Source organism: Chitinophaga sp. 01L420, assembly GCF_056399985.1.
The window spans coordinates 1-56,713 of record NZ_JBFTSK010000038.1 but is presented as its reverse complement, the minus strand read 5'-3'; the positions used below and the strand labels follow the sequence as shown (position 1 = coordinate 56,713).

56 protein-coding genes (1 of these 56 cut by a window edge) are annotated in these 56,713 nt (G+C 45.2%); 29 read left to right on the top strand and 27 right to left on the bottom strand.

Translation table 11 applies throughout. The features are described 5' to 3' along the window. Both AC1DP6_RS27265 and AC1DP6_RS27260 read left to right on the top strand, forming a co-directional pair. A protein-coding gene (locus AC1DP6_RS27265) for a LytR/AlgR family response regulator transcription factor (protein WP_477057689.1) crosses the window boundary here: on the top strand, window positions 1-33 show its final stretch. Its footprint begins 660 nt before the window's first position; 33 of the gene's 693 nt are visible here — the last part of the coding sequence; the start codon falls outside the window, past its left edge; it ends in the stop codon at window positions 31-33. Between the two features lie 261 nt (window positions 34-294). Next, window positions 295-786, top strand: coding sequence for a low affinity iron permease family protein (locus AC1DP6_RS27260; RefSeq protein WP_477057688.1), 492 nt, complete (start codon window positions 295-297; stop codon window positions 784-786). A 64-nt stretch (window positions 787-850) separates the two neighbouring features. Here the strand turns inward: AC1DP6_RS27260 and ligD are convergent, their stop codons facing one another. Beyond that, complete coding sequence (gene ligD / locus AC1DP6_RS27255; protein ID WP_477057687.1) at window positions 851-3,463, bottom strand: DNA ligase D; 2,613 nt, start codon at window positions 3,461-3,463, stop codon at window positions 851-853. 395 nt (window positions 3,464-3,858) lie between these two features. Between ligD and AC1DP6_RS27250 the strand changes: the two genes are divergently transcribed. The 3 genes from AC1DP6_RS27250 to AC1DP6_RS27240 all read left to right on the top strand — a co-directional run bounded on the left by AC1DP6_RS27250 (window position 3,859) and on the right by AC1DP6_RS27240 (window position 5,787). Next, entirely contained in the window at window positions 3,859-4,446 is a 588-nt protein-coding gene (locus AC1DP6_RS27250) for a hypothetical protein (RefSeq protein WP_477057686.1), read from the top strand. Between the two features lie 124 nt (window positions 4,447-4,570). Then, window positions 4,571-4,906, top strand: a complete 336-nt coding sequence (locus tag AC1DP6_RS27245) for a hypothetical protein (protein ID WP_477057685.1) — start codon at window positions 4,571-4,573, stop codon at window positions 4,904-4,906. A 44-nt stretch (window positions 4,907-4,950) separates the two neighbouring features. After that, window positions 4,951-5,787: an SH3 domain-containing protein gene (locus AC1DP6_RS27240; RefSeq protein WP_477057684.1), complete on the top strand. Its 837-nt coding sequence runs from the start codon at window positions 4,951-4,953 to the stop codon at window positions 5,785-5,787. 50 nt (window positions 5,788-5,837) lie between these two features. Here AC1DP6_RS27240 and AC1DP6_RS27235 read toward each other — a convergent pair whose 3' ends face one another. The 4 genes from AC1DP6_RS27235 to AC1DP6_RS27220 all read right to left on the bottom strand — a co-directional run bounded on the left by AC1DP6_RS27235 (window position 5,838) and on the right by AC1DP6_RS27220 (window position 12,461). Further along, a complete protein-coding gene (locus AC1DP6_RS27235; RefSeq protein ID WP_477057683.1) occupies window positions 5,838-7,277 on the bottom strand; it encodes a RagB/SusD family nutrient uptake outer membrane protein in 1,440 nt (479 codons plus the stop codon). A 38-nt stretch (window positions 7,278-7,315) separates the two neighbouring features. Then, entirely contained in the window at window positions 7,316-10,771 is a 3,456-nt protein-coding gene (locus AC1DP6_RS27230) for a SusC/RagA family TonB-linked outer membrane protein (RefSeq protein ID WP_477057682.1), read from the bottom strand. A gap of 91 nt (window positions 10,772-10,862) precedes the next feature. Then, window positions 10,863-11,834, bottom strand: a complete 972-nt coding sequence (locus AC1DP6_RS27225; protein ID WP_477057681.1) for a FecR family protein — start codon at window positions 11,832-11,834, stop codon at window positions 10,863-10,865. 69 nt (window positions 11,835-11,903) lie between these two features. After that, window positions 11,904-12,461 carry an RNA polymerase sigma factor gene (locus AC1DP6_RS27220; protein WP_477057680.1) on the bottom strand — a complete coding sequence of 186 codons (558 nt, stop codon included), beginning with the start codon at window positions 12,459-12,461 and terminating at the stop codon, window positions 11,904-11,906. A 408-nt stretch (window positions 12,462-12,869) separates the two neighbouring features. On the opposite strand from AC1DP6_RS27220, the gene AC1DP6_RS27215 reads away from it, so the two are divergent. After that, on the top strand, window positions 12,870-15,650 hold the full coding sequence (locus tag AC1DP6_RS27215) for a T9SS type A sorting domain-containing protein (RefSeq protein WP_477057679.1): 2,781 nt from the start codon (window positions 12,870-12,872) through the stop codon (window positions 15,648-15,650). Window positions 15,651-15,688: 38 nt separating this feature from the next. Here AC1DP6_RS27215 and AC1DP6_RS27210 read toward each other — a convergent pair whose 3' ends face one another. The 8 genes from AC1DP6_RS27210 to AC1DP6_RS27175 form a co-directional block, all read right to left on the bottom strand. Continuing rightward, window positions 15,689-16,171: an RDD family protein gene (locus AC1DP6_RS27210; RefSeq protein WP_477057678.1), complete on the bottom strand. Its 483-nt coding sequence runs from the start codon at window positions 16,169-16,171 to the stop codon at window positions 15,689-15,691. A gap of 493 nt (window positions 16,172-16,664) precedes the next feature. After that, window positions 16,665-17,246, bottom strand: a complete 582-nt coding sequence (locus AC1DP6_RS27205) for a YdeI/OmpD-associated family protein (protein ID WP_477057677.1) — start codon at window positions 17,244-17,246, stop codon at window positions 16,665-16,667. Window positions 17,247-17,251: 5 nt separating this feature from the next. Then, complete coding sequence (locus tag AC1DP6_RS27200) at window positions 17,252-17,638, bottom strand: DoxX family protein (protein WP_477057676.1); 387 nt, start codon at window positions 17,636-17,638, stop codon at window positions 17,252-17,254. Window positions 17,639-17,644: 6 nt separating this feature from the next. After that, complete coding sequence (locus AC1DP6_RS27195) at window positions 17,645-18,109, bottom strand: SRPBCC domain-containing protein (RefSeq protein WP_477057675.1); 465 nt, start codon at window positions 18,107-18,109, stop codon at window positions 17,645-17,647. Window positions 18,110-18,111: 2 nt separating this feature from the next. After that, the gene (locus AC1DP6_RS27190) at window positions 18,112-18,441 is read right to left on the bottom strand and encodes an ArsR/SmtB family transcription factor (protein ID WP_441575625.1); all 330 of its coding nucleotides are present in this window, start codon (window positions 18,439-18,441) and stop codon (window positions 18,112-18,114) included. 101 nt (window positions 18,442-18,542) lie between these two features. Continuing rightward, a complete protein-coding gene (locus AC1DP6_RS27185) occupies window positions 18,543-19,733 on the bottom strand; it encodes an alpha/beta hydrolase family protein (protein ID WP_477057674.1) in 1,191 nt (396 codons plus the stop codon). Window positions 19,734-19,821: 88 nt separating this feature from the next. After that, window positions 19,822-20,355, bottom strand: a complete 534-nt coding sequence (locus tag AC1DP6_RS27180; protein WP_477057673.1) for a GNAT family N-acetyltransferase — start codon at window positions 20,353-20,355, stop codon at window positions 19,822-19,824. A 90-nt stretch (window positions 20,356-20,445) separates the two neighbouring features. Then, complete coding sequence (locus tag AC1DP6_RS27175) at window positions 20,446-21,423, bottom strand: helix-turn-helix domain-containing protein (RefSeq protein ID WP_477057672.1); 978 nt, start codon at window positions 21,421-21,423, stop codon at window positions 20,446-20,448. A 94-nt stretch (window positions 21,424-21,517) separates the two neighbouring features. Between AC1DP6_RS27175 and AC1DP6_RS27170 the strand changes: the two genes are divergently transcribed. Continuing rightward, entirely contained in the window at window positions 21,518-22,153 is a 636-nt protein-coding gene (locus tag AC1DP6_RS27170) for a hypothetical protein (RefSeq protein ID WP_477057671.1), read from the top strand. Here the strand turns inward: AC1DP6_RS27170 and AC1DP6_RS27165 are convergent. Both AC1DP6_RS27165 and AC1DP6_RS27160 read right to left on the bottom strand, forming a co-directional pair. After that, window positions 22,121-22,390: a hypothetical protein gene (locus AC1DP6_RS27165; protein WP_477057670.1), complete on the bottom strand. Its 270-nt coding sequence runs from the start codon at window positions 22,388-22,390 to the stop codon at window positions 22,121-22,123. The two genes, AC1DP6_RS27170 and AC1DP6_RS27165, sit on opposite strands and share 33 nt — an antisense overlap. After that, window positions 22,387-22,920, bottom strand: a complete 534-nt coding sequence (locus AC1DP6_RS27160; RefSeq protein WP_477057669.1) for a hypothetical protein — start codon at window positions 22,918-22,920, stop codon at window positions 22,387-22,389. The genes AC1DP6_RS27165 and AC1DP6_RS27160 overlap by 4 nt, the downstream gene beginning before the upstream one ends. Window positions 22,921-23,023: 103 nt before the next feature. Between AC1DP6_RS27160 and AC1DP6_RS27155 the strand changes: the two genes are divergently transcribed. The 3 genes from AC1DP6_RS27155 (at window position 23,024) to AC1DP6_RS27145 (ending at window position 26,166) form a co-directional block, all read left to right on the top strand. After that, the gene (locus AC1DP6_RS27155) at window positions 23,024-23,566 is read left to right on the top strand and encodes a hypothetical protein (RefSeq protein ID WP_477057668.1); all 543 of its coding nucleotides are present in this window, start codon (window positions 23,024-23,026) and stop codon (window positions 23,564-23,566) included. Between the two features lie 166 nt (window positions 23,567-23,732). Further along, window positions 23,733-24,038, top strand: coding sequence for a DUF6660 family protein (locus AC1DP6_RS27150; protein WP_477057667.1), 306 nt, complete (start codon window positions 23,733-23,735; stop codon window positions 24,036-24,038). Window positions 24,039-24,123: 85 nt separating this feature from the next. Next, the gene (locus AC1DP6_RS27145) at window positions 24,124-26,166 is read left to right on the top strand and encodes a heavy metal translocating P-type ATPase (RefSeq protein WP_477057666.1); all 2,043 of its coding nucleotides are present in this window, start codon (window positions 24,124-24,126) and stop codon (window positions 26,164-26,166) included. A gap of 54 nt (window positions 26,167-26,220) precedes the next feature. On the opposite strand, the gene AC1DP6_RS27140 is transcribed toward AC1DP6_RS27145, so the two are convergent. The 3 genes from AC1DP6_RS27140 to AC1DP6_RS27130 all read right to left on the bottom strand — a co-directional run bounded on the left by AC1DP6_RS27140 (window position 26,221) and on the right by AC1DP6_RS27130 (window position 28,691). Next, a complete protein-coding gene (locus AC1DP6_RS27140; protein ID WP_477057665.1) occupies window positions 26,221-27,033 on the bottom strand; it encodes an SDR family NAD(P)-dependent oxidoreductase in 813 nt (270 codons plus the stop codon). A 110-nt stretch (window positions 27,034-27,143) separates the two neighbouring features. Then, complete coding sequence (locus AC1DP6_RS27135; protein ID WP_477057664.1) at window positions 27,144-27,731, bottom strand: TMEM175 family protein; 588 nt, start codon at window positions 27,729-27,731, stop codon at window positions 27,144-27,146. A 72-nt stretch (window positions 27,732-27,803) separates the two neighbouring features. After that, the gene (locus AC1DP6_RS27130; protein WP_477057663.1) at window positions 27,804-28,691 is read right to left on the bottom strand and encodes an alpha/beta fold hydrolase; all 888 of its coding nucleotides are present in this window, start codon (window positions 28,689-28,691) and stop codon (window positions 27,804-27,806) included. 95 nt (window positions 28,692-28,786) lie between these two features. On the opposite strand from AC1DP6_RS27130, the gene AC1DP6_RS27125 reads away from it, so the two are divergent. The 6 genes from AC1DP6_RS27125 to AC1DP6_RS27100 all read left to right on the top strand — a co-directional run bounded on the left by AC1DP6_RS27125 (window position 28,787) and on the right by AC1DP6_RS27100 (window position 33,223). Next, complete coding sequence (locus AC1DP6_RS27125) at window positions 28,787-29,764, top strand: helix-turn-helix domain-containing protein (protein WP_477057662.1); 978 nt, start codon at window positions 28,787-28,789, stop codon at window positions 29,762-29,764. Between the two features lie 193 nt (window positions 29,765-29,957). Continuing rightward, on the top strand, window positions 29,958-30,374 hold the full coding sequence (locus tag AC1DP6_RS27120) for an NUDIX hydrolase (RefSeq protein WP_477057661.1): 417 nt from the start codon (window positions 29,958-29,960) through the stop codon (window positions 30,372-30,374). After that, complete coding sequence (locus tag AC1DP6_RS27115) at window positions 30,346-31,275, top strand: DUF1963 domain-containing protein (protein WP_477057660.1); 930 nt, start codon at window positions 30,346-30,348, stop codon at window positions 31,273-31,275. Before AC1DP6_RS27120 ends, AC1DP6_RS27115 begins: the two co-directional genes overlap by 29 nt. An 80-nt stretch (window positions 31,276-31,355) precedes the next feature. Continuing rightward, window positions 31,356-32,288, top strand: coding sequence for a glycoside hydrolase family 43 protein (locus tag AC1DP6_RS27110; RefSeq protein ID WP_477057659.1), 933 nt, complete (start codon window positions 31,356-31,358; stop codon window positions 32,286-32,288). 90 nt (window positions 32,289-32,378) lie between these two features. Further along, entirely contained in the window at window positions 32,379-32,882 is a 504-nt protein-coding gene (locus AC1DP6_RS27105) for an anthrone oxygenase family protein (RefSeq protein WP_441575641.1), read from the top strand. Continuing rightward, window positions 32,879-33,223, top strand: a complete 345-nt coding sequence (locus AC1DP6_RS27100) for a hypothetical protein (protein WP_477057658.1) — start codon at window positions 32,879-32,881, stop codon at window positions 33,221-33,223. Before AC1DP6_RS27105 ends, AC1DP6_RS27100 begins: the two co-directional genes overlap by 4 nt. A gap of 84 nt (window positions 33,224-33,307) precedes the next feature. Here the strand turns inward: AC1DP6_RS27100 and AC1DP6_RS27095 are convergent, their stop codons facing one another. From AC1DP6_RS27095 to AC1DP6_RS27085, 3 genes are all read right to left on the bottom strand, one after another. Further along, the gene (locus tag AC1DP6_RS27095) at window positions 33,308-34,483 is read right to left on the bottom strand and encodes an FAD-dependent monooxygenase (protein WP_477057657.1); all 1,176 of its coding nucleotides are present in this window, start codon (window positions 34,481-34,483) and stop codon (window positions 33,308-33,310) included. Window positions 34,484-34,673: 190 nt separating this feature from the next. Then, window positions 34,674-36,257 (bottom strand): flavin monoamine oxidase family protein, encoded by a 1,584-nt coding sequence (locus AC1DP6_RS27090; RefSeq protein ID WP_477057656.1) that lies wholly within the window; start codon window positions 36,255-36,257, stop codon window positions 34,674-34,676. Between the two features lie 36 nt (window positions 36,258-36,293). Continuing rightward, complete coding sequence (locus tag AC1DP6_RS27085) at window positions 36,294-38,234, bottom strand: thiamine pyrophosphate-binding protein (protein WP_477057655.1); 1,941 nt, start codon at window positions 38,232-38,234, stop codon at window positions 36,294-36,296. Window positions 38,235-38,492: 258 nt separating this feature from the next. Between AC1DP6_RS27085 and AC1DP6_RS27080 the strand changes: the two genes are divergently transcribed. Continuing rightward, a complete protein-coding gene (locus AC1DP6_RS27080; RefSeq protein WP_477057654.1) occupies window positions 38,493-38,849 on the top strand; it encodes a hypothetical protein in 357 nt (118 codons plus the stop codon). 26 nt (window positions 38,850-38,875) lie between these two features. On the opposite strand, the gene AC1DP6_RS27075 is transcribed toward AC1DP6_RS27080, so the two are convergent. Further along, complete coding sequence (locus tag AC1DP6_RS27075; protein ID WP_477057653.1) at window positions 38,876-39,409, bottom strand: methylated-DNA--[protein]-cysteine S-methyltransferase; 534 nt, start codon at window positions 39,407-39,409, stop codon at window positions 38,876-38,878. Between the two features lie 147 nt (window positions 39,410-39,556). Next, a complete protein-coding gene (locus tag AC1DP6_RS27070; RefSeq protein ID WP_441575655.1) occupies window positions 39,557-39,916 on the bottom strand; it encodes a hypothetical protein in 360 nt (119 codons plus the stop codon). Between the two features lie 175 nt (window positions 39,917-40,091). Here AC1DP6_RS27070 and AC1DP6_RS27065 point away from each other — a divergent pair, with 175 nt between their 5' ends. From AC1DP6_RS27065 to AC1DP6_RS27050, 4 genes are all read left to right on the top strand, one after another. After that, window positions 40,092-40,667 carry a hypothetical protein gene (locus AC1DP6_RS27065; RefSeq protein ID WP_477057652.1) on the top strand — a complete coding sequence of 192 codons (576 nt, stop codon included), beginning with the start codon at window positions 40,092-40,094 and terminating at the stop codon, window positions 40,665-40,667. Between the two features lie 82 nt (window positions 40,668-40,749). Next, window positions 40,750-41,301 carry a hypothetical protein gene (locus AC1DP6_RS27060; protein ID WP_477057651.1) on the top strand — a complete coding sequence of 184 codons (552 nt, stop codon included), beginning with the start codon at window positions 40,750-40,752 and terminating at the stop codon, window positions 41,299-41,301. Window positions 41,302-41,396: 95 nt separating this feature from the next. Next, window positions 41,397-42,296, top strand: a complete 900-nt coding sequence (locus AC1DP6_RS27055) for an SMEK domain-containing protein (RefSeq protein WP_477057650.1) — start codon at window positions 41,397-41,399, stop codon at window positions 42,294-42,296. A 308-nt stretch (window positions 42,297-42,604) separates the two neighbouring features. Continuing rightward, window positions 42,605-42,988 (top strand): hypothetical protein, encoded by a 384-nt coding sequence (locus AC1DP6_RS27050; protein ID WP_477057649.1) that lies wholly within the window; start codon window positions 42,605-42,607, stop codon window positions 42,986-42,988. A gap of 55 nt (window positions 42,989-43,043) precedes the next feature. Here the strand turns inward: AC1DP6_RS27050 and AC1DP6_RS27045 are convergent, their stop codons facing one another. Continuing rightward, window positions 43,044-44,141: a reverse transcriptase family protein gene (locus AC1DP6_RS27045; RefSeq protein ID WP_477057648.1), complete on the bottom strand. Its 1,098-nt coding sequence runs from the start codon at window positions 44,139-44,141 to the stop codon at window positions 43,044-43,046. A gap of 841 nt (window positions 44,142-44,982) precedes the next feature. After that, window positions 44,983-45,531, bottom strand: a complete 549-nt coding sequence (locus tag AC1DP6_RS27040) for an RNA polymerase sigma factor (protein ID WP_477057647.1) — start codon at window positions 45,529-45,531, stop codon at window positions 44,983-44,985. 164 nt (window positions 45,532-45,695) lie between these two features. On the opposite strand from AC1DP6_RS27040, the gene AC1DP6_RS27035 reads away from it, so the two are divergent. From AC1DP6_RS27035 to AC1DP6_RS27020, 4 genes are read left to right on the top strand one after another with little or no spacing between them, the layout of a single operon-like run. Then, the gene (locus AC1DP6_RS27035) at window positions 45,696-46,709 is read left to right on the top strand and encodes a FecR family protein (RefSeq protein ID WP_477057646.1); all 1,014 of its coding nucleotides are present in this window, start codon (window positions 45,696-45,698) and stop codon (window positions 46,707-46,709) included. Between the two features lie 44 nt (window positions 46,710-46,753). Further along, window positions 46,754-50,176 carry a TonB-dependent receptor gene (locus AC1DP6_RS27030; RefSeq protein ID WP_477057645.1) on the top strand — a complete coding sequence of 1,141 codons (3,423 nt, stop codon included), beginning with the start codon at window positions 46,754-46,756 and terminating at the stop codon, window positions 50,174-50,176. A gap of 23 nt (window positions 50,177-50,199) precedes the next feature. Continuing rightward, window positions 50,200-51,015, top strand: a complete 816-nt coding sequence (locus AC1DP6_RS27025) for a hypothetical protein (RefSeq protein ID WP_477057644.1) — start codon at window positions 50,200-50,202, stop codon at window positions 51,013-51,015. A 34-nt stretch (window positions 51,016-51,049) separates the two neighbouring features. After that, window positions 51,050-52,759 (top strand): hypothetical protein, encoded by a 1,710-nt coding sequence (locus tag AC1DP6_RS27020; protein WP_477057643.1) that lies wholly within the window; start codon window positions 51,050-51,052, stop codon window positions 52,757-52,759. Between the two features lie 89 nt (window positions 52,760-52,848). Here the strand turns inward: AC1DP6_RS27020 and AC1DP6_RS27015 are convergent, their stop codons facing one another. Continuing rightward, complete coding sequence (locus tag AC1DP6_RS27015; RefSeq protein ID WP_477057642.1) at window positions 52,849-53,733, bottom strand: PhzF family phenazine biosynthesis protein; 885 nt, start codon at window positions 53,731-53,733, stop codon at window positions 52,849-52,851. Window positions 53,734-53,846: 113 nt separating this feature from the next. Here AC1DP6_RS27015 and AC1DP6_RS27010 point away from each other — a divergent pair, with 113 nt between their 5' ends. The 4 genes from AC1DP6_RS27010 (at window position 53,847) to AC1DP6_RS26995 (ending at window position 55,883) form a co-directional block, all read left to right on the top strand. Then, window positions 53,847-54,209: a winged helix-turn-helix transcriptional regulator gene (locus AC1DP6_RS27010; protein WP_477057641.1), complete on the top strand. Its 363-nt coding sequence runs from the start codon at window positions 53,847-53,849 to the stop codon at window positions 54,207-54,209. A gap of 84 nt (window positions 54,210-54,293) precedes the next feature. Further along, the gene (locus tag AC1DP6_RS27005; RefSeq protein WP_477057640.1) at window positions 54,294-54,749 is read left to right on the top strand and encodes a YqgE/AlgH family protein; all 456 of its coding nucleotides are present in this window, start codon (window positions 54,294-54,296) and stop codon (window positions 54,747-54,749) included. Between the two features lie 24 nt (window positions 54,750-54,773). Then, a complete protein-coding gene (locus AC1DP6_RS27000; RefSeq protein WP_477057639.1) occupies window positions 54,774-55,079 on the top strand; it encodes a DUF493 family protein in 306 nt (101 codons plus the stop codon). A gap of 132 nt (window positions 55,080-55,211) precedes the next feature. After that, on the top strand, window positions 55,212-55,883 hold the full coding sequence (locus tag AC1DP6_RS26995) for a YceI family protein (protein ID WP_477057638.1): 672 nt from the start codon (window positions 55,212-55,214) through the stop codon (window positions 55,881-55,883). Window positions 55,884-55,988: 105 nt separating this feature from the next. Here AC1DP6_RS26995 and AC1DP6_RS26990 read toward each other — a convergent pair whose 3' ends face one another. After that, on the bottom strand, window positions 55,989-56,507 hold the full coding sequence (locus AC1DP6_RS26990) for a hypothetical protein (protein ID WP_477057637.1): 519 nt from the start codon (window positions 56,505-56,507) through the stop codon (window positions 55,989-55,991). Between the last annotated feature and the right edge of the window lie 206 nt (window positions 56,508-56,713).

Here is a 56,713-nt window from a genome sequence, read left to right as displayed (position 1 = left end):
CGCTTTTACCAGTTAATTACATCAGCCATCTAAAGAATTCGGCGCGAGCGTCACTACATTAGTCCACAATGGCGTTTGAGGAGTTTTCTGATGGGTTTTGATAAATTAATGCTTCAACCTAAAAATGACCGGTGCTCTAATAATTCCTTTTATATGGTATATGTGGCAGCCACTGCCCACCCTTCCCTAACCGTTTTGTGGAAAGCAAGAGCCAAATCGTAGCTTCCATAGCCCTTTGACCCCCTGTTTTACACTGGTGCAAAACTTGTACTGCTACATAAAAACTAAGTAGCTATGAAAGAGCTGACCAACAACCCCTCAAAAAAGCATTTCTTCGAAAAAATGTCTACTAAGGTAATTGCTGCTACTGGGAGTCCCTGGGCCTTTTTTGTGGCCCTCACCGTGATTGTGGTTTGGGCAGTCAGTGGTCCGCTGTTTCACTACTCAGATACCTGGCAGCTGGTCATTAATACAAGTACTACTATCATTACTTTCCTGATGGTATTTATTATCCAGAAATCACAGAACAAAGATTCCAAATCGGTGCAATTGAAACTGAATGAACTGATTGCCGCCAATAAATCGGCCAGCAACCGGTTGATTGACGTAGAGAATTTGTCGGAAGAAGAACTGGACATCTTACATAAATACTATTGCGTGATGGTAGAAGAAACAAGGAAGAGAGTGAGTATGACGGAGTCGCATTCGGTGGAAGAAGCGATTGGTGATGCGCGAAGCAAACATGAGGAAGACCTGCTGACCCGGAAAAAAGCAAAGAAAGCGTAATTAAGACCTTCCCCGGATACGGATTATATATCCGCGATGGTCCTGCTCAGTCTCAACGCTTGTTTTACAGCAGATTTTTCAGTTTGCTGAGCACCGTCTTCATATTAATTCCTTTACCCAGCAATCCTTTCAGGAGATCACCTTCCCGGGCAAGCCGCTGCGGCAGGTTGTAAATATTGAAATCAGTTACTTTCAATCCTTTTTTTACTTCTTCCCAGCGTAATGGAGCTGAGGCGGTGGCGCCGGGTCTGGGCCGCAGGGAATAAGCGGATGCCATCGTTTGTATCTGCCTGTTTTGCAAGAAGTCCAGGTAAATTTTTCCTTTTCTTTTTGCGGGTGTTCTCAGTATACTGGTGGTGGTGGGCAAACGCCGGTTGGCAATTCCCACAATTAATTCCGCCAGCATACGGGATTGTTCGAAGGTATATTTTGCACCTAACGGAATAAGTATATGCATGCCCGTAGCTCCGGATGTTTTTACGTAAGCGTTGGCGCCGATATCGTCCAGGATACTTTTTATTTCCAGGGCCGTTTCAATCACCTGGTCAAAGGTGTTGGTATCCGGGTCCAGGTCTATGAGACAGTAGTCCGGGTAATCGGGTTTACTGATCCTGCTGTGCCAGGGATTCAGTTCTATGCAGCCTAAGTTGGCCATGTACAGCAGACTGGCTTTATCCGTGCAAACCATGAATTCTTTCGTCTCCCCATCTGAGTCGCTGGTATACGGGAATCGTTTTATCCAGCTGGCTACTTTGTCCTCTACATTTTTCTGGTAGAAGCTAAATCCTGTGATTCCTTCGGGGAAGCGGTTCAGTGACTGAGGTCTGTCTCTCAGATAGGGGAGTATATAATCGGCGATGTCCGCGTAATAGTTAATCATATCCCGTTTGGTGATCCCTTCTTTTGGCCAGTACAGTTTATCGAGGTTCGTAAATTTCAATAGTTTCCCATCTGATTTTATCTCGGCCTGGTTTTCATTTTCCGGTAAAAAAGTAGTTCGCTTGGCTACTTTTTTGGAGGGCGGTGGCGTTATCTTTACCTGTTTTTCATCTGCAGCCTTTTTATCTTCCCGCAGCCCGATAAATATGGGTTGCCGCAAAATGCCATCCTGGGTGCTTTCTGTGAACTTTACTTCACATACCAGCTCCGGTTTCAGCCAGGTAGCGGGCATATTGGTGGCCGGCTTGGGTTTAAACGGACAAACGCTTGTAATCAGTGGTTGAAATTTTATAAAGAGTGATTTGAGTTGTTGCTCACTGAATCCGCCGCCGGTATGGCCAATGTATTTCAGTACACCATTTTCATATTTTCCCAGGATGACGGCGCCAAAATGTTTACGGTTGTTTCTGCCGGCGGTATAGCCACAAATAATGGCTTCCATGTGTTGATTGTTTTTGATTTTCAACCAGCTTTCCGACCGGCGGCTCATTACATAACTGCTTTCGGCGGCTTTGGCCATAATGCCCTCCAGCCCTTTGTTAACGGCGGCCTGGTAGAAGCGGATACCGTCTCCGGTAATATGCCGGCTATAGCGTAGCAGGTCATTATCCTGCGGAATCAGCTGTTGCAATAGTTGTTTGCGTTCCAGCAATGGCAGGTGTCTGTAGTCTTTGCCATTATACCAGAGCAGATCAAACATATAATAAACGAGGTGGGCACTTTTGCCATGTTTGAAATAATTCTGCAGGGCCTGGAAGTCGGGATTGCCTTTCCCGTCTATCGCTACAATTTCGCCATCTGTTACTGCTTTAATGTTCCAGTCTTTCAGTGCGTTCGTGATAACGGCAAACTTTTCATTGAACGAGAGCTGGTTCCTGGAATGCAGCTCTACTTTCCCATTCCGGAGGTAGGCAATAGCGCGGTAGCCGTCCCATTTTATTTCGTAAAGCCAGTCCTCTTTGTCGAAGGGGGCGGCAGTAACTGCGGCCAGCATGGGTTTAACGCCTGCCGGCATAGGTGCTTTTTTTCCTTTTTTTATGATCAGGGAGATGTCATCCGCTACGGGGCTGGCTTTTTCCGGAGTCGTTTTAGCGGTCGTTCTTTTTTTAATGCTGGCTTTTGTAATGGGTTGTTCCTTATTGCTTTTCCATTCTTTGTGTGGATTTTTTGCTACCTGTTCCAGCGTTTTGCCGGAGAGCACCGATTTGTTTTTAAGCGTGATATCGTTTGTAGTGGCGTAGCAGTCTTTCAGTTTCATGAGCAGCCAGGCATTGTCGCCTCTGCCGGGGGCTTTAACGAGGGCGAAGTTGCCCTTCAGTTTTTTGCCCTGTAGGGTGAACTTCAGTTTGCCGCTGTGCAGTTGATGAAGGAGGTCATTGGTTTGTTGCTGCTTACTTCCTTTGGCTGCCTCTTCCGGGGTATAGAGCCCCGCATCCCATACAATGACGGTTCCGGCGCCGTAGTTGCCTGCGGGAATGCTGCCTTCAAAATCTTTGTAGTCGTAGGGATGATCCTCTACCATCATGGCCAGGCGTTTGATTTCCGGATCCATGGAGGGGCCTTTAGGTACTGCCCAGCTTTTCAGTACGCCTTTCATTTCAAGGCGGAAATCATAGTGAAGGTGGGAAGCATGGTGCTGCTGCACAACAAAATGTAGCACCTTGTCCGCAGCTTTGCCGCCGGCAGGTTCCGGTGTTTGGGTAAAGGTTCTTTTCTGTTTATACTTTTCTAAACTCATGACTGGGTTAGTTTAGCCGTCCGTTTACATATAACCTTCAGGGGCATGAATGGTTCAGGCATTATGGCCATTTCTGGTAGTAACGTCTCTTCCGGGCCAACGAGTACTACTATCCTGAAAAAGAAGACAACATCCGCACCAAAAAATGCAGGCCGCAGGAAATCTGTTGATGTTGGACGGTAGTTGTCAAAGTTCGTCTGCAAATAAGAGATGTTTAAATTATCATGACGGTAATGAATATACGTTTGGAAGCATCACATATTCATGCCATTTTAAAGTAAATGTTTTTCTGAATTATAAAACGGCTTTAAATTTGCCCACTGTTTTGTTTTACACCCAATGCCGACTTATATTTTGTACATGTCATGTTTTTTAAATATTCCTAAATATATCAAATGAAAAAAGTAATGTTGCTGGCTATCGCATGTATAGCGGGTTTCAGTTGTTATGCCCAAAGTTTTATGCACGGAGCAGGTGTTGTTGTATTTGTTGACAAAGCAGAAGGTTCGGATGCCGGCGTGATTGGCGGTCTGACTTATTCTCCCCGTTTTAATTTTGTAGAGAGAGATGAAATGTCGGTGTCTGTAGGTATTCCCCTGAGTGTAGGTCTTTCCGGCAGCTACTCAACTCACTATGGTGACTACGAAAGAGAATCCAATACCCTGAACTTTATGTTTAATGCACCATTGATCGTGAATCTGAACCTGGGTTGCGGAGCTACCAAACACTCACACCGCAGATTCGGATTTTTTGCAGGTGGAGGTTTTGCTTATCATTATGGTTCCAGAAGCGAAGGAATCGTTTTTTATGATGATTATAAGTCAAAGAAACAATCCAGCACCACCGGACCTACGGGTAATGCGGGTGTTCGTTTTGGTGTAGGTCGTGGTCATCACAATATTGAAGTGAAACTGGCTTACATGAAAGGTTTGAATGATGATAAGCCAAATATATTCAGCGCCGGTACGTTGTTTAACTTCTAGGAGTTGACGAATTAATATCACTGAGTGGAGGTACGGAATGGTATTTTTGCTCAGTGATTTTTTTTGTAGTAAGTTGTTTTCTGGTTGAGGTAATTTCAAATGACCAAACTGAATAATCAATCATATGGGTGCCTTTAATACACTGGATGTAAAAGCGCTTTCCTGCCCGAATTGCCATCATGTGCAGGATTGGAAGCTGCAATTTAAGTATGGCGATTGCTGGCAGCTTTCTTACAAGATGTACGATACATTAGGTTGGGGCGGAAATGATGTTGGCGATAAGAATGCATCAATTGTATTGGTGGAAGGTGTTCCCGAAAATCAATGTAGTCAGTGCTTGGAGTATGATTTTTATGCAAGGATATTTGTAGACGATAATAAGTTGGTAGCTGCCAGTCTCGTATTGAAACCACTTTTGTTCTTTGATAATCACGATGGTGATTATTTGATTATAAAGTAGTTACCCATCATTACTCATTCTATTCATTTTTATCACTTTGACCTATGTTTATCAAAAAAAGCCTTCCTTACATAGCAACTATCTGCCTGCTGCAGACTGCCTGCAATAGCAACAAAGCACCCAACAGCGGTGATTCAGCTGTGATAATAGCGAAAGCAGCGGAAGTTGCTCCCACGCCCGCAACAGACAATATCACCCAACTCATTCACAGGGCAGATAGTGTGGTTAACAGTATTAAAATGAAACAGCTTGAACAGCAGGCCGCTTATTTGGTGCGGGTTCAACCCAATGATACCCTGTTCACCCATCTCTATTTTAAAGACAAAGTGCCTGTTAAATTAAGCTATACGACCTTCGATGAGGCTGGTAAAGCTTCCGGCATCGCTTATTTTTATTTTAATGATTTCTTTTCGTTTATCCATGAACGTAGATTCCGTGATGAGGTAGTATATGCTGTGGTAACCCGCAACGGTTATTACTTTAGCTTTAGTAAAGCTGATAAAGATAATAGCCTGAAACTGGATGAGACTCCGGAAGCAGCGATTGACTACAACCTGGGTGGATTCTTAAAATACATCAATGACTTAATACAGTTATACCCCGGTTTTAAGTTTGATATTCCTGTAGTAAAGCTGAAAGGGGATTTTGCTTTAAGGGCGTTGGCACCTGTTGCCTTATATGAAAAAGCAGATACCAATTCAAGGATCGTGGGCACACTGAAGCTCGGTACAAGGATAGGATATTTAGCATCCTCCAGGGATCGGATTAGTTTCAGAGGAAAGAGGTGGATATGGTACCAGGTGAAAAGCGAAGATAAAATTGGTTGGGTAGTGGGGCATCCGGATTGGATGGAGGAGATTAGCGGAGAGGATTTTGATTGAGTGTTCCATAAAAGCTACCCTTCCACAAGGGAAGGGTAGCTGTAGATAATTTAATACCCTGTATTCTGTCCCAGTGCCGGATTCTTCGCCACTTCCGTAGCCGGAATTGGCAGCAGCACATAATAAGGCTTGTAAGAAGCTGATAGCTCCGGTTCTTCCGTAGCAGATGCTGTTACTGCCGCCTGCGGATATTTACCCCATCTGATCAGGTCTAAGCGGCGGTGTCCTTCTCCCACTAATTCCCAGGCGCGTTCCTGGTAAATTTCATTCCTGAACTGTTCCTGCGAAAGACCGGTGGCATCGTCTAAACCGGCACGTTTTCTTACTTCATTCAGGGCTGCTTCTGCCACCGCTGTATGCCCGTTTTCATTGGCAGCTTCTGCGAGCATGAGTAAAACATCGGCATATCTCAGTAAGTAGATATCCAGACCGCTGTTACGCTCTCCGGCATCCAAACGCCACCACTTTGGCCCAAACCATACATCTACTTTGTTGGTATTATCCGGGCGGAAGGCGGTACCATTATAGCCAGTGGCGATGAGAGATGCCTTCCTTTTGTCTTTTGTATTAAAGCTGTTGGCAAAGGAATGGTATGGCACATAGGAGCGATACCACGGCTTGCTGACAAAAGGTGCTGCGGCCACGGTGTTGTTGGGGGAGTAGAAGGCATGCTGGTAGCTGTTGAGCAGGTCTGTCTGGAAATCTATTTCAAAGATCGACTCCCTGTTGAATTCATTGTCGGCGCTGAATACGGCCGCATAGTCAGGGAGTAGTATATAGGTGCCGGAAGTTTTTATCTTCATGGCAGTTTCTTCCGCTTTTGCATAATCTTTGGTCCATAAATACACTTTGGTGAGCAGGGCAAGCGCTGCGCCGCTGCTGGCCCGACCGTTGTCGGAAGACGAGTAGGTGGCCGGTAGACCTGCTGCCGCTTCTGTCAGGTCGGCGATCATCTGTTTGCGGATGTCTGCCACAGGTGATCTGGGAAAGGTTTTAGACTGATCTATGCTGGCGTAGTTGCTTTCGGTATAAAGTACCGCATCTCCGAATAAACCGGTGAGGTAATAGTAGAAGAGTGACCGCAGAAATTTCGCTTCACCCAACACCCTGGTTTTGGTGGCAGCGGAAATGGCGGGCGATTTCGATACCTTATCAATGACCAGGTTAGCGGCATAGATGCCTTTATAGAAAGCACTGTACATCACCGGTGCATTGCCCGGAGATCCGGCGGTAATATTTAAGGGGCCGGGATGCGGTACCCTGATCACATCACAATTCTCATCCAGGGTTTGCCATAGCTCCTGTTGAAACAGGCGGTTAGGGTAGCTGCCCACCAGCCAGAAATAGACGCCGTTTACGCCTTGTATGGCGTCGGGATCAGATTTAAAGAACTGGTCTGGAGACAGGAAACTTTTAGGCTCTTCCGTCAACGATTTTTTGCAGGAAGTGAAAGTGGCAAATGCTATCGCTATTAAAAATATTTTCTTCATTGGTTGTTATTTTAAATATCATCAATCAATACCCGCTGTTACAGGGTCAGGTTCACACCAATGGCATACGTTCTGTTTTGCGGATAGTTGGTATTATCAAATCCACGTAAGGTAGAACTGGTGCCATAAGAATTGGTTTCCGGATCGTAGTAAGGATAGTTGGTGATATTGAATAAGTTGGTAGCGGTAATATATATGTTCAGGTTATTGATCCACTGACTGTGCATGGCTTTACCAGATAAGTTATAACCCAGGTTCACTGATTTCAACCGCAGGAAGGAACCTTTGTATACCCACATAGTAGAGGGAATATAGTTCCGCGAGTTCACACGGGGAATATTGGAGTTAGGGTTGGAAGGCGACCAGCGGTCTTTGATCATCGCATACTGATTGGTCAGTGGCTCACCTGTTTTGTAAAAATCATCTGCCAGGTTCATCACGTCATTGCCGAAAGAACCCTGGAAATAAATATTCAGTGATAAGTTTTTGTATCGGAAAGTATTACCGATGCCACCAAAAAATTTCGGGTTGCCATTGCCTATTTCACTAAAATCTTCCTGACCAAATTTGCCGTCACCGTTCCGGTCTACATATAATGGATCTCCTAATTTCGGATTGGCACTTGGATCTACTGCACCTTTGGGTACTGCATCTGATTTGCGTACACCGTAATAAGTAGCGCCCCAGAATGTACCCACCGGGTGACCTACCTGTAATTTGCTCACGGTGCTGTAGCCGCCAAAGTCAATGCCGGCAAGGTCAAAGCTTTCTACGCCACCCAGGTCTACCACCTTGCTACGGTTACCGGAAATATTGAGGGAGGATTCCCAGCTGAAATTTTTATGCGCGATATTTTGTGTGTTGATGAGTAATTCAAGGCCTTTATTTTCCACTACACCGATGTTGGTAGTTTTGCTGGTGAAGCCTGTTTGCGTGGGTAGCTGTTGACTTAACAAAAGGTCTTTAGTGCGTTTATTATAGTAATCCAGTTCCACGTTGATGCGGCCTTTAAGAAATCCTGCTTCCAGGCCCAGATCAAACTGGCGGGTGGTTTCCCATTTCAGATCCGGATTAGGCAGTTGGGATTGCACATAGCCGAGGATCTGTTTTTTACCGATAATATATCCGCTGACAGAGCTGAGTGCCGGCAGGGAAGAATAGGTTGGAATGGCCTGGTTGCCGTTATAGCCGTAGCTGGCCCGCAGTTTCAGGTTATCAAATACATTCAGGTGTTTGATAAAAGGTTCTTCTTCCAGGCGCCAGGCGATGGCTGCTGCCGGGAAAAAAGCATATTTGTGATTTGCCGCAAAGCGGGAAGCACCATCGGAACGACCGGTCAGGGTAAGGAGGTATTTTTCTTTATAACTATAATTAATTCTGCCCAGGAAAGAAACAATCGTAAACTGATCATACTGTGAGCCTATGCGAAATGTAGTCTGGTCGGTGGCGCCCAGGTTATTATATTGAAAGATGTCGCTGGCATATTTATCACCGGTGGCACTCAATGTATCCGTGTTGGACCTTTGATACGTGGTGCCGGCAAGGATATTGATATGGTGATCTTTTCCCAGTTGCTTATCATAGGTGAGTGTATTTTCACTCAGCCACATCAGTGTATTGCGGGAAGCGCCACTGGCAAAACCGCCTTTGCCRTCAATTGCCCGTGTAGGTAAACTACCTGGTGTATAGGCGTTTTTTTTCACAAAGTTCATTTCAGATCCGAATACAGATTTGAAAGAAAGACCTGGAAGGAGGTCCCATTGTACAAATACATTACCGATGATGTTATTGCTGATACTGTTGTCTATCGGTAAAGTGCCCTGTGCTACCGGGTTATCATATGTTTGCGGATCATTTGGTTTTTTGCTGGCAAAGGAGCCATCGGCATTGTACACCAAAGAAGCGGGGTTGTAGGAGAGGGCCGACTGACCATAGTTTTGTCCGCCGAGTTGTACGGTGTTGTTCTTGATTTCTGAGCGGCCAATATTAAGAATGGTTCCTACTTTCACATTCTTTTTTACGTATTTGTCCAGGTTCACCCTTAACTGGTAACGTTTAAAACCGGAGTTGATGATGATACCATCCTGGTTGAGGTAGTTGGCCGATAAAAAGTAGTGATAATTGTCTTTACCTCCGCTGGCACTCATGGTGATATTCTGCATAGGGGCTACGCGGGATACTTCCCGCTGCCAGTCGGTGCCACGACCCAGGGAATCCGGATTGCTGTATAATACCGGACCACCATAGTCGAGCGAACTTTCATTGGCCAGCTTAGCATAATCAGCGGCGCCCATCATATCAATATATTTAGGTACCTGCTGCCAGCCATTATATACATTCACATTGATTTTATCTTCTCCTGTCTTGCCGGTTTGGGTGGTAATGATGATCACACCATTAGCGCCCCTGGCGCCATAGATGGCGGTAGCAGAAGCATCTTTCAGTATCTGAATAGATTCAATATCCTCCGGATTAATCAGGTTCAGATCTCCTGCGCCAATCAATCCATCTATTACATATAGCGGTTCATTGTCTGCATTCACAGAGTTACCTCCGCGAATACGTATAGACGTGCCCGTACCTGGCGCACCACTGATGGACGTAATCTGTACACCGGCGGCTTTACCTTGCAACATCTGGTCTACACGTGTCACCGGCACATTTTTAAATACATCACTTTTAACGGTAGTTACCGCGCCGGTGAGATCTTTTTTGCGGGTGGTACCATAGCCTACTATCACCACATCTTCGAGGTTGGACACGGCTGCTTCCAGTGTTATCTTCAGGGGGCTGCCGGGCGTGGGCTGTATACTGTAGGACTGGTAGCCAATCATACTGCAATCCAGTGTTTCGCCTTCATTTACCCGTAACGAAAAGTGGCCCTGTGCATCGGTGGTAGTACCGCGACTGGTTTTCTTAACCCCTACAGTAGCTCCCGGCATCGGATGCCCGTCTTTATCCACTACCGTACCTTTTACAATGAAAGTATCTGTTACAGCGGCATTTACGGTGGGCGCAGGCGCGATATCGGCGTTGTTAAGCGTCGCTTTTGGGAGCGACTTTACTTTGAGGATAATAAATTTATCATCTACCAGTTCAAAACTAATCTGATCTGCCGGTAGCAGGCTGCTGAGTACCTGTTTCAGGGTAGACTCCCGGAAGGTGGCCGTTACGGGTTTACTTTTTCCCAGTACCTGGTCATTGTACACGAAACGTACACCGGCTTTTTTACCCAGTTGTTGCAGCACGGCCGACAAAGGTTGTTCCTTAAAGGTGGCGCTGACTTTTTTCTCCAATGCACTCTGGGCAGCCAGTGGCGAAGCCCAGCAAAGGGTAGCCGTAATGGTGATCAATAGTAGTTGCAGCAGGCTAACGCGCATAATAGTTTTGATTGATGATGCTAATCCGGAAGAAGGATAATCCGGCTTTTCACTGTCCTGAAATACCTTGCCCGGAAAGGAACAGACATGACATTCCCTTTTACATTTTTTCATGTAACTTTGGTTGAGTTTAAATAATAAATTGCTGTTTGTTGTTTGGACTTATTATACAGGGATGTTCGCGCATCCCTGTTTTTATTTGTATTTATTTACATCCGCTTCCTGTAATCATGATGGTACCGTCGTTAATTTGATACTCCGCATTGATGGCCATGGTAAGGAGTTTTAGAGAATTAGATAATGATTGATCAGTAATATCTGCTGTAATACGGCAGGCTTCAAATGATTGATAGTTGCCGGTAAATTTCACGTCAAATTTATGTTCGACCCGTTTGATGATATCCGGGAATGCTGTGCGGTTAAAGTTCATGTCGTATTCCGTACCATTCACTGACTGCGCTCTCTCTGTGCTGCTGGCCTTATTCACGGATGACTGGTGGCTGTTACTAATGAACTCATAGTCCGGGGTAATAAGCAATGGAGCTGTATTGTCTTTACTGTTTTTCTTTACTACCTGTACCTTGCCTGTTAATACCAGCAGGGAGAAGGAGTTGCGGGGTGTTTGTTCCTTTATATTGAAGCTGGTGCCCAATACCCTTGTCGTGTACTGGCCACTTTCCACGATAAAAGGATGCGCCGCATCTTTCTTTATCTCAAATAATCCTTCTCCTTTTAGTTCTACCTGCCGGTCTTTTTTTCCAAAGCTGGCGTGGTAGGAGAGGGAGCTGTTCCCTTTCAGCCACACAATACTGCTGTCGGGCAGAATCATTTTTTTAATACCGCCATCTGCCGAAACGATCACCATATTGCCTTGTTGCCATTTATGGATGCCTGCCCATCCTGCGGCGATGAGTAGTAATACGGCCGCTGCCTGCATCAGTCGTTTACGCAGGTGGCCTTTAACCGGCTGTAAGCGGGGCGATAGCTTATGTTGCAACGCAGCAAACAATCGTTCTTCCATGTCACTTTCATGTGCATCTGCCGAATCCCAGGTAATTTCTGCGGGCGTTTGCTGCGCATACCATTCCAACAAAACGTTTCTTTCTGCTGCGGTGATCGTTCCTTCTATCCATTTGTCGGCCAGTTGCCTGATGTTGTCCGGTATTTGTGGCTGCATATCAATGCCCTTTGTTATATAGTGGGTGAAAAAATGTGCTTACCCTTAGTGGTGAAGAAAAAATATTTTTCAGAGAGAATAAAACAGGCAGCGGAAGTGACTGACGGCCCCTCTTAATATGCGCAATGCCTTGCTCATGTGTGATTCTACTGTTTTGTGAGATATCTGCAGGGTGTGTGCAATTTGTTTTTCGGTCAGGCCCTGTTCCCTGCTTAACCGGAATACGAGCTGACATTTTTCAGGAAGCGTACCAACCACGCTTTCTATAGCTGCTTTCAGCGCTTCGCCCTCCAGCCATTGTTCGGTAGAATGATCGGAAACAATACAATCGGCGGCATCTTCCGTTACCGGCAGCCGTTTATTGGCAGCTATCCGCTCAAATATTTTATAACGGGTAACGGCAGAGATATAAGTATGGAAGCTGTATTTGATTTGCAAAGATTGGCGGCGGTGCCAGATATTCACAAACACGTCCTGTACCAATTCTTCCGCATCTGCATGGGATTGCAGTTGCGTATAAGCTTTGGCAAGCAGTTTTTTCCAGTATCTTTTGTAGAGTTGGCGAAATGCCACTTCATTGTTCTGCATCAACAGTTGTAGCAGCTCTTCATCCGTGTATTGCTCCATTGCCACCGGAATTACAGTTGATAAGGTGATACGTACGTGCAACCAAATAAACTCCTTTTTTTTCAATTAGCAAATTACCCCCGGCTAAAAGTAGCAGTCAAACGGAAGGTAGGAGAAAATACCAGAGAAATGAGATAAAATACTACTAGCGATACCCCCTGAAAAAAATATTTCCTCCGGGTAAGGGTAACCAGGAAATTATACCCACTATATAATGGGAGGCTTTATGGCTTTCCAACTATGAAAACGAATGAACCACGATAGCTGATGATCCCGAAACAGTGCAATGAAAGAAGATTCAACCAAAAAGAAACCCAAAACGTGTAACCGTTAAGGTTACCTCATAAGATATACTGCCGGCCGATCGGGCGCAGTACTGTTTTCTCTGATCACTAAATACATATTTGTATGCAACTGAATTTTAAAAACAGCCGTGTACCCCTGTGGGGCACCATCGGATTGCTGTTGCTGGCGGGCAGCTCCCGGTCACAAACCATGACGCGGCAGGACAAAATCTTTATTCAGAAAGGTATTCAGTACCAAAGCTGGATCCGGGTAGATGGCGCCCCTGAAGACCATCCCGTTCCGGCGCTGACAACGATTAATATCGGCAGAACCGGCCGTTATGTAAAGATCCAGCTACCGGCTACCGATCCGCTGAGTCTTGCGGAAGTACAGGTGTTCAGCGGCGGTGTAAATGTTGCCGTAAGTAAATCCACGCAGCAATCATCCGATATCAATCCCGGGAGCGGGTTGAGCAGCAAGGCGGTAGATGGCAATACCAACGGTAACTATGCTGCCGGCTCGGTGACACATACGCTTGCAGGCAGCGTTGCCATAGAACCCTGGTGGCAGGTAGACCTGGGCAGTATTGTTACCATCGACTCTGTTCGTATCTGGAACCGGACCGACTGCTGCGATCAGCGCTTGAAAGGGTTTTATTTGTTTGTGTCCAATGCTGCCTTTTCCAACAACTCCCTGGTCAGCACCTTTGCGCAAAGCGGCGTTAGCTGGTATATGCAGCCGGGAGCGGATCATTTTCCCAGTGGCAATGAATTGGCAAACAGTCATTTTGCGCCTACTTACTACGAACTACCTATGTACAATTATACCATCCACCAGCAAAATCCTACCGCACAGTGGGGATTAGTGAAAGGACCTTATGGTACACAGGTAAGCCGTGGCCCTACTGCCTTTGAACAGTCGAATGGATTTCTGAATAGCCTGCAGGCGGCAGACAGTAACTTGTTGTCCAGCATTTGTTTTGGCGATGAAGAAGGCTACAGCACAACGGTACAAAACTATATGCGTGACTGGTTCACCGTATCCAGGAATAAATACCCCAATGTACTGGTACATAATAATCAATATATCGGTCAATGGTCGGAGGCCAATCTCCGGACCTATCTGCAAACAGCCAGACCTGATTTGCTGACGTATGACTACTACTATTTTTATGTAAACAGAAATCCTGCGGCTGGAGGCTCCCAGGCCGCGATCCTGCAGGACATGTATACCTACCGCAAACTGGCGCTGGAAGGTTATGATGGCAGCGGTACTTCGCCTATTGCTTTCGGGGCCTATTTGCAGGGGTATAAGGGCAGCAGAAATGGTGGTTCCTATAACTACTATCCATCTGAATCAGAATTTAATATCGGCGTGTATGCGTTCCTGATCATGGGCGCCAAATGGCTGAACAGCTTCCGCTACATTGGCGGTAATGATACCTTCTTCTGGACAGATCAGAATGGTACACCTACGGCCCAATACTGGCAAAATGCAAGACTGGGCGATGAAGTGGGGCACCTGTCTCCGCATTTATCGCGTTTGCGTACCCGCGATGTACGCTTCATCGCCGGGCAACATCTATCCGGCAGCACCGCGGTGAATAATACCGCTCCTGCCAGCATTGCTGCCTGGGATTCTACAGCAGGACCATATATTACCAGCATTGCGGCCACTAACCTGGTAAGCGCTACCAACAATGGTTTAAGAGGAGATGTAGCCATCGGATACTTTAAGCCGGTACCGGGCATCGATAATACCAGTGGTATTGCCATGGCGCCTGTGACCAGTACCAGTGCTGCCTATTTCATGATCCTGAATGGTCTGACGGTTTCCAACGGCTGTTGCAATGCCCCCGGCACCACAGGGATCTTAACGGATACTATCCAGGGCAAAGCAAATCTGGCTAAGCAGAAAATCACACTGAGTATTAATTTCGGTACTTATCCTGTAGATACTTTATACCGGGTAAGAAGGAAAGATGGTGTGGTAGAAAAGGTGAACCTGACACTGGTCAGTGGCAAAAAATATCAACTGAATGATACACTGGATGGCGGTTTGGCCGACCTGTTTTATTGGAAAAATGCGGGCACTGTAGTGGTTCCTGCCAGCAACCTGGCCCTGAATAAGCCGGCTACGCAATCGAGCGATCATAGTAGTACCACCGGTCTTGCGCCACTGGCAGTAGATGGTAATACCAACGGTGATTATTTCAGCAGCTCTGTTACCTCTACTGCGGATGCGTTAACCAATCAACCCTGGTGGCAGGTGGATCTGGGCGCTTCCGCCAACATCCAGACTATCAGCATCTATAATCGAACGGACTGTTGTGGTAGTCGTCTTGCTAATTATCATATTTTTATTTCCGATGTTCCTTTTACCTCTTCCACGGTGAGCGGCACACAGGCACAGGCTGGCGTGCAGGATTACTTTCAAACAGCTACTGCGGGCAGTCCATCGGTGATTGCTATCAACAATACGGGCCGGTATGTGCGGGTACAACTGCAGAGCACCAACGTAGTGTTGAGTCTGGCGGAAGTGCAGGTAATGGGTAATTTTAATATAGCACCATTGCAGCAGTCTGCGGTGGCTGTTGTACATCCGGAGGGATTGACCACATTGAAAGGCAGTGAAGAGCTGTCGTGCAGCGTATATCCGAATCCGTTATCCGGAGAAGAAATTACCGTTTCGCTGATAGCGCCAGTAACGGAGATGACTACACTGAAAGTATATGACTTGAAAGGGCAGTTGGTGCTGACAAGGCCCGGTATCTCTTTACGTAAAGGCAATAATAGTATCCGTGTGCAGGTAGGAAGTCTTACGCCGGGCATTTACCTTTTACGTATGGGCGTACAACAAAAGGAAATGGTGAAGAAGCTGGTGGTGATGAGCCGAAAGGATTAACTAAATAAAAAAGCAGGACTGACCGTCCTGCTTTTTTATTATGCGCCTATTGGTAATATAGAGTTCTTAATTTCAATTACACAGGTGTCTGTCCACCGGTCATGCCAGGGGTTGCAGGTTCCCGTTCCCAGTCCGCTCATCGGATTAAAAGGAACGGCACGGATAATTCCCCTGTAGAAAGCTTTGAGCGGAGTAATGGCGGTGCCGTCCATATTTACTGCCCGGGTACCCGTGATCAGTTTACCGAGTGTTCTGCCGCGGAAGATGGCTTCTACTATGCCCATATAGATCCCGAAAAATACTAATGCCAAGACTCTCTCCAGGAGTTCATTATCCAGTGAGGATAGCATAGCGTCTGACGTGTCAGGAGATACCATGGCAAGAAAGAAAAAGAAAAGGAATATGACGGCATAAAAACTTAATAAATCGATGACGTAGTTGCCCAGGCGTTTTCCTGAACTGGCGTTACTCAGATGTATTTCATCCTCAAAAATGGATGTTTCTGTTGTTTGTTGTTCCATGAGTACAAGGTATAGGTGTGCGCAAAGGTATAAAAAATAGCGAATTGGGATCAAGTTGAAAACCTGGGAGGTAGCCATAAATTATTAACTGGAAAAGTATATTTCCATTACGTTGATACTGTCTATGCTATGCTTAGCACCCGCTATATACCTATAGTAGGATTGCAGTAGAGGTGGACTTGATGCGGGGATGAGTTCCGGATGTGTAACCGGGATGAAATTGCATCAGCAAATGTGTATGGGCATTTAGAGGATATTGAAAAAAGGATATTCTCCCCGTTTTCAACCTGATCTCCAATTGTACAAATAGCAGTATACTTGTCATGTTGTGGCATGACTTACACCAGGGGGCAAATAACAACCGTATTGGGAAACGAAAGTTTATGGGATATCCTACTTATAAACGGTTTTTCCCGGTATCCCTGAGACAGGGTACCGGTAACCGTGTTGCAGCTGTAGTTATTTTAAAGTTTGACTGATGTACTCCTGGAATTTACAGATCATTCAATCCTTTTCCATCGAGGATTTGCGGGATATATTTTTCTACTCTAGACTCCCTGGTTTTGGGTAGTTTGGCGGAAGTAAAATAAAGATTGTAGGCTCTCTGCCGTCCTGGTGTCAGCGCTTCAAACGCGGCTTTCAGGGCAGGCATTTTATTTAATTTCTTTTGAAATTCTTCCGCCACTTTAAATTCTCCGGTTGTTTTGAGCTTCACTTTCAAACCGGCTTTTTCCACTTCAATGGCTTCAAAAATGTAGGCCTTCAGGATAGATTTCAGCTGCGTTACTTCCTTCATGCTGGTGAACCGGACCTGGCGTCCTGCCTGTACATTTTCGCTTTGCCGGATGAGGATATCATTGGGATCACTTAACAGCGCACCCTTGAAAAATAACACCGCACAGTAGTCTTTAAACACATGTATTAATGCGACGTTACCATCCTGGTAAGTATAACAGGGACTGCCCCATTTCAATTCTTCGGTCAGCATACAATCAAGAAGGATGATTCTCAATTTCTTGATTTCTTCCTGCCATTTATTGTCGTTCTCAAAATAAAAATCAACTTTCGGATTCATGCTGCTTATTTATTGATGTTAACCAAAACGAGTCTTCTGTCTGCGGGTCTGAAATACCAGGATATCGCGGTTAGTGCCAGTAATAGTAAACAAGGTCCAATTTCCTTCGTGGTACCTGCTGCGATATGGGAAAATGCAGCTCCGGACATGGCAAAGAAAAAGCCTGCATATGCCCATTCCTTTAATAAGGCAAATTTAGGAATAAGTATTGCTACAACCCCAAGCATTTTCCAGGTACCCAGTATCGGCAGCAGGTAGTCAGGATAGCCCAGGTGAGCCGTGAAATCTGCTTCGCCTTTCACTTTCATCAGCTGCACTATGCCGGTTGATACCATGCCCAGTGACAGCCAGAGCGTGGCTATCCAATAGATGATTTTATTTCTCTTTGACATGATGTGTTATTTTAGTTTGTTAACAATTTCCTGTAAACGGTTATGGGCCATATTCATGCCTTTAGACATACCAATCTGCAAATACTGATCTCTTTGTGCTACAGATCTGTATACGATATGCATGCTGAGTTTGCTGGTATCGTCTGAGAGTGCTTCAAATTCCAGGAATTCGAGCTGAATGCCAAATCCCGTATTCTCCATTTCAAAGGTCCGGGTGATTTTCTGGTCCGGAACAAACTCGTGGATGGTGCCATTGAATCCGTGTTTGTTGCCCTTAGGATCGGTTGTTTCAAATTGATAGCCGCCCTGCTTTTGGTTATCGAGTTTCAGCACTTTGGTACTCATCCATTGCTCCACAATTTCGGGATCTACGTAGGCCCGGAACAATAACTCCAATGGGAGGTCGAATTCCCTGGTGATTGTCAATTCCTGTTTGCCATCTTCGGCATGTACTTTTGTTTTAGGCTCCATAGTTATTCCGGTTTTTTGGTTTTATATTTTTTCATGATGGATTCTAATTTATTAAAACGTTCATCCCACATTTGGCGGAATGGCTCAATAAAATCTGCTATGGCTTTCATTTTTTTTGCATTGATATAATAGTGGATTTCCCTGCCTGTCTGTTTTTGTTCCAGCAATTCGCACTCGGTGAGTATTTGCAGGTGTTTTGAAACGGTAGGTCTTGCTGTATCAAAATTGGCAGCAATGGCGCCTGCTGTCATGCCCTGAGTGGCTACCAACAGTAGTATTGCCCTTCTTGTAGGGTCTGCTATGGCTTGAAATACATCTCTACGCAAATTCATTATGTAGCTATTTGACTACAAATATAAGTGTAGTTATTTAACTACGCAAATTTTTTTGAGAAAGTTTTCCTGGTTATTAAATGTTGTAACACATTATAGCGCTATGGAATAAAATTGATGTCCCCTGAACTCTGCATGCCCCGTTGATCCGTGACCGATAGGAACCATATCAACGTTCCGGCAGGTGGCAGGGGTGCCTTGAGGTACCGGCCCTGTATATCGGCTTTCGCCGTTTGCCATACCTTATCCTTTAAGAGTGTAGTCGTATCCGTGGTATAATGAATGAATGCCCCGGTAAGAGGTGTAGCCGATTGCACACGGGCGCTGATCCCTGTTTTGGTAGTGACGCTTTTTTTGATCAGTGCCAACGGAGGGGTATGATTGAGGTAGCTGTTGATGAAGCAGAAAATTTCTTCATTGTCCCAGCCTGCATGGTGACTATGTTTCAATCCCACTTTAACAGACAGGTTCCTGTTTTTTACCTGTTCATATGTTTTTTTATAACTGTCCAGGTAGAAATGTCCATCATTGGTTCCGTTCACAAATAGCACGGGCATAACGGCCTTGCTGATATACTGTGAAGGATCATATTGTTGTACCCAGGTTTGCCGGTCTGCCGCGGGGAGCAGATCCAGTTCCTTGCGCATGGAGCTGTTTTCAAACAGGTATCCGCAGCCATATACCGGCACCACCACCTGGTAACGGTTATCCACGCCTGCCAGCAGGGAAGAAATGATACCGCCCCAGCTGATACCGGTGAGGGCTATACGATTACTATCTACCTCCGGCTTGCTGCGTAACAGGTTATGTGCCAGGATCACATCTGCCACGGCCTGGTACATCCATTGCCCGGAAAGGGCAGGGGTGATGGTGAAATAAGGTGTTTTATTGTCGGGCTCCACAAAGCCATGTTCCAGGTGTACTTTACCCGGACCATTACCCCGCAGGTCCATGGCAATGGCGGCATAGCCTTTCTTCGCCCACATAATGGCCCATTCTTTAAATGCTGCGCCGCCCCCGCCATGCACCAGCACTACCCCCGGCAGATCATGATCCAGCCTTTTATTGCCGGTAACGGTTCCGGGAGTGGCGTAGTAAGCAAATACCTGCTGGGTGCTGTCATGATAAGGAAGCCCCTTATAAAGAATACCTATGGCGGAATCACTGCTGATCACTTCATAAGCGGGTGTTTGATAAATAGCAGGTACATCCCAGCGGGTATGACGGAGCTGACTTTTACCCGGCAGAGAGATAACAGCCAGGAGGAAAAACAGGATAATATGTTTGTGCATAGGAGCGTGGATGATATCTCTAATATAGCGCAAACAGGGATGAAAATGAATCCCGCTGAATTTAGTACCGGTATTGGTGAAAATGTTGTTACAGCATCTTTCTCATCCACAGGGCAAGCTGCGGATCGCTGCCCCGCATCATCACAGAGCTGTCTGCTATTTCAAAATGATGTTGCCGGTAAAAGGTAATGGCCCGGGCGTTCTTTTCCCATACGTTCAGCCACAGCTGATCATAACCATGATCGGTGGCGTAGCGGATGCAGTAGTCCATTAGCATCGCGCCAATCTTTTTTCCCTGTTGTTGTGTAAGGAGGTACAATCTTTCCAGTTCAATGTAATTTTCCACCTCTTGCCGCTCCGGCCTGCCCTGCATATTCATTTTGGCATAACCTGCCCATTCACCTTCGCAGGTGGCAATCACGAAGACGGTATGCGGCTGCCGCCATTCCAGGAGGAACTGATCGGGGTGAAATGCTTTGCGGATATAGGCTGTCAGATCGTCTTCCGGCATTTGCCCGGTAAATGCTTCCCAGAAAGCCTGTCCGGCCATTTGGGATAATGCAGGCATGTCTTCATAGCATGCTTCCCGCAGGGTAATTTTTCCATCAGTCGTTGTATTCATCTCTCGAAAAGTGATTAGAACAACAAAGCTGAGGTATCCTGGGGGATGACACCCGGAAAATCGGGATTAAAACTTGTAAAATCGGGAGCATTATAATTGCTTAGGGCTCACCCCATACTTTTTTTTGAATGCCTTGCTGAAGTAAGCAGGGGAGGCGTACCCGGTTTCATAGGCTACTTCGCTGACATTTTTAGTACTACTCCGTAGCAATTCCCTGGCCCGTTCCAGCCGGTAATGAATGAGGAAGTCTATCACGGAAGTATTAAACAGCGCTTTAAAGCCGGTCTTCAGTTTAAATTCGTTGAGGCCGGCGAGTCTGGCTAAACCAGAAAACTGAACCGGATCTGCATAATGCCGGGTGAGGTAGTCTTTGATGAAGTAAAGTTTCTCTTTGTCTGCCGCACTCTTTACAACCGTATTTTTTTCGGGAGATATTCCCGCGCTGGCATCTGCAAATAATAAAAATAATTCCACTGCTTTTGAGCGCAGGTAGATCTTTTTCATGTTGGAATGAAAGCGGCAGTGGAGGATGTCGTCAATACATTTTTCCATGGCATCATTCATGGACAGCCACTGGTTGGAAAACAGTGCAGGTTGACTGTTAGCCGCCTTGCCGGCAAATTGATCCATGGTGATGCGCCCTTCTGCAATGAGGTCCTGGAAACAGTTTTGGGTAATTTGCAGGGAGAAGATTTCCGAGTGATCGTCTATATGCGACATACTGCTATCCAGTTCTGCTGCATATAACATATTGTATTGTCCCCGTTCTATGGAAAAGCTTTTTGATAACTGCCGGTAGTTGATCCGGGTACGGCCTTTCCGGTTGAAATAGATCTTTACGGCGTCAATATCATTTTTGATACCATAGGTCGTGGCCTGTTGCTGCCCCAGCACTGCATATGCGAGCCGGAAGCCTTCAAAGCACCAGTTTTGAAAGGTCATATCGGCATGCTCCATACCTATGTTGTCAATGCTTTCCACCAGGTCAGTTGAATTGAGATCTGTACCGGAAATAGCGTTCCGGTAAAAGGCGGTTGGTTGTTGCGGATTATTGAAGAGCAGCGGCATGTGGTGCAATTAAGGAATAAATTTACAATAATTTCCGGGGTCTGTTTTTCAGTAGCTTTACGATGGTATCCATCTCCCTGAAAATAATTTATGTATGTTACAAAACAGAGTAGATCCATTTGGGAATATTATCCGCAGCAGCGCCCGTGGCACCTGGATGGGCAACCGCGGCATCCTGCATGATGAGCAACAGCATATTCAGCGGTCCTTTAAGTTGAAGGCCTGGATCACCTGTGTGCTGCAGTTCAAAAACCGGAAAAGAACGGTGATGGCGCCACATCGCTATACGGAGCTGTTTTTCCGCGATGAAGCTACCGCCTTTGCTGCTGGTCACCGACCCTGTTTTGAATGCCGCAGAGCCGATTATAATCGTTTTAAAACCTATTGGCTGAAAGGTAATGCGGAATATGGCTTCGAAGCAGGTGTATCTATTCAGCAAATAGATAACATATTACACGGGGAAAGAATAGACCGGCAAGGAGTAAAAGTGACGTATAGGGCTTCCATTCATGATTTGCCGGATGGCTGCTTTATCGTATACCACGACCAGCCGTACGTGGTTTTTAAGCAGGCGTTGTTTTTATGGTCTCCCGAAGGGTATATAAAAAAAGAAATGTTCCCGGAAGAGGAAATGGTGCAGGTACTCACGCCTACATCTGTTGTGCGCGCATTCCTTGCGGGTTATGTGCCGGAGGTGTTATTGCCTGAGAAATTTATACAAGCGGAGTAAATAGAAAACAACTACGAATACAAGTACCATGTCTATCACCATGGCCAACCATTGGAAGGTAATATGGTCATCCATCTGCTGTGTAGCAGCACTCATTCCAACGCTATGCCGGTAAAAAGTAAAGGGAAAGCCCATGGTGGTAGCGCCATCATAAGCCAGGCCCCCATGATAGGAAATGCCGGTGACGATGCAACATAAAATGACGGAAAGTATCAGCCAGGCAGTGGTGGATTTCATTCGCTGTATTTTTTTAGGGATCTGATGATCTTGTCAACAGTGGCTGTTTTTTCCGCCGTGTTGTTCCCTTTGGTGGTAAATGCCAGTGAATATGTTTTTCCATCCAGGTGAAAAACGGTAAATATGCCTGAATAGTGGTAATCATCTTTTGAGCCTTCATAAGTAGCTCTTAGTGCCTGCAGATTGCCTATTCTGAGCGCTTCCGGACCTGTTAATAATTTAAAGGCGACACTTCGCTCTGCTGAAACCTCCTGGATACTTTCTATCGTTTTTTCCAACACCATTTTTAAATCAGCGTTGACATTTAGCCGCAAAATGACCAGGTAGTTGCCGGTGGCCTTTGGGTTTTGGTCATCAATTTTGATCGTCCGCTGGCCTATTGCCGTATCGGTTGCATCTTTGATAACCTTCCAGTACGGTGGCAGGTTCATCGTCAGGCTATCAGATGTATAAGGATGATCTCCCCTTGGGGTTTCTGTACAGGCGATGAATAAAAAGAACAGGCAGAAAATCAGTTTGCTGGGCGTCATTTTAATGGAATTAAACAAAATACAGGTACAACAATATATAGCAGCTGACTGTTACCTTTGATACAAATGCTACAGCGATCAAGTTAAACAGAAAACAGTTACTATGAAAAAGATACTGATTTTTTTACTATTCCTGCCTTTTTTCAGTGCTGCCCAGAGCGGAAAATTACTGAATGGTTATATCTACGGTATGGTTAATGACGGGTCTATTGGTGGTGGTATTATCGGTAATGTGTCGTTGTTGCACAACACCATTGCAGTAGGACCAGGAGTAGAAGTAACCTCCTATAATGATCATGTAATGATTCCCGTATTTGCGGACCTTAAAATCAAGCATCAGTTCCTCCATATCGAACCCTATATTACCGGTCAGTTTGGCCGCAATGCTTATAATGTAAGTCGCACTGAAAATATTAACGCCGCTGCCGGCGGACAACAAGCCATTACGTTTAATGAATCCGGAAAATACTTTTATGGAGTGGGCGCCGGCCTTGCATGGCATTTTCCCAAAATAGGCATTTTTGCATCCTATATCTATCGTGGCTATCAATACCGTTATCCCGACCGGATTGAATTGGATGGGCAGGTTAATTTCGGTGATAAATCAGTGAACGCAAGTGTGATTGCTGCTGGTATTGTATTTTGAAGAATTATCTTATTATAGATAGAGACTTTACCCGATAAATTATGCACGCGTTTAAAATAAGTGCATCGCTGTATCAATTATCTGTAGGGCATTTACAACGGAGTTGCAATCTTTTTTAACGAACGCGTTGCCTATTTTTTTACCTTTATGCTATTGGATAATTAGCATGAGACTGATTTCTTATATATTGACCCTCCTGGTTTTGGTGCTGAGCTGTATTCCCTGCAGCGACAAGGCAACAACGAGGGTGGCTGCTATCCAATATACGGCACCTGCGGGAGCGCAACACGCACCTATAGATGCATGTTCACCCTTTTGTATTTGTGCGTGCTGTGCTACTAATCCGGTGCTGTCTGAGCACATTGTTTATTCGCTCTACCACCCGGATCTTTCTGTTACACATCCTGTATTCTGTTGCTCGTTTGTGCAGGAACTCCCTTTTGCTGTATGGCAACCTCCTCAATTGGCTTAGTGTAGTATAGTCGTCATCGTTATAACGTCCTTATCTCCTTACGTGATAAAAGGACACCCCATTTTTCCTGTCTAAAAAAAGTATTATGATGAAGTCAACAGCAGCAGAACAGCAGATGGATAAAGAGATCGTACCAGCCACCAACGCTTCCCAGAACGGTCATCAGCATGATGAGGATCATGATCATAACCATGAGCATGGCGGTGTATTGGGAAAGAATACGGAACTCTTTTTCAGTATCATCTGTGGCGTATTACTGGGACTGGGATTTGCTATCAGCTTTATTCATTCACTGCCGGCATGGCTTAGTTTATCTTTCTATATAGGCGCCTACTTTTTTGGTGGATTTTATACCACGAAAGAGGCCGTTGAATCTATTGCCAAAGGGAAATTTGAAATAGATTTCCTGATGCTGGTAGCGGCCATAGGCGCCGCCATTCTGGGCGACTGGGAGGAAGGGGCTTTATTGCTTTTCCTGTTCAGCATGGGCCATGCACTGGAACATTATGCCATGAATAAAGCGCGCAAATCGATTGCTGCGCTGGCAGAACTGGCGCCTAAAACAGCCATTGTAAGACGTAATAATGAAGAGAAAGAAATTACTATAGAGGAACTGCTGGCCAATGATATTATCATTGTAAAACCCAACAGTAAAATATCTGCCGATGGTATTGTTATAAAAGGCAGCAGTAGTGTGAATCAGGCGCCGATTACCGGGGAAAGTATTCCGGTAGATAAAACACCGGTGGCAGATCCGCAGCAGGCCGATAAAAATGTGAGCGCCGAACATAAAGTTTTTGCCGGCACCATCAACGGTAGCCAGGTGCTGGAAATAAAAGTCACCAGCGTGGCTGCGGATTCAACATTGGCCAGATTAATCAAGCTGGTGAATGAAACAGAAGCACAGAAATCTCCCACACAATTATTTACCGATAAATTTGAAAGATATTTTGTGCCGATAGTATTGATACTGGTGGTATCGTTATTGTTCGCCTTCCTGGTGATTGATGAAACATTCAGTCAGAGTTTTTATCGCGCTATCTCCGTACTGGTGGCTGCCAGTCCTTGTGCACTGGCTATTTCCACACCCAGCGCGGTGTTAAGCGGTATTGCGCGCGCCGCCAGGAGCGGGGTGTTAATCAAAGGTGGTGGACCACTGGAAGAACTGGGCAGTTTAACGGCCCTGGCATTTGATAAAACAGGTACGCTGACCGAAGGTAAGCCACAGTTAACCGCTGTAGTAACATTAAACGGCGCTACAGAAGAAGAAGTATTACAGGTAGTCATCGCCGTAGAGAAGTTAAGTGATCATCCGCTGGCTGCCGCCATTGTGAAAGGCGGGCAGGAAAAACTGAAACGGGAAGTAGCCGCTGCGGATGGGCTGATGGCCGTTTCCGGTCGTGGTGTAAAGGCAACCTATCAGGGCAAACAAATTGTGATCGGTAACCCGGGATTATTTGACCAGGAGGGCAAAAAATTACCGGCAGATGTGATCAGCCAGATTGATCAGCTGGAGAAGGAAGGCAACACCACTATGATTGTTCAGCAGAATGAACAGGTCATAGGACTGATTGCCCTGATGGATGTACCCCGTAAAGAAGCAGCAGCTACGCTGGCGCAGCTGAAAGAAATAGGGATCAAAAAAATAGTGATGCTCACCGGCGACAACCAGCAGGTAGCTACCGCCGTGGCTAATAAAATTGGTATCGCCGATGCCTGGGGTAGTTTGTTGCCGGAGCAAAAAGTGAAGGCCATCGAGGATTTAAGTCAACAGGAAGGAAAAGTAGCGATGATCGGTGATGGTGTAAATGATGCGCCGGCGATGGCGAAAAGCGCCGTGGGTATTGCGATGGGCGCCGCAGGATCTGCGGTAGCATTGGAAACTGCGGACATCGCACTGATGGCGGATAAGCTGGATAATCTGCCTTTTGCCATTGCTTTGAGCAGAAAATCGAAAGGTATTATCCGTCAGAATTTGTGGATGAGTTTAGGTATGGTGGCGGTGTTGATTCCGCTGACGATCATAGGTGTGGCTTCCATAGGAGTAGCCGTGATTGCACATGAAGGATCTACGTTGCTGGTGGTGTTTAATGGATTACGACTACTGGCATTTCAAATGAAGAAGTAATAAATCAGAAACGGGAAACGCCACAGATAAATATCTCTGGCGTTTCCCGCTTTATTATTGCAGGAAGGGGATGGTCATCATTTTATAATTCAGCGCGGCAGTGGTTCCCGCAGTTACATCGATGGTGACGCCGGTAATTTTGCCGGCCATTTCTGAAGCCAGGAATACGGCGGTATTCGCGATATCAGCCATGAGTGGAAGTGCTTTGAGCATGGTATCATCTTTCAGCTTTTCTAAAAAAGCAGGTACTTCCGGAGCGCCGGAGTTGATGGCATCGAGGAAAGGGTGAGAGTCTGGGGAACCGGCAGACCGGATATTTACTACCCTTACACCATTGGGCCCCAGCTCAGATGCCAGCCYTTTTACAAAGCTTTCTATGGCGCAACAGGCAGGTCCAAAACCACCTACCAGCGGATAGCCGATGCCTCCCGGGGTAGCCGTTAGCGTTAAGATGGTACCGGATCGTTGTTTACTCATTTGTTTGCCGGCAGCGGTAGCGGTGATGAAGTGTGTGCGCATCGCTGTTTTTACAGGATGCACAAAATCGTCCGGGTCCATATTCAGCAGGGGGATATTCTGTTTGGCTTCTATGCCGATCAGGTTAAAGGAAATATCCACAGCGCCGGTTTTAGACACCACCATGTCCAGGTGGGCATTAACCGCCTGCTGATCCAGCGCGTCTACTACGGCCACTTCTGCCAGGCCGCCGGCGGCAATGATCTCGTCTGCTACTTTTTGCACCGGCGCCAGGCGATGTCCGGTCAGGAATACGTGGGCACCCGCCCGGGCAAAGGCACGGGCTACTGCGCCGCCAAGGGAATCGCTTACACCATATACGATGGCGGTTTTGTGTTGTAGGAGGATCATCCGGATTTTATTTTGTTACCACAAACGTAACACAAAATGGATGCTTGTATGGTGTGTGAAAAGGACAATAACAGCGGTGTATTGCGCCAATTTTCTCCATAGGAGAACAACTATTCTCCTTCTTCTTCCAGCGCGCGGGCAATATTCTCATCCGGCACCAACCAGATAATAGCTACCAGCAGGATTAAGGCGCCTGAAACAGGGGTGCTGATATAAGCCATGGGAATAGCCAGTATATATAATCCTACTGACATCATTCCTTTCCTGCGCTGCCGGTTCAATACAGTTGCCATCACGGCTTCATGAGGATTGGATTTCATAATGGCCTGTTGCAGGATCGTAAAGGAAGCCCCGCAGAGCATGAGGAGTACTGCATACAGGACAAGCGTATGTGGCGCAAAATGATTTTCTCCCATCCATGCCGTGGCAAAAGGAATGAGTGAGAGGCAGAACAGTAGAAACATATTGGCCCAGATAATACCGGGTGTTACTTTTCTAACGGTGTGACAGAGGTGGTGATGGTTACCCCAGTAAATACCGACATATATAAAGCTCATGATATAACTGAGTACAACGGGATATAATGGTAGTAAATCTTTCCACTCCCCACCATGTGGTGTTTTAATTTCCAGCACCATAATGGTGATAATAATAGCGAGTACACCATCGCTAAAAGCTTCCAGCCGACTTTTGTTCATATAGGGTGATTAATTCCGGATTAAATATCAGGCTTAAATAAACGACATTGCATTCAAAATAGGAAATATCCGTCAGTTAGTAATTGGTAAATGACCATGAAATTTAAAAAAACCTAAAAGCACTTCTGCCACTTTTAACGGTTGTTCACTGTTGTCGGCCGCAATATGGCCGAGTCCTTTCAGATAAATACGCCTGGCCCCGGGTATGATTTGTTGTAAACTGTCAAGCGCTTTCTCTAAATAATTTATGCTTTTTGTGCCTCCCAACAACAGTATGCTTGCTTGTATATCTTTGATCTCCGGCAACAGCCGTGCGGAGTCGTTAATAACAATGCGGTCCTGACTAAAGTTCGCCACCAGTACCTGCAACGGAATTTCGTCTTCAGCAGGTTTTTTTTGCTGGCTTTTCATTTGCCAATTGATTAATGGCGCAGTGATGAATGCCGGAAGTTTACTAAATAATGAGTTATCGCCTGTGCCTTTAAGGATAGCGACAAAGGCCCGGCCATAATTATTAACCTTCAGGGCTTTTTGATAAGGCCCATTTATTTTATTGAACGGGTGTCCGGCAATCGCCAATGGCGGCTCGTAAAGTGCTATTTTTTGCAAACCGTTTTCCAGCAATAAAGCCTGTAATGTAATCACTGCGCCGGAACTCAGCCCGAAAATGTTCACTGTTTTCGTCTGGTGGATGATGGCAAGCAGGTCATTTGCTTCCGTTTGCAGGTCATCACCGGCCTGATAGGGGCCGCTTAAGCCCCGGCCACGGCGATCCGGCAGATAAACAGTGAAATCAGCTGACATTGCTTTAGCCAGTTCCGTGAAGTTCAGGGAGGATTGCAGCGCACCATGTAATAATATCAGACCGGGGCCATTACCAATTTGCCGGTAACCAATACGGGTGCCATCAGCAGAGATCACCCAGCTATTTTTAAATCCTTCTGTAAGTTTTGTTTGCATTTCTGGCTTCTTATATCTACTTTATCCATAAAGCAACAAATTTAAGGGTTGGGTATCTAATAGCAGGGCATCAAACGGATGAATATCTACCATTTATGCAAATCAGGAAAAAACTCAGCAGCGGCGCAGCAATGCCGCCGGTTAATATGGAATCCGTTCTTGCAGTAGCGCGTGGGACGACACAACAGTTCGCTGTTTCCGCTGTGGGGAACGAGCAAAAGTTGAAGTTTGTTGTAACCGACACCATGGGTATCGTTGACAGGACTATTATTACCGATACCGAAACGGCTGCTGTCCGTCATAAGAACTGGCTGCCAATGGTTGAACTCAATTTTATGCTGGCGGGTACAGCCCTCCTGGGTTACGATAGTCAATTACCTGCCAGCACGATGACAGCAGGAGATCATCAACTATTATTCAACCCATCAGGGGAGGAAACGAGCCAGGTGATGCATCGCGGAACCCATCGCTTATTTTCAGCCCACCTGTTACCGGATTATATGGCTGGTCTTTTTTCCGGTTATTTGCCGGAATTGACGCCATTAGCAGAAAAGATCGCTAACAGGGAGCCCTTTGTTTTGCAATCGCCTTCAAAGGCGCTAAGCCAGGATTTTAAATATTTCTTCTCTACATTCTGGGGGGCGCCCTCAGCTCCGGGATTAGGTAAACTATATTTTGATGCGAAGATTCTTGACCTGTTATGCCGTCAATGCGAAATATTGATCGGGCATCCCGCCAAAGACAGCCAGATATCCAAAACAGACCTGGAAAAGGTATATCATGCACATGCCCTGGTGTTGGAGCGGCTTGGCGACCCGCTTTCACTATCCGCACTTTCCCTGCTTTGCGGGCTCAATGAATTTAAATTGAAAAAGTATTTTAAACAGGTTTTCGGCACCACCGTTTTTGGCATGTTACAGGAAGAAAGATTGAAAGCGGCCCGGTACCTGATCAAAGAGGGTGAAAAAAACATCTCCCAGATTGCTTATGAACTGGGCTATGCCCACCCACAGCATTTTCAGCGCGCTTTTAAAAAACGTTTCGGAATAACGCCGACCGAACTATTGAAATAGGTTCTCCGGCCGATGTATATTCTAAAATCTACATCATTTCCGGTTACGCAGAAGGCCACTTATTTTGGCGCTACTGTTACGGACCTGACTACCTGCTTCCGGTAAAAAACTATTTTTTTAGCCCCRCTTTATTTTAAGACCAGGCTTTCCGCTATTTTACTTTTTAATACGCCGGCTTTATTATTTTTGCGACATGAGTTATATAGATTGTGCCGGCCTGATCGTAGTTAAGGATCGCAAACTATTACTGGCATTCAGTAAAAATAAAGGCGCCTGGTATTTGCCGGGAGGGAAGATAGATGCCGGCGAAACGCCRCTGGCAGCATTACAGCGTGAAATCCGTGAAGAGTTGAATATGGAATTGGCGGCGGATAGTCTCCGGTGGTATTATCATATTACGGCGCCGGCTTTTGGTGAAATTAATCTGCAGATGAGACAGGATTGTTTCCTGCATGAGTTGCAACAAGTGCCCCGTCCTTCTGCTGAAATAGGCGCGATCCGTTATTTCAGCCTGGAAGACTATTTGAAAGAAACACAACAGGTGCCGGGTGTGCTGACAGCATTTAAAAAGCTGCAGGAGGATGGGCTGGTGGATGCTGCTGAAGACTAAAAACAATTCCATAAATTCTATATCTATTTCCAACAAACTATCCCTGATTGAAGCCCAAATACAACGCGAGGTAATACTAACCGATGAAGAGGAGAAGCAGTTGCTGTTGTCGATGATCAAACCGGCCATAGGCATCCGTACCAGTAAGTCATCAGATCATGACCTGGCAGTGGGGGCCTCCAAGATTGGTGGACGCCCGGATTTGCCCCTTTCCTTTACCTGGCCACTTTACAAAGATGAACCACTTACATTTTGCGCCCAGTATAATTGTGCGGAGCTAACCCATTTTGATCCCGGGCATGTTTTGCCATCAGCAGGGATGATCTATGTGTTTATTTATATAGATAAAAACTACCCTGGCTTTTTAAATAATAAAGCATCCTACAAAGTTATTTATGCGGATGCCGCTCATTTAGGGAGAAGTGAATTTCCCGGGGGCTATTTCGAGGAAGGGATTTTTGAGACGGCGTGTATCGATTTTTACGAGTTTTTTACGATTCCGGATGAGGAAAATTACAAGTTGGCCAAAATGAAAAAATGGAATGACTATTTTGATGCGGCCCATGAAAAGGCGACGGATATTATAAATGCCGTCACCGGAAAGACGGACAATAGGCACCATCAGTTATTGGGAGACGACAGATCTGTTCAATCCAGTGTTGTATTTTATTTTGCCGAGCGGGCGTTGGATATAAGAACGCAGGAAGCATACGAGCGTCATAAAGCAGAACTGAATGAAATGCAGAAAGAATTTATGCTCTTACTGCAACTGGATTGCCATGATCAAAATACCAACTTATCAAAGTTTGGTGGATCCATGGTGATTTATTTCGGACTAAAGCCAGCGGAACTAAAAGGCTTACAGTTTGATCAGGCCGTCATGGCATTTCAAAGTAGCTGATCACATAAGTACTTACAAAGGACTTTACCTGCTTTTAATTTAGCGCAATAAACTGTATTTTATCCACCTTAAATGTGGTTATGAAACGAATCTTTCTTTTTATTTTCCTGTGTGGGCTACTGAAAAATGCCGCAGGTCAACAACCCGTATATATCTTTTCCTTCTTTAAAGATAACGGGCAGGATGGCCTGCACCTGGCGTATAGTCATGATGGTTATAACTGGAAAGAGCTGAATAATGGTCATTCTCTGCTGCAACCAACCGCCGGTGATGATAAACTGATGCGGGATCCCTGCATTATCCGGGGAGCCGACAGCTTATTCCATATGGTATGGACCGTGAGCTGGAAGGAGAAAAGCATTGGCTATGCATCATCCCCGGACCTGATCCATTGGTCGGCGCAAAGGGAAATCCCTGTAATGGCGCAGGAAGCTGGTGCATTAAACTGCTGGGCGCCTGAAATTACCTATGATGCCCGGCATAAGAAATATATGATCTATTGGGCCACCACCATACCGGGGCGCTTTATTGCCGGCGAGGCTACCGGTGACGACAAATACAATCACCGGCTGTATTATGTTACTACAAAAGACTTTCAGCAGTTCAGTCCTGCAAAATTGTTATATAATCAGGGATTCAATGTAATTGATGCTACCATCGTTCCGGATCATGGCCGGTATCTGATGTTCCTGAAAGATGAAACCAAAACGCCGGCGCAGAAGAATATCCGGATAGCCGTGAGTAAGTCACTTACCGGTGGCTATGGCAAGCCTTCAGCGCCTATTACCGGCGCTTACTGGGCGGAAGGGCCTACCACCCTAAGGCAGGGCCATAAATGGATCGTGTATTTTGACAAGTATACCCAGCACAGTTATGGTGTGGTGGAATCTACGGATCTGAAAACGTGGAAAGACGTTTCCGGTAAATTATCGATGCCGGCCGGTTTGCGGCATGGCACCGTGGTAGCCATCCCGGCAAAGGAATTTGATTACTTACTTAAAAATATCCCGTAAAAAGGGGATTTCTACCCCGCTGTCGGTTTTGTTCTATTTTCAGGTGCCTGCCAGTAGTAATTTGCACCAAGAAATAAAAATAACGCCGATATGTTTAAGTTTTCCACTGTACTGCTGATTATCACAGCCACTTCTACCGCCCTGATGGCGGGCCTCTTCTACGCCTGGTCCTGTTCTGTGACTATTGGTATTGCACGCCTCCCGGATAGCGCCTATTTAGCTGCTATGCAGGTCATGAACCGGGCCATCCTGAATGGTTTCTTTCTGAGCCTTTTTATGGGCACACTGATATTATTACCGGTTTGCACCTATATGCACTACCAGCAGCCCCTGAGCGGCGCTTTCTGGTGCCTGCTGATCGCCACCTTTGCCTACGGCATCGGCGTGTTTGGGGTGACCATGGTGGGTAATGTACCCATGAATGATGCCTTGGACGTTTTTAATATCCAGGCAGCTTCCGCACAGGAACTGGCGGCACAACGGCTCCGGTTTGAAGGTCCGTGGAACAGCCTGAACCTGGTAAGGGCCATCTGTGGCACCATCGCTGTGATATTCGTCATTATTGCCTGTATCCTTACAAACAAAAACAAATGAAAACATACGCTATTGTAGCCATCCTGCTGCTGGTAGCTGCCCTGGCCAGCTTTCCCTTTCATCCCAACCGTGCCGCCACCAGAGGCGTACCTTCTGATAATGCCCGGTTGAAACAAACTGCTTTATCCGTGCTGACGCAGAAATGTAATGTTTGTCATAAGGTATACAACCCCGGAAAAGTATTTACGGCAGACAATATGGAATCCCTGGCGCCGAAGATCTATAAACAGGTATTTGTGAAAAGAAGGATGCCTAAAGGAAGAGATATCAGATTAACGCCGGAGGAAGAGCAGCTGTTGAAAGGATGGCTGGAAACAAAAGTACCGGGAGTGGTGGATTGAGGAGAAAGGAATAAATATAATGCTCATCAATGTCCTGCAATATCTTTCATATGAGAACAGATATGCCGCGTACTATTCATCTCTTTAATAACTTTTCAACGTAACCGTGTTGGCTACTTTCCGGGGCATTTCGATCATCATATTTTTCCATGGTGTATAGGGCAGGATCTTCCATATTTTCTCGCTCATCCAGCGTTTGAAACGGGTGGCAGGCACAAACCATTCCGCGCCGTCTGCCAGCTTCTGGCTGGCTGCCACGAAATCACGCATTTGCGCTTCATAGCGGGCAAAAGCTATCGTATGTTCACCTTGCGCCGCTTTGAGTTCACCCGCTAAAATGTAGGCGCCTACAACGGCCATACTGGTTCCCATACCAGACATGGGAGAGGCGCAACCGGCGGCATCACCCAGCAACGTAACGCGGCCCTTAGACCAGCTATCCATTTTAATCTGGCTGGCGGAATCGAAATAAAAATCTGTGGCGTTGTCCATGTATTGCAGCAGTTGTGGTACCTGCCATTCTTCGTTGGTGAAACGTTCACGAATCATTTGTTGCTGCGCTTTAGTATCCCGGTAGTCATAGTCGAGCTTTGGTGCTGCAAAATAAAAGCTGGCCCTGGCTTCCGTATCCTGTTTAGCGCTGAAGATGCCCACACGTTTTCCCAATGTACTATAGAAAACGCCTGCCATATCTTTCAGTTGCATAAAATTGGGGACGGTGAAAACGGCGAGATAAATACCCAGGTGATGCATGAAATTGGATTCATCGCCGAAGGCTACTGACCTGACTTTGGAATGTAATCCGTCTGCACCCACTACCAGATCAAAACGGCGGGTATTCCCGCTCAGGAATGTGACAGTGGCGCCGGTGGCGTCCTGTGAGATAGCAGTAACAGAGTCATCGAAGATATATTCCGTATCCTGTTTGCTTGCTTCATACAATACGTTGGCGAGGTCGCCGCGAAGTATTTCCAGTTCACCGCTGGTAAAGCCATCCGGCATCCGCGCCACTTCTTTATTTTTTTTATCCACGATACTAATCTTGCCGGAGCGGGTTTCGTACTTGCGAATTTCTTCCAGCAGGTTCATTTGCGCTAACACCTGCATGGCGGTGCCGCGAAAGTCTATGGCATAACCGCCGGGACGGATGTGCGGGGCGCGTTCCACAATAGTTACTTTAAAGCCATAACGGTTTAGCCAGAAGGCCAGTGCAGGGCCGGCGATACTTGCGCCAGAGATCAGGATGTGTTTTGTTTTCATACCGTCAAAGCTATACCGGCAGATAGGGAAGTACAATTTCAAACAGGTAAGGCCACCTGATAAGTCGGTGAAAACGGGAATGTTCCAGGTAAAATGTGGAGACTTCTTAAAAGTAAAAGCTGGTGGGTGACGATTTATAAAGCCACCCCAAAACAAGTGTGGAAGCTTGTTTCAGGGTGGCGGGTATTCATTATAATTTCTCCATCATGATCTGTGCCGTTTGCAGTGCGCCTTCTACCCAACCCTGGGCATCGGAGTAGGCTTCTCCGCAAATGAACAGAGGGCAGTTGTCAATGGGATGCACGATTTTATCTCTTACTTCCCAGCTTTTTACGCCGATGTTCCAGCTGTTCCATCCGCCACCGTATGGGTCTTCTCCCCAATCGCGGAAGGCGGCGCTTTTTACTTCAGGAGTCGCTTCAATATCATGTACCTGGCTTAGCTGCCTGGATATTTCATCCACCATGCGTTTGGGTGCTTCGTAATCACTCCATTGCTGGTTAAGGCCATATTTGCCGGTGGCAGCTTTAACGGGTAGTTTGTCATCTGCTCCGCGGAAAGCATCCACGATTGTTCTGGAGCGGCCCAGTCTCCAGGCCAGGCTGCGCTTAGGTCTGAGGCCATCCCAGAAGCCGGTGTTATTGCCGTCATCATAACTGGCCAGCAGTATGGACTTGCCCTGGGTGGGTGGCGTACCATCGTCTTTAGGCCAGTAGTAGGTTTGTCGTACGGGTATATCCGTTACTGTGCGGCCGGTTTCAATAGGAGGAGTGCCTTCTACTTTAGTCCACCAGGGTTCGTCATAAGTGGTGAACAGTTTAAACAGTGGGCGACCGGTAACGCTGTTGATCAGCGTATTGATTTCCTGCAGCTTGGGGCTTTGCGGCGCCAACAGTTCCAGGGAACGGCGTGGCATTGCGAGGACCAGCTGATTGGCCGTGATGCTTTCGTCGTTGAAAATGAGATTAAAAACATCACCTTTCCAGTCGAAGCGTTCCAGTTTTTTATTGAGTGAAATGCTGCCACCCAGTTCTTCGAAGAATTTTCCGAGTGTGATAGGTACCTGTTGAAAACCATTTTTAAAGCCCATGTAATGAGGGGTGATACCAAAGTCTGATAAGAACCAGGGAATGGCATCTGCCGCATTCCAGTTGACCAGCGTGGTATCGTAACCACCGGCATCTAAGCTGAACTGGTAACCTTCGCTGCTGACTACGCGGTACAACAGATTCCAGAAGCCCCATTGATAAAGCGGTAATCCTTCGAACGTAGCTGCTTGTACCATTTTACGGCGTTCTTCATCTGTGGCAGCACCGATGCCGGGCACTACTTTTTCGATGGCATCTACGATGATGGTACCGGGACCTTTACCGTATTCGTTTTTAGAAAGACGGTACGGTACTTTTGCGGGATCTTTTATGAAATCAGCGAGCCGCATATGAATACCGCGGAGGTAGGCGATGTTTTGGTCTTCATCTACCGGAAAATCAAATAATGTAATTTTTTCTTCGGGTGGTAGTTGCAGGTTGAGTTCTGCTATCAGCGCCATGGCTCTTTCCTGAATGTTTTCCAGCACCCGCATCCCGCCGAGTTCTGCTACCATGTTATCGATGCCTGGTGGTCGCACGGAAAGCAGGCGGCCACCGATATGGCCGGAACCTTCATACAGCGCAATTTTTTTGCTCTCTCCATATTTCTGTTTCAGTTTCCAGGCAGTATATACTCCGGAAACTCCACCGCCAATGATGGCGATGTCGACATGTGCATTTGCCATAAAATGTTTGTTTTGGGTTTATAGGAAATTGTGGTGTTAGAAAATAGCAGGCATGTTGACCGGAAGCGGTGTGGCGCCTGTTGCTGCGGTGTAAAGTGCCACATCGTTATGATGGAAGATGTCCAGCGCCGGCTGTTGCAGGTAATGCTGGGTGATCGCCGCCTGAGTGCCTGCTGCTGCCTTACCTGCCGGTGGAGCCGGGGTATCCTGAGCAATGCGCATATCCAGAATGTAGGAGGTTTTGTTGTTCAGCACATGATCAATACCTCTTTCAATGGCAGCTTTCACATCACCGGGTGTTTTTACCTGTTCGCCCGCATCTACACCAAATCCTTTTGCCAGGTTTACGTAGTCGATATAGGGGCGTTCCAGCCGCAGATAGCTGGGGTCCATCGTGGAAGGATGCCAGCCATATCCCGGAGCAGATCCGTAGGCGGCTACTACCTGTTGTAAACCCAATTGCAACGTATGGTATTCCTGGTTGTTGGTGATGATATAAAGAATGGGTAGCTGTTCATGTGTGGCCGTCCACCATACCTGTGGATAGAAAAGGGCGGAGCCATCACCCACCGCATTGATCACCAGTTGCGTGGTGATGCCTTGTGCTGCTTTAGCCTCTAGCTTTATGCCCAGCGATGCCGGCATAGACCAGCCCAGCGATCCACCGGCTACACAATAATAGCTCACTGGTTTGGCGCCGGTGGTGCCTAACGGCAGGAAGTATTGCAGCGGGGCGCCATCAGAAACGGCTTCGTGTACATACACATATTTATCGGTGAGTCGGCGTTGTTCGATGGCATCTTTCAATGCTTTCGCAATGACCACTGTCCATATTTTCTCCTGTTGCATGGCCTCTTGCAGGTAGGCATCCCATTTTGCTGCGCGGGTCGCCGAGAGGACTTGCAGTGTTTCATTTCTTTTGTCGGCTCCTTGTGGGGGCTTTGCTTTTATGTAGCTGTTGAGAATGGGGAGTGTTGCTTTTACGTCTCCGAAAATGGCAGCTTCGCCATAATAGTTTTTGGCGATATCCCAGGTGTTGTTGGTGAGATATATTTGTTTGAGGCTATCGGGAAACAGGGGGCCATCTGCGTATTTGAATACGGCTAGTTGGGCCTGTGCGCCAAAGCCGACGAGGAAGGCCACATCATGATTCTGGAAGACACCTTGTATGGCAGCCTGACTGCCGGGTAATTCTCCCTGCCAGTGATAATCGTTGTTAGGGAAGTTAGCTACGCTGCTGAAGGTTTGTAACACCACCGGCGCTCCGATGAGTGCTGCCAGTTCCTGCAATTCACTCCATGCATCGGCATAGCCCACCGCATCTCCTGCCACGATCACGGGATTTTGAGCTGCCGCAAGGAGGTCTGCTGCCTGCCGGATAGTAGTGTCATCGCCGGTGAAGTGCGGGGAGATACGGGTAACGCCTTTTACTTTGTCGTTATCGCCGATGGCTACCATGGTAAAGTCCCACGGAATAGAAACAAACACGGGGCCATTAGGGGGTGCCATGGCTTCTTTAAATGCACGTTGTAATACCAGTGGAATTTCAGAAGGGGTACGTACTTCGTGGGCCCATTTGGTATACTGTTTAGCCAGGTCCACCAGGTTGGACGCCAGCAATGGTTCCTGGGTGATCAACTCATTTTGCTGCTGACAGCAAAGGATGACCAGGGGCATTTCTGAGCGCCATGCATTGAACAGATTGCCGATGCAGTGGGCAATACCGGGGGTGACGTGTACAACCAGTACACCGGGCTTACCCGTCATGCGGGCGGACCCCATGGCCGCACCGATTGCAATATTTTCATGTAAACATTCAATGTACCTTACACCGTTAGCTTCGTAGCTGGTGCCATCAATAATAGGAATTTCGTTTGTGCCGGGTACGCCAAAAATGTAGTGAATACCGAGGTCTTTGAGAATGTCGAACACGTAATCCCGCGTCCAACGCGTAGGGCTGGATGATAACTTTGTCATAAAAGGGAAATGATTAGGGTGAGTGTTAATTACATAGTGATTAGTAACTTGTTATTTTGAGTTATTACGACTGTTATTTTGAGATTTAATTACTGTAAGGATAGTCTATTCAATTCAATGCCAGGGTTAGGAGTCCGATGCATACCGGTTTGCTAATATAGGGATCATTTCAGTAATGAACCAAAATTTTTTTAGAGGTAGTGGAAGTGACTGTAACATCCGGCATCTGTGAAACGTTGAACAGAAAAATGAGAACCTATGAGATTTATGTACTGTATTTTTGCTGTAGCGTTATTAACCCAGGCCTGTAAGAAAGATAAAAACAACGATAAGGTAAAAGCCTGTGGCATAGAAGATCCTGTTGCCAATATTCCCTGGCTGAAACATGCGATAGATAGTTTCATGACCATCAAGCAAGGGGGAGATGTGCGGGTGCTCACCTATAACGGTCAGGACTATATTAATGTGCAGCAGATCGGGTTGTCTTGCTGGGCTTGTGGTCTTCATACCTGTGATGGCCGTCGCTTAACTTTTCCTGGTGACAGTGCCCTGATTGTACAGGTTTCCAATGTTGGTTATGAAAATTCAAAGCTGATTGTAAGTTTTGGTTACTGATCTCTTCTTAGTGCCTCTGGCAGGGATTATCCATTTGATTCCTGCCAGGCAATTTCCATTTGAGTATCCACTTTTTTCGCCCCTTCCAGGGATAACAGCGCCGCCTTTGCATGGAGACCACCAGCAAAGCCGGTGAGCGCTCCCGATGTGGCAATTACCCGGTGACAGGGAAGGATAATAGAAATAGGATTTCTGCCGTTGGCAGCGCCTACTGCACGTACCGCTTTGGGATTTCCCAGTTGATTTGCTATCTGCAGATAGCTGCGGGTTTCGCCATAAGGTATGGCAGACAGTGCCGTCCATACTTCTTTTTGGAAGGAAGTGCCTATTGGGTCGAGTTCCAGAGAAAAATCATGACGTCTTCCTTCAAAATATTCTTTTAACTGTCGTTCTGTTTCCAGTAATACAGGATGAGTATCATTTTTAATATCAGCTGTTGCATGCACCCTGCCGGGACGGTCGTTTTCCCAGAGTATAGCGGCGAGACCCCTGTCGCTGCCAATCAGCGTCAATTGTCCTACCGGAGAGTCCATGTATTTGTAAGCGTATGCTGTTGCCATGAGTCATATGAATTAATGGCAAGTTATAACACTTTTCGCTTTCGCGGTGCAGGCAGTATTTTAAATACCTTCCTGCAAAAGCACCTGCTATTCTCAGCTACCTCTGCTAATAATGCCCGGTAATGCTTTCGCAGGAAGGGTCATTGATTAATAAATGGAAGCAAACACAGTACCGGTAATATTAACACTGGAGAAGGTAGCACTTCCTGTAGAAGTAGTAACGGACTGTGAGCCGAAAGTAAAGGTATGCGAACCGGGTGCAGACGTATACATGTTCACCGTATAATTTCCGGCCGTCAACGGGCCATAGGAAGAACCACTATTAGGATTCAGATAGGCGCTGACGTTAGTAGGCCCATACAGGTAGATAGCGCCCGTATAGGAGGTGCCGTTATTCACGTTCAGACCAATACTGAAAAAGGAAGAAATGCTCTTTTCCGCGTGCAGGATCTGTAAAGGCAACAAAGCGATAGAACAAACGATCAGAAGACAAAATAGTTTTTTCATAACAGAAGTTTGTGTGATTTGAGGTAGCTGCCAACGGCAGAGGGTTACAGAATTCATAACAATATAATGCGGTGAACTTATAAATGCAAGCATATTCTTGTGTAACAAATTTTAATCATTTACTATTGCATTATCCGGAGGGATTTACCTAAATTAATGTCTTATTTAAAAAACTATGATGCGTCACCTGTTCAGACTATGCCTGCTACTTTTTATTGGCTTGCCCGCAATGGCACAGAAGTCAGCAAACGAATTACATTATACCAGCAGCCAGCGGCAGTTAATTACTGTGTATAAGGGTACTATTTTCGTGAATGGCAATAAAGCTTTTATATTTCATGAAGACATTATCAACTATCCCAGCAAGCGTAACAAGCTGGTAGAAAATGGATCTTCTGTTTTTCTCTTCCTGGAGGTAAACGGCGCTCCGAAAAAGAACAGGATGTATGTATTCAAAATAGACCATTCCCTGGCAGATTCTGTTGTGAATGCCATCAGTTCAGATGTGAAAGATTATGACCGGGACGGTAACCTGGAGTTTGGAGGAAGCGATTTGACCCAAACCTATCCTGCTGCGGACTCTATGTATTATGTTCCTTCCAGGTTTTATGAAATAAAGAAGGGGAAAATTACTTTTGATACGGAGCTGACAGAAACTACCGACAAAAAAGTAAATGGTATTTATCTCGATGAACCATCCGATAGCAAAGGAAATCCGAAAGTGATCCCCAAATCAAAGAAACGTTATTAGGTATTATTTCTCCCGAAAAAATATTTTATAGATAGAGGCTTTGAGTAACGTTACTCAAAGCCTTTTTTGTAAATTCAGTATTATGAAAGGAAAAGAGTTGTTACCCTTTTTAGGGTATAGTGTGGATCACCCTGACTTCATGGCCTTTCTGCAGGCGCATGATGTGGATGTACAGCAGCTGCCGGATCCACAGCTGCCGCAGAAGAAAGTAAGTAAATATTTGAACCCCCGCTTTAAGCAGGGGATAGGTTTTACATTTGACCGGGATCATCCGGAAGAAGCAGCTGCGTTAAATAAGGCAGACCCGGAAGGGCGTAGCATTTTTTCTCCTGAAGATTACCGGATTAAAAACCGCGTTGGAAATGGTCCGCTTTATTTAACCCGGATAGCATTTTTTAAGCCTGAATTACCGGATACGGGCGTTGTTCAACTGCCTTTCGGTTTGCAGCTACTGGATAACTATAACACAGTAGCCAAAAGATTAGTAGCCAAAAATTTACATGGTCCGGAGAATAGTCGCTATTATGAGGAAGACGAGAGCGACTTTTATTATGAACGTTATCATATTTATGTATATTTCGAAAGAGGAGATCCGGAGGAGAAATTGCAGCAGCTGGCTGTGATGCTGAAGTAGGGGRACAACCTCCAAATAACAGGAATGAGATGGAGGATCGCTAAGGGTATCTCTGTATAACGGTTTTATTTATCTGTAACCATTCATCTTTCTATATGAAGCAACAAGAATATCTCGGATCAATAACAAAATACTTTTCGCGTTTTAGGGAGCAAATCAATCTTCAAAATAAAAATGGAGAGTTCAGCATTAACATTCATTCAGAAAATGTGCTTATCAAAATTTTGGATATCATTTTCAATTTGAATTTTGAAAATTTGAATTATGTTGAGGGGAAAAATTATAACAGCATTGATTTAGGTGACAAGAACGGTAAAATGGCTATTCAGGTTACCGCAACATCCGGCATCGAGAAAATTAAGGATACTTTAAAGGCTTATGTTGGAAACGGGCATTATAAAAAATATAAAGAACTAAAAATTTTAATCCTTACCACCAGACAGGAGAAATATAGTCAGGAAGCGATCAATAAAGTGACAGGCCCTAATTACCAATTTAATGAGGGAAGGGATATAATAGATTTCACTTCTTTATACGTATTGCTAAATAAGCAAAATGATCTCTGTAAAATTCTTGCAGTTAAAGAATTGTTGGAGTCGCAATTTAGTGATACAATAGTTAAATTTGAAGAACCGGCAATTAATTCATTTAAACAGTTGTGTGAGGCCATTTTACCTTCTTTGAAGGAGAATGAAAGTATATTTAAGCGATTTGGGCCTAATTCTGGGGCTGATGTAACAGAACCATTACGCTGGGATCTGACTTTGTGGTATAAAGCAAGAAGAGAGCGAATTTTACCTAATAACACAAATGTTTCAGATTTAATTACTGCTCATCAGTCTTTAGTTCCTAAAGAATATATAGGTGTATTTGAAGATTTTCTGGCACACTCGTACGCATTTGAAAAGCATTGTGAAGATGCAAATTTCGATTACAGCCGGTATCTGTTTCCAAAAGAAATTATGAAGATTGTAAATGAGAAAGGTAAAAAATGATATCCTCGAAGATGTTAGAATATGGCTGTTCTCCGTTTTTTCGAAATACGTCTTTGTTAAAGAGGTGTTTCTTGTGGGATCCATTTTGAGTCCAGAAATTAAAGACATCAATGACGTGGACATTATTCAAAATATAGATTTTAAAAATAAGGAAGAAATTGAAAATTATAGTATCTTAATTGTTCAAATAAAGCATGATTTCTTGAAAGAATTTCTAATTCCCTTGCATATAACCACATTCACCCAGAATGAATTAGCGGGATTTAAGATGTTCATGAGTAGGAATACATATTTAAAGATTATTTAGAATGGGAAAAAATCTTCATTATAGTATTATGCCGTTTATTCTCGAAAAAATGAAAGGGCATCAGAATGTCGAATATGTTAAGGATATTTCAACTAGCGAATATTATATCTATCGGTTAATTCGTACGAATGATTTACGTGATGTTGTTGTAGTGATTGACGATTCTTATCATTACGGCGAATTTGATTATCTTTCGAGACCGCCCCAATTAAATGAGGGTGGATTTATTCTTATTGCAAAACCGGAGTCTTCCTTTCGTACTGAAGATGTTGAATATCACAAAGAAGATAAAATAATTGTTGGGAAAATTGGAACTTTACTGGGCGCTTTAAGAATCGATGAATATTGGACTTATGAAAGACCTGTCGAAGTAAAGAAAAAATAGAGGCGATTTCAGCTGGATAGCGTTAAAGGTAGGGATTCCGCGTATGTCTATAAACTCACTTTTGTATTACTGGAGACCCATTAAGCATCAATTTAACGAATCTTGCCCTTAACTGAATATATGTAGTATGCTGTTCTCCCTTTACCATTTTCATGAAATCCAGTTTTCCCCCAATGACGGCTGCTAAATCAGGAGTTCCTTTTTTTATATGTCCTTTGTCGGCATCGTATAGCGATGAAAAATAGATGCTTGCTTTATCAAATCCATATCTTTCCCAGTAATATAGCCACATGCGTAATTGCTTGACATAGCTTTTGGAGACATTCACTTTTTCGTTAACCACTAATCCGGTCACTTCCTGTCGAAATCCTTTTTTCTGTAGGCGGGTTTTACTTTTGTTAATGATGAAACCCTGAGAAGTGATAATCCTATTTAATTCATTGGTAAACTCACGCCCGGGAGCGAAAACGTTTTTAAATCCACTAAAGGTAATGTCATCTGCATATCTTGTATATTGTAATTTAAACTCCTTAGAAAGAGTAGCCAGCAGTTGGTCAAGCCTGCCACAAATAATATTACTCATAGCAGGTGATGTCGGAGCTCCCTGTGGTAATACACTATCATAGACCTTTTGCCATTCATTGACACTCCAAATCACCCTTCTTTCAACTTCCATTCTATGACAGCATAAGCCAGCAATTATATTGGCCAATTCACGTCGTCCAGTATTCATATTTAAGAAAAAAGGTGCATCTTTTAATCGCCTGAAGATTCTTTCTTGATCAATGCTCGAAAAAAAATCTTTTAAATCAATATTATATACGTAGTAGCTGCCAACATGTAAGCGGGCATTGTCGACAATAGATTTCCCTGCAACAAATCCTGTAGCTGATGGATGTAGTTCAATAACACTTTGGAGGATCACATTAAGACATTCCTGTAATATTTTTAATTTTGGTGTAGGGGCATGTATGGTACGCTGCCCCCGAGACTTTTTCTTAATATTAAAAGAGTAGTATCTTGTATGAAAGAAATGGGATTTGCTATAATAATTAATGTGGTGTGGTAAAAATGGGAAAGTAAGATCTCCGTAAATACTTTTTTTTACATCATTGAGCAACGCCAGCAAATCAGCTTTATCTTTCATTTTCATGAAAGTGTCTTTAATGTAACTGGTATATTCTAATGGTAACTTCATGATATAAGCAATAGCGCTTCAAATGCAAGTCCTTGTTTTCTTTAGATTTTTTACTAGGTTTACTATTTTTCTTTTTTTACTGAATGGTATTTACTAGCCGGGTCTTAACATAATACCGGTCAGAGTATAACATTTTATTGATTGACATTATTGTCAACCTCCAGCCGATTTTCGTAATTTTATTACGACAGCTGGCAAATTCAAAATCATTGGACAAGCATTTGAAGAACTATTTTTTTGACTTAAAAATTATGTGTATAAATATAATGTTTATCTATATTTTAGCGTAAAGTTTTTTTTCGAACAGTAATAAATAAAAAGGGCCACGGACAAAGCTTTTCATCTCCCACCTATCTTTCTATAATATGATTACTTCCGGAAATGATATTTTCGGGGACAATATGATTCGTAAATTCCGTTTTTTCGGAATATGTAAATGAAGGATGATTGACTTTGAACAGGTTGTCATGTAGGAATTTTCTCCTGTAGGTTTTGTTGTTTCAATGGAAAATTCCATAAAAAGCATAATCAGGTTTGTAATGAATAGCCTTCAGTATTGATTTGCTTATATTCGAAACTGTTTTTATTAGTTGAATGGAATCCATATTAAAAAACCGCAAAAGCTTTCCGCCAGATTATTGAATTGTACATAAAATTTGACATCAGTTTTGTTGCCCTTTATCGCCCAAATGTCATGGAACAAGCTAACATCGCATTGCAACAGATGAGAAAGGGCAAAGGTAATTGTCATACAGGTAAAGCAGGAAAGAATAATTTAGAAAGTTAACAAGTAATCCTATATCCATGCAACCGGAATGGCCAGCCGCAGCGATATGATCAGCAAAAAAAAAGTCAGCATTTTGCGTAATGCCCGCAAGCTGCCAGACACGCGTTTCTCCAGTGTGCTTACTGATACATTCAGCAATTGGGCTGCTTCGCGGTAAGATTTTTCTTCTTCTTTGATGAGGTGAAAGGCGGCTCTTTTTTCTGGTGTAAGACGCTGCATGCCTTGTTGCAACAACTGTTGTGTTTCTTTGAACTGGTACTGTTGTTCCGGGTTCATTTCTCCGGGCCTGTTGTCCGCATCTGGAGGAAGCTCCATCACGGCAATGGCTGTACGTATTTTTTTCCGGTGATATACTTTCACCATATTATAAGCAATACCGAACACATAATTAACCGGGTCCTGTAGTCCTTCCCATTTCTTCCACAATTCCAGATAACATTCCTGTATCAGGTCTTCCACCTGATATTCATCCTGGATTTGCTTCCGGAAAATCCGGTATAGTCCGTCCCGGGTAGTTTCAAATACTTGTAAGAATGCTGCTTCTTCGTTCCTGGACATAGATAGGGCAGTTGCGGCAACAAAACTATAGCATTCCCTTCCACATCTGGATGCTGTTAACAATAAGTTCACATTGAACATTGGCGGAAAACGATTCATAACGACAGTTTATTGGAAAGCACCGGGTAATTACATCCGGTTGATAGTAAATAGACAATCAATAGATGAAGCCGCCTATATCGATCTGGAAAAAATATCAGGATGCCACCGCCTCCCGGGAGGAGCTGGAAGCGCTCGACACCTGGTTGCAACAAGCCAACAGCGATGAATTAGCTGCCCTGTTCCAGGCGGATACTGCAGATGCTGCGGGCGAAGAAGGCATTCCAACGGAAATGGCTATACGCTTACAGGCGCGGTTGCAGAAGATGCTACCATCAGGCAAGCGGATATATTCGTTGCGTAACTATGCCGTTCGCTGGGCCGCCGCTTCGGTGCTGATTGCAGGTATCTCCAGCTTGTTACTGTATCTGCCCAGGCATCGGAGGGCCGGATCAGAAATGGGGCAGATCCCGGCAGTATGGGACAGTATCGCCAATACATCGGCCGGTGTAAAGGTGCTTACCTTGCCGGATCAGACCAGGATATGGCTCAACAAACAGGCGGTACTCTATATCCGGAAGGATTATAGCAGCAGCCGGGAAGTACGTTTGCAAGGCGAAGGTTATTTTGATGTTGCCCGTGATGAAGCGCATCCTTTCAGGGTGACTACCGGTAACGTACAAACGCTGGTGCTGGGTACTGCTTTCAATATTGATAATACACCCGGACAGCGTGCGGTATATATCAGCCTGGTGAAAGGCAGCGTAAAGGTGCAGCATCAGTCCGCCCGGCGGGCATCAACCGACACTGCGACTGTGATCCTGCAACCGGGGGAAATGCTGACAGCCGACCACCAGGGCGGCCATATTCCGGTCAGCAAAATAGGGGTAGCAGATGTAGGTGCCTGGATGAAAGGCAACCTGGTATTTAACCAGCTGCCGCTGTCGGAAGCACTGCCTAAACTGGCAGCCTACTATGGCATCCGGATACAGGCTGCTCCTGCACTGCTGCAAAATAAAACAGTAACAGCTTTGTACCGACAGGACGAAACCTGGCAGCAGGTATTACATCACCTGTTATTTATTTACCAGTTATCTTATAAAATAGGACCAGATAAGGAGATCATTATCCACTCCTGAGTTACCATCAGCTTCTTGTAGCTAAAGATTCAARCAACACATACATGATGAACGTATTCTCCGGATGGAGGCGCCACCGCCCCATCTGCCAGCATCTGTTGCTGCTGCTATTGCTATGCCTGTCAACAACCAGGCTTTCTGCCCAGGTGGCCAGACTTGCAGGTAATGTAACCCTGCAGTCCGACAGGATCACCGTAGCGGATATAATTGCCAGTCTGCAAAAACAAACCAGCTATGTTTTTTCTTATGATAAAAACAGGTTGTCGGCCATTACCGTACAAGACATTCACTGGAAACAGATTCCTTTGGGAAAAGCCCTGACTGCACTACAGGAAAAAGCAGGGCTGGAATATACCCTGTTAAATAATAATATAGGCGTTACTGTTAGGTCGCACAGCCAACAGACTAAGCCCGCAGGTAATGGCGGCGCAAAAGGCCGTATCGTTGATTTTGAAAGTGCACAACCATTGCCCGGAGCCACCGTGAGTATTCCTGAAGCAGGGCAAACCGTGATATCAGATGAAAAGGGATTCTATCAGTTCAAAAAAGTGCCCGCAGGCATTTATTCTTTAATAATCACGTATACCGGTTATCAGAAGAAAACGATACCAGGTATACATCTGCAGGAAGACCGGGAAACTGTTACCGATATTAAAATGCAGGCAGGAAAAAACCTGGATGAAGTGGTGATACAATCCGGCCCCCGCAAAGTAAAATCCGTTACGCATTCTACAGAAAGAGAACTGCTGACGGAGTTACGGGGAGCAACCGGCGTAGTGTCCGGTATCTCCAACGAAATGATCAACCGTACATCCGACCGCAATGCCGCGGAAATAGTGAAGCGGATATCAGGTGTAACGGTGGTGGATAATCGTTTTATTGTAGTACGCGGCATGAATGAACGCTATAACCTTACCTACCTGAACGATAACCTGGCACCTTCTACAGAAATGTACAGCAAGGCATTTGCATACGACCTGTTACCAAGCAGCATTATAGACAAGATACTGGTGTACAAATCGCCACGTCCTGATCTGAACGGTGAATTTGCCGGTGCAGCCGTGAAAGTATATACGAAAAATGCGGTGCCGGTAAAGCACATCGATATCGGTATACAGCTGGCCCATCGCCCGGGTTCTACCATGACAGACGTCAACAGCTACAAAGGCGGTAAGCTGGATTGGCTGGGCTTTGATGATGGCACCCGTAAGCTGCCTGGTTTTTCGCCAGCCTATTTCCAATCGGATAAAAGCGCGGGGAATATTTCGCAGGCAGAGATGCTGAAGTCATTTACATCCACGCTGACTACACAAAAAATGACCAGCACACCGGATATACAGTTGTTCTTCAACTATTATAATGGCTTTCACCTCGGGAAGGCGTGGCTGTATAACCTGAGCTCCATTACCTACACAAAAGAAACCACCAGTTTTGACGTATACCGGCAGACGGGTAATACCGATGCTTTCGGAACCAGCAAGGAAGACCAGAACATAGGTGGCAATAACCAGCGGGTGCATTCCGCACAAAGTATGGAAACCGGGAAGATTAATCTGCTGGAGAACCTGACGCTAAAACTAAGTCCCCATCATACCCTGCAATTTAAAAATTTCTTTGTGAATGATGGCCGTAGATCGAGCAGTATCAATGATCTGCAGGCGAATGTAACGCCCCGCGCAGATACTGCCTTATTTTCCGCCAACAGGCAAAAAAACATCCTGCTCTCTTTTCAGCAACGCATATTGTATTCCGGTAACCTGGGTGGCATTCATGACTGGGGCAGGCGTTATCAGCAACGACTGGACTGGAACCTGGGATACACCTACAACCAGCAGAATGTACCCGATCAGCGCATCAGCCGTTTTCAGACTTCAGCCGGCCATCTGCCCTTTGATGCCCCCGGACTGAGTTATACAACGAATGGCTCCAACAGTGCGGAAAAAGAAGCTTTCCTGGGCATGATCTCCCGACTTTATGTAAAAAATAATGAGCATTTATTTAATGGTGCCGTTGATTATACTTTTCATGCATCCAATCAATGGCTGTTGAGGGCAGGGACCTTTCAGTCGTTCAAGCAGCGTAATGTAAGCCGCCGCTTTTTGCGCGTGAACAGGGCAGGACTGGCGCCCGGAGAGGTAAGTATACCCTCTAATGAAGGAGCTTCCGGCGGATGGCCCCAGGGATATGGTGTAAGCAATCCGGCGCTGATCAATTTTCATTTGCAGGATCTGAGCAATGTATGGAGTACCACCTACTTCCCGGAAAATAAGAGTGGATTACAGTTATATGATGCCACCAGCCCGGTAGATAAATATGTGGCCAGTGAGCAGTATAACGCTTTCTATGGAATGACGGAATGGAAAACACCGGATGAAAAACTGACGCTGAATGGTGGTGTGCGAGTAGAATATGACCGGCAGCAACTATCTGGCGCTACGGCTTCCGATAATGGAGCGATCAACCTGGTATACATAGATCATCCTAAAACATCCGTCTTACCTTCTGTGAATTTCAGCTACCGTCCAACCAGTAGTTATGTAATCCGCACAGGGTGGGGGCGCACGGTAAACCGGCCCGAGTTCCGCGAACTTACGCCGTATAATGATTTTGATTTTGTAAATAATGAACTGATCAAGGGAGATGAACATGTGGTGACCGCTACAATAGATAACTATGATCTGCGACTGGAATATTATCCACGTAATGGAGAACAACAGGAAACCTTTAGTCTGGGGGTATTCTACAAAAAACTGCAGGATCCGATAGAGCGTATACGATCAGAGAAGAGTGGATATGCAGATGGACTGGGCTTTACCAGCATCAGTTTTGCAAACGCGAAAGATGCTACGGTGTACGGATTGGAAGCAGAAATAAAGAAAAGCCTGTCTTTCCTCGGTGGCTCCTTTTCCAAACGACTGAGCATTGTATTGAATGGTACCCTGGTGAAGAGCAGTACACAGCGCATCATTACCAATCACTATAATCCTGTAGTAGGCAGGGATACACTCGTTGTATCCGGAAGACCTTTACAGGGGCAGGCGCCTTACGTATTCAACATGGGGCTTTTCTATGAACACCCGGCTACAGGCACCAAGATCGGCCTTACCTATAATGTAAATGGCCCGGTGATCTATGCCAAATCATCCGCTTCCAAAGACGTCTTGTATACCAAACAGGATACGCTCGACTTTACCGGCACACGCCCGGATCTGTTACAGCTGCCCATGCATCTGCTGGATCTGTCCATTACCCAGCGTATTATCAAATCACTGAAAGTGAAATTCAGCATACAAAATCTGTTGGATAGAGAATACCGCATTGTGGAAGACTATGGTTACGATCAGCATTACAACAAAGAATATCCGGTGCAGAACAACACCGGGGAAACCTACTACAAGGGAGACAATGTCTATAACCGGTATAAGCCCGGTCGATATTTCCTATTGGCATTAACGTATGCTTTTTAAAGGCGCTTAAAAAAATGAGTCCAATGAATTTCATTTATACAAGTATAAGAATGGCTGTGATAGCAGTCCTGTTATTACTTTCTGCCTGTCGTCATCAGGATGATCTACAGCCCGTGGATGCACAGATCGGATTTTACAATGCTTCGGAATATGTGCGGCTGCAACTGCGTAATAATTACAAACCCAGCTATGTGTTCATAGACACAAAAGACACGATAGGTTCGGTGACCAGCTCCCAGTTTGCCACGGGGAATTATATCAACCAGTTTCCTAATCAGTCTTACTATGTAAATCATCCGCAGCCGTGGCTTAGTTATATTCGTATTATGCCCGGCACGCATCAGTTGTTGCTCATGGATACCAGCGTGCATCGTGTACTCGTAAAAGATACAGTGGTTTCTTCGCACGGAGTTCCCATGACAGTATATTTTGCGGATAATCTGGGAGAATTCCGTACCTGGAAGCTGTCTGATGAAGTGAATGTGCAAAGTGATGCCATACATCTGCGCGTACTGGACCTGAGCCCGGATGCGGGAAAGATAAACCTTACTATCAACGGACACCCGCCTGCAGGCTTCCCAGCTTCTTTTCAATACGGAGATGTGACCGGTTTTATTCCTATGCCTGTCAACGGTCCGGATACCTTGCGTATCCGGTTTTATCATCCGGAAACACCTGGTGAGCCTATACTTAGTACTACACTGCTGACTACACCCGGAGGTGCTTATAACATTGTGGTGAAAGGGTATGAGAACGCCCAGGGATTTGTAGATCCGGCAAGTGGCAGTTATCTCAGCTTTGACGCAAGTCTCAAAGTGGCATTGACGCAGGTCAGGTAAAACCGTTTCAATCATCAACTTTTAAATTAACATCATGCTATTCATACACAATTTTCTCTGCCGGACCGGCCTTTTATTATTGCTGGTGGCATTGCTTTTTTCCTGTAAAAAAACAGAAGAATATGCGAAGGAGGTGAATGATTATCCTTACCTGATTACAGGCGAAATTCAGCTAGAGAGCATCGGTAAGGGCTTGTACAAGGGCTTACAACGTTCCTATCTGGTAGGAGATACACTGACGTTGGTTGGAAAATTTTTTGTGGACAAACCAGGTACACAGATCCGGGTGGGTAGCCAAACGATACAACCACTGGAAAAATACCTGCTGCCACACGGTATTAACAGTTATACAAAACAGACAGAATACCTGGATGTATTGCGTTTCGTTATTACTAAAGAAATGGGATTAGGCGCTCATATTCCGTTAAGCATTATTGCGAATGGTCAAACGCTGCAGGCGCCGGACATCTCCATCCGGCAGTTCTCCGGTAGTATGCATCGTACCGATACTACTTTATATGTAGAGCAGCTGGTCAACTGGAAACCCAATAACGCTGATTTTTATCGTAACAATGGTTTGCCGATGATCAATAATTACAGTGTTACCGCTGATGGTGCCATTTATTTCGGCAACCAGACGGAGATAGATGTTTGCAGAGACGGAAAGATCATCAACCTGATAAATGCAGGAGATAAGTTCCAGGAAAATGGCCTCATCTTCACGATAAAAATGATAGCAGGCAATGTGGTAGCGTATGATGGGAGCACACTTACGTTTTCCGCAGAAGTAACGGAGGATGTCCCCGAAGCGGCCACTTCTTACATTTTCAGATTGTGCAAAATGGACCTCGCCACCAGAAAAGTCACTACCCTTAATCGTACCCTGGTAACCAAAGGGCCCGTTACGGTCAATGAAAATGGTGGCCCGTTTGAAGGAACTGTGGGTAATCTGAAGATCGTAGCTACCGTGTTGAAAACAGACGTTAATGGGGCCGTGTATTTTGTCAATAATTATTCAACTGCCGGAACGGACCATGTCAATGAATTTTTTTGGTATAAAAATGGTCTGGGGCCATCGTCCTATCTTGTAGGTCAACCTTCGGTATATTCTAATCTCTGCCGGGTAGACGCCGGAGGCATCGTAAGATCTCTTTTCAAACAGGAAGATCTGTGGATGGGGCCTTCGCCGTACAATATCCCGGGATTTTCGGTGCAGATGACTTTTGATTACGTGATCAGCCCGGATGGAAAGTTGGCTTTCTGTAATAATCAGATAAACCTGAGCATGCAGTATAGCTTTGCGTCTTATGACCTGGAGCACGATGAAATCCAGGCGATTACCGGGTTTACCTCACCGCCGTATCATTTCTTTTCCTACGACACCTCGGCTGTAACCGGTATTCATGAACCAGAGCTTTTTCCCTATTTCGGTTTGGCCAATGTCAACTATTTAAGCAATTTCCTGTATACACCTGATGGAGACCTGCTGATCCTCAATGGAAGCTCTATTGCTGCCGTTAATCTGGCAAACAAGACTTTATATTGTTACGCAGGAACGGAGATGGGGCTACTCGCCAGCGTGCCTTCACAGGATAAAATTACCGGCCCTGCTAAAGATGTATATTTTAGCGAGCCCGGAACACGGATGATCGGGCAGGATAAACAAGGGACCCTTTTTTATACCGGGCCGCTGGATGATTATGCCAAGGGGGTTAACTTTTACCGGTTGTATTCCCGGAAGTAATTATTGCTTTATATCTTCTTCTGCTATTTTGATATAATGAATTTAAAGGCCGTCTCCTGCAAATGAGACGACCTTTAAATTTCAATGTGCTACACATAAATCTGCCCTTCCATCACAATGGTAGAAGATCCACTCACCCAGATACCATCTTCTACTACCTGAACGCGGATGGTAGAAGGATGTTCTACATATTCCCCCTGCAGGATCATGAAATTCTGATCTTTGGGGATATGGCCCAGCATGGCAAGATATCCTGCCAATGGCCCGGCAGCAGTACCGGTAGCAGGGTCTTCATCAATGCCCATTCCGGGATTGAAAAATCTTGCCTGTGCCAGGTATTGTGTATCGGAAGTGTTAGTGGTAAATAAGTAGCAGCCCTCAAAGCCAAATTTTTCTGAGATTTCTTTTAATAAGGATTTATGCGAAATGGCTTTTTGAAGAGACACGGCATCTTTTACAGGAACCATTAAATGAGGTACTTCTGTTTGTACCACGTTAATGGGCCAACTATTTAAAGAAAGATCATCCATGTTTAAACCAACTGCGGCGGAAATGACATCAATGGGAACGGTGCGGATGATTGCTGCAGGGCTTTGTTTCATGGCCACATAAGGCAATCCGTTTTCTTCCGTAATGCGTAATGGGATCTTTGTATCTTTTATCAATACCCAGGGCTGTTCCTCCTGGCCTTTGAAAATATCCCATTTTTTTAATAGCGCAAGGCAAACCGCGCCCAGCAGGTTATGGCCGGCACCCGCTACTTCAAATCTGGCGGGCGTAAATGACCGCACTTTGAAAGCATTTTGTTCTGTTGAATAATGCACGAAAGAAGTTTCCGAGTAGCCGAATTCACGGGAAATATCATGGTATTGTTCGATAGTAAGCTCGTTTTCGATATGCACTACGGAGAGCTGATTGCCTTTATATCGCTGGTCGGTAAATACGTCTAATACGTAGTAATCCAATTTTTTCATTTGCTTTTTTGATTTACGGATTGGTAATTGCTCAAAATTAGAACCAAATAGTTTACTTTAGTTATTAGTTAACTAATGGTAACTAGTAACCTTTTGTTAACCGATCAATAAAAATGGAAGATCAACATAAACAGGAAGCTACCTGCGAACAGGAGTTAAATGCCATCCGCGACAGCCTGGAAGTATTGGGTGGAAAATGGAAATTGAGGATTATGCGCCATCTGAACATTCACATGGATGAAATCAATACGTTCAAAAAAATCGAGCGTGGTGTAGAGGGCATATCTGCCAAAATGTTGTCAAAGGAATTACAGGATCTGGAAATCAATCTGCTTGTTTCCCGTACGGTAATGGATACCAAACCAATTACTGTGCAGTATGCCATCACCGCTTATGGCCAGAGCGTTTTTCCGGTTACGGAAAGCTTGGTTAACTGGGGATTAAATCATCTTCAAAAGATAAAGCAAAAGGCATAAACTGCTGAAAGCGGGGGGCGTTTCTTTTTCACATCCCGTGGCCGAACAACTCACCATTCCGTACACTACAGCTTTTACCAGATTATGAATGCAGGAATATTTATCAGCAGCACATCGCTATTGGATGATAGCTTTTTTGAAAAATCGATCTTATTTATCACGGAGTATAATGACAAAGGAGCGATGGGGTTTGTGGTCAACAAGGAGTTTCCCCGTAAGTTTAACGAACTGGAAGAGTTCATGCACAGCATTCCGTTTCCAATATATGACGGAGGTCCGGTAGACCGGGAACACCTTTATTTTGTGCATCGGCGGCCCGAATTAATAACGGGAGGTGAGCTGGTAGCGGATAATATCTACCTGGGAGGCGACTTTGAGGCGGCGGTAATGCATATGAATAATAAAACCATCACCGAAAAAGATATGAGGTTATTCATCGGCTATTGTGGCTGGGACCTCCATGAACTCGAAGCAGAAATAGCGGAAGGCAGTTGGGAGATTTTGGAAAAAGGGCGCTATTTTGCAGGATTATTTAGTTAAACAAAATTGATAAATAGTATTAATATGTCTACAGGTGAAAATGGAAATGCTAACTTAAGTGGAGATCCATATGAAAATTTTCGTTCATTGTTACAGCAGTCAATTGTATTTCCCTCTGAATATACCTTTAAGTTCATTATTAAAGCAGACGAGGATAAGATGGCGGAGCTGATGGCGATGTTTGCAGACGTCCAGGCAAAAATTACTACCACGGAGTCATCCGGAGGAAAATATAGGTCATTTACTGTAGTGGTACCCGTTAAGGATGAGGAAGAAGTGATTTCGTACTATAAAGAGGTGTCCACGATCAATTCAGTCATTATGCTATAGGGGTGGGTTGTATATACGTCATATGTATATACATGAATTGTTATAATATTGACATATTTCAATGTGTTGCATCGTTGAATGGGCCCAATGCATTAATTTCGTGGACTTATATATACTACTTAATTGAAATTTATGAAGCAAACAGTTCCTGCTTTTATCCTGCTGCTTACACTGGCAGCATGTGGTGGTGCTTCGACCGATCAGGCGAAGACCGAAGACAAAAAAGAAGCAGCTGTGGCCGCGGGCACAGCATATGCAATTGACACTACAACTACAGCTGTTCAATGGCGCGCAACTCACAAAGGTGGATTTGCACCACGCTTTGGTACCATCAAAGTAGCAGATGGTAGCCTCAACGTTGAAAACGGCGCTGTTACCGGTGGTAGCTTTGACGTAAACCTGACTACATTGGCTGCGGACCCTGCTTCTGTTACTGAGCCTGATAAAAAGGCTTCTGATCTGGAAGGTCACCTGAAAAGTCCTGACTTCTTCGACGTGGCGAAGTATCCAACTGCTAAATTCGTTATCACAGGTGTAGCTGCTTATGACAGCACCAAGCAGAAAAGCCTGCTTGCCGGCGCTACCAATCTTATCAGCGGCAACCTGACCCTGAAAGACAGCACCCTGAACATCACTTTCCCTGCACAAATCACTGTTGGCGCAAACGACGTTACTGCAAATGCAAAATTTGTAATTGACAGATCAGCCTGGGGTATCAGCTACAAAACTGAAGGCAGCCCTGAAAACTGGATGATCAGCAAAGATGTTGAAATTGGTTTCAGCCTGAAAGCAGTAAAGAAATAAATGCTTTATGATCGCTTAAGGTCCTGATCTATCAGTATCGAAAAAAAGCAGCCTGGCAGATAATACTGCCAGGCTGCTTTTTTATTTGTCAATGTTGTTGCTATATCATAAATCATGGGCTTTGTTAAATTCCTCGCCGGCTTTATGAAGTAAATCATTTTTTTCACGAACCATTCCGTTCATCTTCAGCTTTTCTTCGTTCAGGTGTATTTGTTGGTCCTGTGCTTTTTTTATTTTCTCCCGGTTTGTATCATGGGCGGCTTCCTGCGCCGCAATTTCCTGGCGGTCGAACAGCTGCAAATCTCTGAGACTGCTATAAAAATTCAAGGCGGCTGTTTTGAGTTCAGGTCCCTGGCTGATTCCATCTGTCGACAAAGCAGTTATCTCCTTAATGATTTGATTAAATGCCTGTTCTTCTTTATCTATAGCGCGGTAGGCTCCTTTGAAATCGTTTTTTATCAGGCAGTTTAATTTCTCTACGCCCGGTCCTCCTTCGCTCACCAGGATATTGAGCGCCGTATGTTCTTTCTGATCAATAACGGCTTTAAATTCAATGGCCTTCTTCGGTTTACAGGAGCAGAGACTTGCCAGCAAAAAGATAACGATGACAATGGGTTGTTTCATTTCGATTTCTTTTTAACGATGATGGTCATCGGAGAAAATCCCCCGGGAAAGGCTAAAACTAAATATTTTTTCCTTCTTTGTAAACATCTTATTAAAGCCATTGGTAATTAGCCACCAGTTGCAATGAAGCTTCAAATCGTTTCAACTGGAAATTATGCAACAGCTGTTCCATGTGAGCGAAAGCATATTGCTGCCTGGCGTCATTG

What these genes read in the sequence shown, in the direction of transcription:
- AC1DP6_RS27260 (WP_477057688.1), top strand. Translation starts at nt 295, where the DNA reads ATGAAAGAGCTGACCAACAACCCCTCAAAAAAGCATTTCTTCGAAAAA.
- AC1DP6_RS27155 (WP_477057668.1), top strand. Translation starts at nt 23,024, where the DNA reads ATGAAAAAGATACTGATTTTTTTACTATTCCTGCCTTTTTTCAGTGCT.
- AC1DP6_RS27080 (WP_477057654.1), top strand. Translation starts at nt 38,493, where the DNA reads ATGAGATTTATGTACTGTATTTTTGCTGTAGCGTTATTAACCCAGGCC.
- AC1DP6_RS27200 (WP_477057676.1), bottom strand. Translation starts at nt 17,638, where the DNA reads ATGTCAAAGAGAAATAAAATCATCTATTGGATAGCCACGCTCTGGCTG.
- AC1DP6_RS27050 (WP_477057649.1), top strand. Translation starts at nt 42,605, where the DNA reads ATGGGAAAAAATCTTCATTATAGTATTATGCCGTTTATTCTCGAAAAA.
- AC1DP6_RS27125 (WP_477057662.1), top strand. Translation starts at nt 28,787, where the DNA reads ATGCAAATCAGGAAAAAACTCAGCAGCGGCGCAGCAATGCCGCCGGTT.
- AC1DP6_RS27130 (WP_477057663.1), bottom strand. Translation starts at nt 28,691, where the DNA reads ATGCAAACAAAACTTACAGAAGGATTTAAAAATAGCTGGGTGATCTCT.
- AC1DP6_RS27095 (WP_477057657.1), bottom strand. Translation starts at nt 34,483, where the DNA reads ATGAAAACAAAACACATCCTGATCTCTGGCGCAAGTATCGCCGGCCCT.
- AC1DP6_RS27040 (WP_477057647.1), bottom strand. Translation starts at nt 45,531, where the DNA reads ATGTCCAGGAACGAAGAAGCAGCATTCTTACAAGTATTTGAAACTACC.
- AC1DP6_RS27170 (WP_477057671.1), top strand. Translation starts at nt 21,518, where the DNA reads ATGTTACAAAACAGAGTAGATCCATTTGGGAATATTATCCGCAGCAGC.
- AC1DP6_RS27205 (WP_477057677.1), bottom strand. Translation starts at nt 17,246, where the DNA reads ATGAATCCGAAAGTTGATTTTTATTTTGAGAACGACAATAAATGGCAG.
- AC1DP6_RS27070 (WP_441575655.1), bottom strand. Translation starts at nt 39,916, where the DNA reads ATGAAAAAACTATTTTGTCTTCTGATCGTTTGTTCTATCGCTTTGTTG.
- AC1DP6_RS27025 (WP_477057644.1), top strand. Translation starts at nt 50,200, where the DNA reads ATGAATTTCATTTATACAAGTATAAGAATGGCTGTGATAGCAGTCCTG.
- AC1DP6_RS27055 (WP_477057650.1), top strand. Translation starts at nt 41,397, where the DNA reads ATGAAGCAACAAGAATATCTCGGATCAATAACAAAATACTTTTCGCGT.
- AC1DP6_RS27235 (WP_477057683.1), bottom strand. Translation starts at nt 7,277, where the DNA reads ATGAAGAAAATATTTTTAATAGCGATAGCATTTGCCACTTTCACTTCC.
- AC1DP6_RS27110 (WP_477057659.1), top strand. Translation starts at nt 31,356, where the DNA reads ATGAAACGAATCTTTCTTTTTATTTTCCTGTGTGGGCTACTGAAAAAT.
- AC1DP6_RS27145 (WP_477057666.1), top strand. Translation starts at nt 24,124, where the DNA reads ATGATGAAGTCAACAGCAGCAGAACAGCAGATGGATAAAGAGATCGTA.
- AC1DP6_RS27100 (WP_477057658.1), top strand. Translation starts at nt 32,879, where the DNA reads ATGAAAACATACGCTATTGTAGCCATCCTGCTGCTGGTAGCTGCCCTG.
- AC1DP6_RS27250 (WP_477057686.1), top strand. Translation starts at nt 3,859, where the DNA reads ATGAAAAAAGTAATGTTGCTGGCTATCGCATGTATAGCGGGTTTCAGT.
- AC1DP6_RS27005 (WP_477057640.1), top strand. Translation starts at nt 54,294, where the DNA reads ATGAATGCAGGAATATTTATCAGCAGCACATCGCTATTGGATGATAGC.
- AC1DP6_RS27065 (WP_477057652.1), top strand. Translation starts at nt 40,092, where the DNA reads ATGATGCGTCACCTGTTCAGACTATGCCTGCTACTTTTTATTGGCTTG.
- AC1DP6_RS27150 (WP_477057667.1), top strand. Translation starts at nt 23,733, where the DNA reads ATGAGACTGATTTCTTATATATTGACCCTCCTGGTTTTGGTGCTGAGC.
- AC1DP6_RS27215 (WP_477057679.1), top strand. Translation starts at nt 12,870, where the DNA reads ATGCAACTGAATTTTAAAAACAGCCGTGTACCCCTGTGGGGCACCATC.
- AC1DP6_RS27210 (WP_477057678.1), bottom strand. Translation starts at nt 16,171, where the DNA reads ATGGAACAACAAACAACAGAAACATCCATTTTTGAGGATGAAATACAT.
- AC1DP6_RS26995 (WP_477057638.1), top strand. Translation starts at nt 55,212, where the DNA reads ATGAAGCAAACAGTTCCTGCTTTTATCCTGCTGCTTACACTGGCAGCA.
- AC1DP6_RS27010 (WP_477057641.1), top strand. Translation starts at nt 53,847, where the DNA reads ATGGAAGATCAACATAAACAGGAAGCTACCTGCGAACAGGAGTTAAAT.
- AC1DP6_RS27000 (WP_477057639.1), top strand. Translation starts at nt 54,774, where the DNA reads ATGTCTACAGGTGAAAATGGAAATGCTAACTTAAGTGGAGATCCATAT.
- AC1DP6_RS27180 (WP_477057673.1), bottom strand. Translation starts at nt 20,355, where the DNA reads ATGAATACAACGACTGATGGAAAAATTACCCTGCGGGAAGCATGCTAT.
- AC1DP6_RS27075 (WP_477057653.1), bottom strand. Translation starts at nt 39,409, where the DNA reads ATGGCAACAGCATACGCTTACAAATACATGGACTCTCCGGTAGGACAA.
- AC1DP6_RS27020 (WP_477057643.1), top strand. Translation starts at nt 51,050, where the DNA reads ATGCTATTCATACACAATTTTCTCTGCCGGACCGGCCTTTTATTATTG.
- AC1DP6_RS27240 (WP_477057684.1), top strand. Translation starts at nt 4,951, where the DNA reads ATGTTTATCAAAAAAAGCCTTCCTTACATAGCAACTATCTGCCTGCTG.
- AC1DP6_RS26990 (WP_477057637.1), bottom strand. Translation starts at nt 56,507, where the DNA reads ATGAAACAACCCATTGTCATCGTTATCTTTTTGCTGGCAAGTCTCTGC.
- AC1DP6_RS27035 (WP_477057646.1), top strand. Translation starts at nt 45,696, where the DNA reads ATGAAGCCGCCTATATCGATCTGGAAAAAATATCAGGATGCCACCGCC.
- AC1DP6_RS27060 (WP_477057651.1), top strand. Translation starts at nt 40,750, where the DNA reads ATGAAAGGAAAAGAGTTGTTACCCTTTTTAGGGTATAGTGTGGATCAC.
- AC1DP6_RS27085 (WP_477057655.1), bottom strand. Translation starts at nt 38,234, where the DNA reads ATGACAAAGTTATCATCCAGCCCTACGCGTTGGACGCGGGATTACGTG.
- ligD (WP_477057687.1), bottom strand. Translation starts at nt 3,463, where the DNA reads ATGAGTTTAGAAAAGTATAAACAGAAAAGAACCTTTACCCAAACACCG.
- AC1DP6_RS27220 (WP_477057680.1), bottom strand. Translation starts at nt 12,461, where the DNA reads ATGGAGCAATACACGGATGAAGAGCTGCTACAACTGTTGATGCAGAAC.
- AC1DP6_RS27045 (WP_477057648.1), bottom strand. Translation starts at nt 44,141, where the DNA reads ATGAAAATGAAAGATAAAGCTGATTTGCTGGCGTTGCTCAATGATGTA.
- AC1DP6_RS27190 (WP_441575625.1), bottom strand. Translation starts at nt 18,441, where the DNA reads ATGAATTTGCGTAGAGATGTATTTCAAGCCATAGCAGACCCTACAAGA.
- AC1DP6_RS27105 (WP_441575641.1), top strand. Translation starts at nt 32,379, where the DNA reads ATGTTTAAGTTTTCCACTGTACTGCTGATTATCACAGCCACTTCTACC.
- AC1DP6_RS27160 (WP_477057669.1), bottom strand. Translation starts at nt 22,920, where the DNA reads ATGACGCCCAGCAAACTGATTTTCTGCCTGTTCTTTTTATTCATCGCC.
- AC1DP6_RS27225 (WP_477057681.1), bottom strand. Translation starts at nt 11,834, where the DNA reads ATGCAGCCACAAATACCGGACAACATCAGGCAACTGGCCGACAAATGG.
- AC1DP6_RS27115 (WP_477057660.1), top strand. Translation starts at nt 30,346, where the DNA reads ATGGGCTGGTGGATGCTGCTGAAGACTAAAAACAATTCCATAAATTCT.
- AC1DP6_RS27195 (WP_477057675.1), bottom strand. Translation starts at nt 18,109, where the DNA reads ATGGAGCCTAAAACAAAAGTACATGCCGAAGATGGCAAACAGGAATTG.
- AC1DP6_RS27015 (WP_477057642.1), bottom strand. Translation starts at nt 53,733, where the DNA reads ATGAAAAAATTGGATTACTACGTATTAGACGTATTTACCGACCAGCGA.
- AC1DP6_RS27135 (WP_477057664.1), bottom strand. Translation starts at nt 27,731, where the DNA reads ATGAACAAAAGTCGGCTGGAAGCTTTTAGCGATGGTGTACTCGCTATT.
- AC1DP6_RS27245 (WP_477057685.1), top strand. Translation starts at nt 4,571, where the DNA reads ATGGGTGCCTTTAATACACTGGATGTAAAAGCGCTTTCCTGCCCGAAT.
- AC1DP6_RS27030 (WP_477057645.1), top strand. Translation starts at nt 46,754, where the DNA reads ATGATGAACGTATTCTCCGGATGGAGGCGCCACCGCCCCATCTGCCAG.
- AC1DP6_RS27090 (WP_477057656.1), bottom strand. Translation starts at nt 36,257, where the DNA reads ATGGCAAATGCACATGTCGACATCGCCATCATTGGCGGTGGAGTTTCC.
- AC1DP6_RS27175 (WP_477057672.1), bottom strand. Translation starts at nt 21,423, where the DNA reads ATGCCGCTGCTCTTCAATAATCCGCAACAACCAACCGCCTTTTACCGG.
- AC1DP6_RS27185 (WP_477057674.1), bottom strand. Translation starts at nt 19,733, where the DNA reads ATGCACAAACATATTATCCTGTTTTTCCTCCTGGCTGTTATCTCTCTG.
- AC1DP6_RS27165 (WP_477057670.1), bottom strand. Translation starts at nt 22,390, where the DNA reads ATGAAATCCACCACTGCCTGGCTGATACTTTCCGTCATTTTATGTTGC.